Here is a 57,671-nt window from a genome sequence, read left to right as displayed (position 1 = left end):
GGGCTGGGGAGAAGAGACCGGAGATTCGTCCTTTTCGAGAGGGCTGAAAGGAGAAACAGAGATGAAAGCAATTATGGTAATGTTTGATTCCTTAAACCGCAGATTTCTTGAGCCGTATGGCTGTCAGGAGACAATCACTCCAAATTTTCTCAGACTGGCACAGAAAACCGTGCGGTTTGAGAACAGCTACGCCGGAAGTCTGCCCTGTATTCCTGCAAGGAGAGAGCTGCACACGGGCCGGTATAATTTTTTGCACCGGTCCTGGGGGCCTATGGAGCCTTTTGACGATTCCATGCCGGGAATCCTGCGGGGGCATGGGATCCATAGCCATCTGGTCAGCGATCACGGCCATTATTGGGAATGTGGAGGTGCTACGTATCACACTCAATATACGACATGGGAAAATATACGGGGACAGGAGGGAGATCCCTGGGCTCCTGTGGTTGGAGGCGCAGAGGATGGGGACCCGAATTTTACCGCATTTACAGAAGGGCTGCGCAGCGGACTGTACAGGCAGAACCTGGCGAACCGCACAAGAGTGACTGGAAAAGACCAGTACCCATTGGTGAAGACTTTTGACAAGGGTCTTGAATTTCTGAGAGAAAATGAGGGAAAGGATTCCTTCTTTTTACAGATAGAATCGTTTTCCCCCCATGAGCCCTTCATGGCGAGCAGGGAGTTTAAGGATATGTATCCCGGGAAAACAAAAGGTAAAAAGTATGAATGGCCGGATTACGCGCCGGTAAAGGAATCCGCAGAGGAAGCAGACGAGATTAAGTACTCCTATTTCGCCGACTTAACAATGTGTGATGAGCAGTTGGGCCGTCTGCTGGATTACATGGACGAAAAGAATCTGTGGGAAGATACGATGGTTATTGTCAATACAGATCATGGCTATATGCTGGGAGAACACGGGTATTGGGCCAAAAACTATATGCTCTGCTACGACGAGATCGTCCATACGCCGCTGTTTATCTGGGATCCAAGGTTCCCCGAATCCGCTGGAACGAGCAGAGAGGCGCTTGTGCAAACCATAGATCTGCCGGTTACGATTCTGCAGTTTTTCGGAATCGATCCTGCCGCAGATATGCAGGGGCAGGACATTTCCCGGATCATAAAGGGGGAGAAAGGCAGCCGGACGTGCGGGCTGTTCGGAATATTCGGGGCCCATCTGTGCTGTACGGATGGAAGATACGTGTATATGAGGGCGCCTCGAAATCTGGAAGCCCCATTTCATGAGTATACGTTAATGCCAACCCATATGATGACGTTCTTTACGACGAAAGAGCTGGAGTCGATGGAACGCCACGAGGCCTTTTCCTTTACAAAAAATTGTCCCGTTATGCAGATTGATGCAGACCCGGCAGTCCGGTGTATGGAGGAGGGGGACTATCTGTTTGACTTACGGAATGATCCGGTGCAGGAGCATCCAATTGTATCGGAAGATATAACAGGTGAGATGGAGCGGAGCATGTACCGGCTTATGAGGTTTAACGATGCTCCGGAGGAGTTGTATTTAAGATTCGGTTTTGTTTGAGGAGAGATCCCTATACTGTGTAATAATTTATAACATTTCCCATAATTTATTCGTATTTATTTCCATGTTCAATTCCCCTATAATAAAACCATCAGAAATACCTGCGCAGGTTCAATGAGAATGATGCTATTATAAGGAGGAGGACTTATACTATGAGAAAGGGTATCTATAAAGCGGCGGCCCTGATTCTTGCCGGAACAATGTGCGCGGGCCTTACAGCCTGCAGCGGAAAGACTCAGGAAACAAAGGTCCAGGAGACAGCGGTTCAGGATACAAAGGAGGCGCAGACCGGAGAAACAGGAAAGGAACAGGCTTCGGAAGCGGGGAAGGAGAGTGCCGCGCCAAAGAAGAAGGTATCACTGGTTCTTGCAACAAACTGGGGTGAGGGGGACTCCAAGTATAATTATTTCTATCCGAAGTTTCAGGAATTCCAGGAAGCGAATAGCGATACGATGGACATTACTCTGGAGACTTACAGCACAGAGGACTACAAGACAAAGATTAAAACACAGACAGCTTCCGGTGATCTGCCGGATGTATTTACCTATTGGGGCGGCGCGATGATGACCGACATGGTGGAAGCGGGACTGCTGCTCGATGTGGAAGAGTACTTTAACGCGTCGGATCAGGTAAAGAGAGACGGATTTGAACCGACCTCCTTCGGATATTACACGGCTTCCGACGGAAAGACCTACGGAATCCCGATTGAATCCACCAGAGGAATATTCCTGGCCAATAAGCAGCTGTTTGAAGAGAACGGGCTGGAGATTCCAAAGACCTGGGAGGAGCTTTTAAAGACCGCAAAGGCTTTTAACGAAAAGGGTATTATCCCGATCGCGATCGGCAGCAACGGCGGTACGCCGTCTGAATTCTTTTTCAGTGAACTGTATGGCCAGTATGACGGGGCGGCAAAAGAACTGGAGGAGCTGGCAGCGACCAGGACCTTCAATACCGAAAATGCGCTTAAAGTAGCGAACAACATAAAGGATATGATCGATCAGAAGATGTTTCCTGCGGATACGGTGGCCAACGGGGGCTGGGCTGCTAGCCTTCAGCTTTATACCGACAGGAAGGCGGCTATGACCTATACGTATCCATGGATGTTTGAGTCCATACCGGAAGAAATTCAGGAAGCCAGTGAGATCGTACCTTTGCCCATGCTCCCTGACGCGGATATCGATCCGGCCGGCATCATGACAGGGTTTACGGTATACGGATTTGAAATTAATAAAGCTTCCTTTGAGGATGCGGCAAAGCACGATGCCATGGTTAAGCTCTGTGACTTCCTTGCTTCTGATGAATTATCCGCAGAGCTGACGAAGAGCGGCATGATACCGGCAAAGAATATTGAAATTGACATGGACAGCCAGAAGCTTATCTTTAAGAAAATGATGGAATATGCCCAGGATAAAAAGCTGATTTCCGTCCACTATACAACCATGCCCGATCAGGATGCCGTTAATATGATGGATTCCAGCTTGGACGAGTTCTTTATCAATGCGCTGACGCCGCAGGAGCTGATCGACAAGGTACAGGCGGTTTTGGACAAGAATAATAAGTAAACGGGGAATTAATGGGGCTGTTCCGGAACGAGAGGAACAGCCCTGTTTTAAGGTGATCGCATGAAAAGAAAATACTCTAAAAAATATCATAATCTGCCGGTTACTGTGATGTTCCTGGCACCGGCATTTTTAATCTACACGGTCTTTCTGTTCCTGCCGCTGATTCTCACGTTCTGGTACAGTCTGACGACCTGGAACGGCGTTTCCGCGAAGGTCTTTGCAGGACTTGCCAATTACAGGGAGCTTGCGTCGAGCAGTGACTACTGGCTCACATTTTCCAACACGGTAAAGCTTACCGTGATCTCTCTCATCGTCCAGATCGGAGCCGGAATTCTTCTGGCTTACCTCTTATACAGCTGGACGAAGGGGATGAAGATCTTCCGCACCATCTATTTCCTTCCGGTGGTTATCGCACCGGTTGCCATCGGTCTGATGTTTTCCCTGTTTTATAACAGCGAAATCGGTATTTTTAATAAGATCCTGACAACGGTCGGTCTGGGGAGATTTGCGACAAACTGGCTGTCCAATCCGCGTACACTGTTATATGCGGTGATGGCGCCGCAGGTATGGCAGTATATAGGCCTTTATGTAACCATATTTTTAGGAGCGCTTCAATCGGTGCCGGAGGACTTGATCGAGAGCGCGCAGATCGACGGGGCGGGGAAATTACAGTCGTTCCTCCACGTCATCCTGCCGCAGATCACCGGATTTATGAATATCTGTATTATCCTGTGCCTGACCGGTTCGTTGAAGGCATTCGATCATTCCTGGATCATGACCGGAGGCGGACCGGGAGTGCGCTCCGCATACCTGGGAGTATTCATGTATAAATCGGCCTTTGTAAATTCGGATTTCGGCCTCGGAAGCGCGGTGACGATTACCATTGTGGCGGTGTCCTTAACGGTTACCATACTGTTTAACTGGTTTGCAGACAGAAAGAAGGGGTGAGGCTTGTGGAACGATTTTTAAAACGATCTCTGAAATACAGGGTTACCGCTGTTTTGTCCTATGCCATCATGAGCATATCGGCGGTCGCAGCGCTTTACCCTTTTATATGGGTGGTCTTTTCCTCGCTCAAGGACAACAATGAGATTTACAGCAATTCCTTCGGCCTTCCGAAGGCGGCGATGTGGTCAAACTACGCGGAGGCGTGGAAGGGAGCCAGAGTCGGCCGGAGTTTTGTTAACAGTATTTTCGTCTGCCTGGTAACGCTGGCGGTGCTTACCGTAATTACGTCCATGGCCAGCTATATTCTCACGAGGGTTACGAAGAGCAGACTGCTGTCCGTGTACTTTTCTCTGGGGATCATGATTCCGGTGCATGCGCTTTTGATTCCCTCCGTACTGATCTTTAAAGGGCTTCATCTGATCGACCATCTGTCCGGCCTGATGATTGTATACACGGCTGTAAACATCTCTTTTGCCATGTTTATTATGAACGGTTTCATGGAGGGGATCCCCAGGGAGCTCGATGAGGCAGCGACAATCGACGGGTGCGGCCGGGCGGGAATCTTCTTTCACATTGTGTTTCCTGTAGCGAAGCCGGGAATCGCCACGGTGGCTACCATCACATTTTTAAACTGCTGGAACGATCTGCTTCTGGGGCTGGTGCTGATCTCCACACCTGCCAGAAAGACGCTTTCCATGACAATCTCCGCGCTGAAGGGATCTTACGTGACGCAGTACGGTCTCCTCTGCGCCGGCTTCGTCATCTCGATCGTTCCGGTAGTCTTTATGTATCTGCTGTTCCAGAAACAGGTTATAGCGGGTATGACTGCGGGAGCAGTCAAGGGTTAGGCGCGTCCGGAAAGGAAGCGCCGGAGGAGGGAATAACATGGTAAAATTTACACATGACGGAATCCGGATAAACGGAGTGGAAAGGCCTCTGTACAGTGGTTCGATACACTACTGGAGGACGAAGAAGAAAGACTGGCACCATGTTCTGTCACAGATCAAGGGCATGGGTTTTGAGATCGTGGAAACGTATATTCCCTGGTCGGTCCATGAATATGAGGAAGGAAAGTATGATTTTGGAGAGATCGAGGAAGAGAAGGATCTGGACCTGTTTTTAACCCTCTGCGAGGAAATGAACCTGGCCGTTATCGTTCGTCCGGGGCCTCATATCAACGCGGAGATGACCGGTTTCGGATATCCGGAGTGGATTTTGATGGATGAGGAGATCCAGGCGAAAAACCCGTGGGGAACCACGGTTCTGTATCCCTATGCCACGGGTCCCTTTCCCATCCCTTCCTATGCGAGTGATAAGCTGTATGAGAAAACGGAGATTTATTTTCAGAAGCTGAAGCCGATTCTGCAGCGGCACTGCGGCGGCAGCGGCTGTATCTGCCTGATCCAGGCGGATAACGAGACTTGTAATTTCTTCCGGGACAGGCCGTATATCATGGATTACTCAGACTGCTCGAAGGCACAGTACCGTAAATTCCTGGCGGAGCGATACGGTACTGCGGCGGCCATGAACGAGAGGTATCACAGAAATTACAGCGTATTTCAGGAGACAGAGCCGCCCTGCGGCTTTGAGGAAGGCGATTTTTCGTCGCTCTGCTATTACCTGGACTGGATAGAATTTAAGGAGTATCAGATTCTCGCTGCCCTGGGGCGGATGGTGGACATCATAAGCCGCCTGGAGCTGCCGGTACCGATTTTCCATAACTGCGCATATCAGAACTATACGCCTGTCTCGGTTCAGAGAGACGAGGAGATACCAGGCCTCATGGCGGCTGGGATTGATGCCTATCCGGAGCCGGGAGATACCGCCATGCTGAAGGAGAGAATTCGGTATCTGGCCGGCAGCAGCCGTTTTCCGTTCGTGCCGGAATTTGGTTCCGGCTCCTGGTTTGACCGGGAAGTGCTTCTGACCGCAGAGGAAGAGCGGTTTGGATACCTGTATTCTGTGATGAATGGTTTAAAGGGCGTGAATTTCTATATGCTGGCGGAGCGGGACCGGTGGACGGGCTGTCCTGTGACCAACGATGGAAGAATAAGGAAGCCGTATTACGAGATGTTCTCGGATCTGCTGAGACTGTTGAAAGATCATGAAATATACCATTTTAACCGCTTGCCCCGCGTGCTGATTTTAAAGAATTACGATATGGGGAGGCTGAAGGCCCTCTATTCCGTGATGGACTGCAATTCGTTTTCGTCCAACTGCTTCATCAAGGGGCCGGATATACCCGCCGCGCTGTTTTTGCCGGAGGAAGAGCCGGAATTTTATCTGGACAGGGAATTGAATTACTGGGATGATGCCTGGGTAAAAGGACTGGCAAAGTGCTTTGACGAAGAACATGAAATCTATGATTATTCCGATGAATATCTGGACTATGACAGGTGGCTCCCATACGATGTGATAGCGGCGGCATCGGGGGATATCATGGATGCGAAGACGCAGAAACACCTGGCGGATTTTGCCGGTCTGCCGGGAAAGACTGTAATTCTGGGGCCGGTCATTCCACGGTATGACAGAACCCTAAAGTCCTGTGAAATACTAAAACACATGGTGGAAGAGGGGGAGGACTCCGGAATTCTTTTTGCGGAAGAGCCGGGAGCGTTCGGTGGCGGTTTCTGGGATCGGTTAAGGCGGAGCAGAGAGTACGGATGCGGGGATCCGGAGATCGAGCTGGCCGTGCACCGGAGGGAGGGAAGCGGATATCACCTGCTCTATATAGCCAATCTCTCAGGAGAAGAAAAAACGGCATTTATAACCTGTACAGGAGGACGCCGTTTTTCGGTGCTGCAGGGGCCTGCGGAGATAAAAATGGAGAAAGACGGCATAATGGCACAGATCCCCGGTTATACTGTGGCCATTTTGAGTGTGGAGGAGAACGTATGATAGACGGTGGTTTAAAAGTGGAATATTTGGAACCGGAGCTCTGGACGCATCTGGGGGAAATCCTTCAGCCATTATCCGGGCAGGGGCAGGTTCTGCACGTCAGAAGGCTGGATTCCGGTTTGTACCGGGCGGTTCAGTGCAGCAGGAGGACAGGCACCGTGTGTGTGAGTGATTCCGGCTGCCCGTTCCTCGATCTTTCCCAGTATATGGAAGGAGAAGAATTGAATACGGAGCGGATTTTTCAGGATTTTTATGATATTATGGAAATCAGGATTTATACGCTGGAAGGTCTGCGGCAGTGCTTCGCAGAGAGCCAGAAAGCGGAGCTGTATCAGCTGGATATTGATCAGGCAGTATCTGAAATCTATGGTATCTTCGAGAGCACGGCAGGAGTGGCCGTTATACGGAGAGAGGAAGAAGGGGAACGCTGGTATTTTGAACGGCTGAGACGGTTTTTGGGGGATAAAGAAGGAGACCATGTGTATCTGTTGTGGATTACGGACGGCGGGGCGCTGTATTTTAACTGCATTCTGGAGATGAGGAAGGGGAGACTGGTGGGAATCTCCACATCGGACAGATATGGCGGGGAACGGGATTATGATAAGGTTCTGGGTTTGATGGAGAAGGAGTACAGGAGGAAGCCGGAAGTACTCTGTATGGAGCTTTCGGAATATCGTACTTACGAAAGGATATGCCAGCACTGTATAGCGCAAATTCCTGTGATATAGCACTCGCTATCTACGCCAGGAGCACGTCCGTGAAGCTAGCCGTAGGGTCCACTACGCCGTCGCTTCGCGGACGCACACCTGACGCAGATATCAAGCACTATATCACAGTTATTTACGCAATACAGTACTGGTTTTAACCGCGGAGGGATAAGGATGAGGGAGACGGAAAAGGGGAACCGGAGTTCACTGAAGGTGAGATTTACACTTGCCATGGTATTGATGTCGCTGATTCCGGGGCTGATACTGGCGGTAGTTTACTACAGGAATGTGAGGGACTTCTACCAGGATAAGACCTGGATGTACCAGGAGAATACCTTGAGGCTGATGGATGCGCAGATGCAGGATATCATCAAGCAGAGCGAGGTGGTGCTGAATCAGGTTCTGGGACTTTCCGTCACCTCCGACCTGTTCTCCGGCTACACTGAGATGAATCCCTATGAGCGCTTAAACCTGATGCGCAATATAAACGGCACGCTGTCGAACATCCGGATCGCCAATAATTCCATCGACCATATTTATCTGCTGGCGTTTGACGGAGGCGCCTATTCGTCTAATGTAGGCTGGAATAAACGTGAATTTGCCGAAAACGACTGGACGGAGATTCGGGAAGACCAGCCAGGCGGAAGTATTATCGTGCCGACGCATCCGGCCGCTTACAAATACTTGAACTCCGGAGCGGCGGATCCCCTGGTGGTCAGTATCGTTACGTATCTAAACCGCTATACGGGAAACAGCGTCATTGGGCTGGTACAGATTGATTTGAGCTATGAAAAGATCAGGGCGGCTATGAACTGCATGGAGATGGATGACAGTGATATGGCGTTTGTCGTGGACGAAGAGGGGCGGGTAATCTTTGCGCCGAAGGAGTCCATGGCGGGACTTTCTGCGGCAGACGTTTCTCTGGGGACGTATAGTCTGGCGCAGATTCTTTCTGCTGTCGACGGAGGCACGGAGGAGGACGGAAACATTTCCATTCATCTGGACTATGGAAGAGACAGCGGCACGATTCGTAAACGCCGCGTAGGAAACAGTGGATTCTCAATTATTCAGATCAACAGCGGACGAATGCTTAAGCAGGAGCTGGACCGGTTCCGGAAGGTATGGGCGGCCGTGGTCGGTGCCTGTATGGTGTCCGCAGCTCTTCTCGCCTCAAGCCTGTCGGCCGGTATTGTGAAACCGGTCACCAGTCTCATAAGGAGTATGAGCCGCGTCAGCCGCGGCGATTTTTCCACAAAAGTGGAGACACCGAAGGATAAAGACTTATCCGAGCTGGCCTTAAGCTTTAACACCATGGTGTCCGAGGTGGATAAGCTGATGCGTGAAAACATAGAAAAAGAGAGAGAACGGCTTAACATGGAGCAGACGGCCCTCAATTCCCAGATCAATTCCCATTTTCTATATAATACCTTGAATACCGTGAAGTGGATGGCGGTGCGGGCGGGGAATGAGGAGATCGCGCGGATGGTAGTAGCCCTGGTTAATATGCTGGAATACAGCTGCAAAAAGATCGATGTGCCCGTTCGCATCTCAGAGGAAATAAATTTCATCAAAAATTACGTCTGCATCCAGGAAGGGCGGTGCTGCAGCAGCGTTCATATGAAGTTTGACATCGATCCGAAGCTGGAGAATTGTCTGATCTTAAAGATGCTGCTTCAGCCGGTGGTGGAAAACGCCATGCAGCACGGCTTTGGAGAGGACAATATCGATAACCGGATCCTGATAACCGGAAGGCTTCTGGGAGACCGGGTGCAGTTTCAAATCCGGGACAATGGACAGGGCTTTCTGTATGAGGGCTTCGATAAACTAACCGGCGTGGGGCTTCATAATATTCAGGACAGAATCCGGCTGAACTATGGAGACGGCTACGGCGTGGAACTGGAAAGTGAGCCAGGAGAAGGAACTGCAGTGACGGTGGAAATACCGGTTTGCGAAAAGGCGGAGGAGGCAGATGGAGAAGATTTTAATCGTTGACGACGAGATGTTTTCCAGGACGGCTATTGAAGATATTCTGCGGGCCGAGTGGAGCGGCATAGAAGTCTTCAGTGCCAGAGGAGCCTCAGAGGCGCTGGGAATCTTAGAGAGGGAAGAGATTGACCTTTTGATGACGGATATCAAAATGCCTGGTATGAACGGCCTGGAGCTGCTGGCGGAGGTGCGGAGACGAGGCCTTTCCATGGAGGTCGTCATACTGAGCAGCTATAATGAGTTTGATCTTGTGAGACAGGCCATGAAGCTCGGCACGTTTGACTATTTGTTCAAGCCTGCCATGCTTCCGCCGGATATCATCGAGGTGGTCAAAAAGGCGCTGCAGAAACAGCGGGAAAAGAGCAGCAGCAGGATAGCGGAATCTGACAGAAAGAGGATTTCCAGAGACAAAGAACAGTTTTTTCGGGATCTTATAAGCGCGGCTGGAATCAGAAGAACCTGGTTTGAAGAGCGGGCCGCCGCGTTTGGACTGCCGGAGCCGGTGGGAAAAAATGCAGTTGTGGTATTCCGGCTGATCCGGTACCGGAAAAGCATGGCGGAAATCTTTGAAAATGACGTTTCCCTGCTTCGTGCTTCTGTCTGCAATGTCATGTCCGAGGCGCTGGATTCTGTAAAGGACTGCCAGTTTCTATGCAATAAGTTTGATGAGTACGTGTGGATTGTCTGGGAGGCTCGGGAAGATGGAAGACAGGAGTTTTATGAACGGCTGGAAGCGCTGATCCGGACAGCGGCAGACTTTTTGAGCCGGTATTACGGACTGGAATTTTCCATCGGCATCAGCCGCATCTCAGCCAGCCTGTTTGACTGCTGTCAGGGATACACAGAGGCTGCGAACAATGGAAGGGAAAGTGAAACGGGGATATTCTATGCCGGTGGTCCGGATTCCGGCAGTTTGAAACAGGAGATGCGGGCAGCCCTGGATTATATCCGGGACCATCTGGGGGATAAGGATTTGTCGCTTCAGACGGTGGCGGATCAGGTTGGAATCAGCCGGAATTATTTCAGCCGGATATTCAAGGAGGTCATGGGCGTCAATTTTATCGACTATGTCACCAGGCTCCGGGTGGAGAAAGCCAGAAGCCTGTATATGAACACGGACATGAAAATCTATGAGATTGCTGAGCTGGTGGGATATTCCGACTGGCATTATCTCTACAGCGTCTACAAAAAGCAGCTGGGACATTCGATGTCAAAAGAAATGAGGAGAAAGAACCCATAAAATGGTGCCTTCTCCTCTTTTCTTCCGTCCTCTCCCTACAATTCGGGAGCAGTGTCATTGATGGACTTAACCTTTGAGATATCGATATCCTTGACCGAGAAGGACACTTGAAAGGCAGCGTCCGGGCCCGCAAGGAAAAATGTGGTGGTCCCCGGCTGTAAAGTGATTGTCTCCTCCCCGTACGTCTTGTCTTCCGTATCCGCAAGGAGAACCGTGCTGTCATCCGGTGTGCGGTAAGAGAGTGTAATGTCCCCTTTATTTCTGGTCATTGTGTAGGTGAGAGAAACAGTATCTTCCTCAGAGACATCAATTATTAAAAAATCGGCGTCGGTAATGTTTAAGTAGGCGTCAGCTTTTACGACGATGGAGCGGTCCGTATGTGTGACATTCAGTGAATGGAAGATGCTGGTCTGAGCATCGATTAAATGATTCGGATCAGTGGCACAGGCGGTTATTGAGAGACAGAATATGATAAGTATTGTAAAGAGTGCGGTGCGCTTCATGGTAAATCCCCCTTTCCTGGTTTTCCCGTTTGTCTGTAATATGAGAATAACAGATTGAAAGGAAAAAACAGAGCATAATTTTCTTAATAATTTCTAAAAGGATCTGTATTACAAGAAACGAGTCTTGTATTTTATCTTATACGAGATATAATAAAGGAACGAAACAATGATCTGTTTCCTTTTTCAGCCGGATCACAGCGGCTGAGTTTCAATTGGTTCTTTATGTGAATTTGCCATGAAGAATCATCACGGCGTTTCAGCCACAATTTCTCAAGGATTCTAATATCAAATTACAGGGGGAGGTCTGCCTATGACGAAAAATTAGGTTTACATAAAAAATGCGTTTTTTATTGCAACTACAGATAGAATCATTTATAATGGAGGTAGGAAAATGCGGCAGATCAACATAAACAGAAACTATAAAGACAGATTGTTCCGGCTGGCCTTTCAGGAGAAAGGGGATTTGCTGGATTTGTATAATGCCGTAAGTGGTAGACAGTATACGAATCCGGATGATCTTATCATTACTACGCTTGCAGACGCGATTTATCTGGGAATGAAAAATGATATATCTTTTCTGGTATCAGATGTACTTAATTTGTATGAGCATCAGAGCAGCTTTAATCCTAATATGCCTGTTCGGGGGCTGAATTATTTTGCAGACACCTACCGGGAATACATTGATAGGAACGAACTGGACATCTATGGAGAAAAGCTGATACGTCTTCCGATGCCTCAGTATATCGTCTTTTACAATGGGACAAAAGAGGAACCTGATCGGGTGGAACTCCGGCTATCGGATGCATTTTTGTGTCAGTATCCAGAGGAAAATGGCTGTCTGGAATGCAGAGCGATTATGATTAATATTAATTATGGCCATAATAAGGAGCTGATGGACCGCTGTAAGCGTCTGAAAGATTATGCAGTGTTTGTGAATCGTATAAGGGATAATGAAAAGGGCGGTATGTCTCTTAATGAAGCGGTAGAGCTGGCGGTTAATTCCTGTATCAATGAGGGGATACTTGCAGACATTCTGAAAAAGAACAGAGCGGAGGTATGTAATTTGATTCTGTATGAATATGATGAGCAGAAGCAACTGGCGATTGCTCGGGAAGGCGCTAAGAAAGCGGGAAGAGAAGAAGGAAGAGAAGAAGGAAGAGAAGAAGGAAGAAAAGAAGGAAGAAAAGAAGGAAGAGAACAAGGAATAGCACAAGGAATAGCACAAGGCCGTGAGGCGGAAAAAGTAATGGTTATTCGTAATATGGCAGCTAAAGGGCTTGATCCCCGATCAATTGCGGACATACTGAATACTGAGGAATCTTACGTAAAAAACGTTTTGAATCTGCTGGCAGAGAAGGTCAGAAAAACGGACTTAGAAATTGCCGGAATTCTATTAAACAGAAACAAAACAGGCAAAAATCCCTAAAATTAGGAATTAAGAGAAATTTATAAAAAAACCAGGAAAGCGACTATAGTTCGAAGCCGCTTTCCTGGTTTGTATAAGGCTTTTTGTGAGAAACAAATTTTTATAAAATTGCTGCTTTCATTTCCCTGACGTACTCGCACACCGGACCAACGCAGTCTTTTCCATATTTCGCCACCATCCGGACGATTGCGCTTCCGACGATGACGCCGTCGGCGTGTTCACTCATCTTCCTGGCCTGCTCCGGCGTGGAGATTCCGAAGCCGATGGCACATGGGATGGGCTGCGCCTCTTTTACTAAGGAAACCATCTCTCCGATGTTGGTAGTGATCTCCGTTCTGACCCCGGTAACACCCATGGAGGAGACACAGTAGACGAAGCCCTCGGCCTCCTTCGCAATGGCGCGGATTCTCTCCTTCGATGTGGGGGCAATGAGGGAGATCAGTTCTAAGCCGTACTGATGGCAGAGCGGGAGCAGCTCGCCCTTCTCCTCGTAAGGCATATCCGGGACGATCAGCGCGTCGACGCCGGTTTCTGCCGCGGTGCGGATGAATTTCTCACTTCCGTAGACGAAGATCGGATTGATATAGGTCATAAATGCCAGCGGTACATCTGTCTTCTCACGGATCCGCTTCACCATATTGAAAATCTTATCGGTGGTGGTACCGGAAGCCAGTGCCCGTATGTCCGCCTCCTGTATGACGATTCCCTCTGCCACCGGGTCGGAGAACGGGATACCGATTTCTATTAGATCGGCGCCGGCGCCGGCCATGGCAACAATCAGCTCTTCCGTGACAGCAAGCTCCGGGTCTCCGGCAGTGACAAACGGGATAAATGCCTTACCATCTGCAAATGCGTCTTTTACTCTACTCATAGATTTCTACCCCCTTATATCTGGCGATTGCCGCCACATCCTTATCTCCGCGGCCGGAGAGATTAATGACGATTACCTGATCTTTTCCCATTGCCGGAGCGATTTTTCTTGCGTAAGCTACCGCGTGGGCGCTTTCGATGGCCGGGATAATTCCCTCCATACGGGATAAGTACTCGAATGCATCTACTGCCTCATCGTCGGTGACGGGAACGTACTGAGCCCGGCCGGTGTCGTGCAGAGAAGCGTGTTCCGGTCCGATTCCTGGATAATCCAGCCCTGCGGAGATGGAGTAGACCGGAGCGATCTGGCCGTATTCATCCTGACAGAAATAGGATTTCATGCCGTGGAAGATTCCCAGGCTGCCGGTGGCGATGGTGGCGGCATTCTTATCCGTATCGACACCGTGTCCGGCGGCTTCGCATCCCACCAGCGCAACACCCGGCTCGTCGATGAAGTCGTAGAAGAGCCCCATGGCGTTGCTGCCGCCGCCGACGCAGGCGATCAGCATGTCCGGAAGCTTTCCTTCTGCTTTCAAAAGCTGGGATTTTACTTCCTTGCCGATAATACTCTGGAAATCACGGACGATCGTGGGGAACGGATGAGGCCCCATGACGGAACCCAGCACATAGTGGGTGTCCTCCACGCGGTTCGTCCATTCACGCAGCGTTTCGTTGACGGCATCCTTTAAGGTCTGTGTGCCGCTGGTGACGGGATGAACCCTGGCCCCCAGAAGCTCCATGCGGAATACGTTTAAGGCCTGGCGGTCGGTGTCTTCCTTTCCCATGTAGACCTCACACTCCAGCCCCAGGAGCGCGGCGGCGGTAGCGGTTGCAACACCGTGCTGGCCTGCGCCGGTCTCGGCGATGACGCGGGTCTTGCCCATCTTCTTGGCCAGAAGTGCCTGCCCCAGCGCGTTGTTGATCTTGTGGGAGCCGGTATGATTTAAATCCTCTCTCTTCAAATAGATCTTCGCACCGCCAAGATCTTCGGTCATCTTTCCAGCATAGTAGAGGAGAGAGGGCCTTCCCGTATAGGTGCGGTTTAACTCGTCGAGTTCGGCGAGAAACGCCTCATCGTGGATATATTTTTCATAGGCTGCTTCCAGTTCATTTACTGCGTTCATCAGCGTTTCGGGGATAAATTGTCCGCCGTGCTGTCCAAATCTTCCTTTTGACATGATTAAACACTCCTTACTGTTTGTATGATTTCCTGTATTTTTTTCGGGTCCTTCCGTCCGTCGGTCTCGACGGCACTGCTTAAGTCGAGGCAGCAGGCCTCCGTGTTCAGCGCTTCTTTTATGGTGGAGACAGAGAGGCCGCCGGCCAGAAACCACGGCTTTTCGATGTGGGGGATTAAGGACCAGTCGAAACGGACTCCGCTGCCGCCATACTGATCTTTGACAAAGGTATCAAAAAGCAGGTATTCGGCCGGATAACTCACGGCCCTGCGGACATCGTCCCCATCCTTTACACGCACAGCGCGGATAATGGGAACGGAAGCGGCCAGCCTTGCCGCGGCCAGCGCCTTCTTTAAATCCTCTGCATACTGAACGGTCTCAAAGCCTTCCATATCGCCATGGAGCTGAACCGCGCCGATAATCCCCCGGCTCACGAGCCGCACGATGTCGGCGATGGGACTGTTGACAAATACTCCGACGGCCGTGATATCCGGTGATAAGAGCTTCTTCAGTCCGGCAGCCCGCATCTCACTCACATTCCGCTTGCTGGGCGCAAAGACGAAACCGATATAGTCGGGCCGGTACTCGTTCACGGCTGCAATATCTTCCGGCCGTGTCAGGCCGCAAATTTTTATTCTCTTGTGCAGCGTTTTTTTTGACTTACTCATGATTCAGACTCCTTTTCTTCCTTCTGCATGACTCCCTGCATTTCCTTACCCACACGCCTTTTTCCAGGAATCAAGTATTTTCTTCTTGTCGGCGGTACGCATTAACGTCTCGCCGATCAGAACGCCATCCACTCCGGCTTCATGGAGCAGCCGGATATCGTCCGCCGATTTTACTCCGCTTTCGGCGACGAAGAGTACGTCGTCAGGCACCAGACTCCTTAATCGTATGGAATTGGAGAAATCCACTGAAAAGGTCTTTAAATTCCGGTTGTTGACGCCAATGATCCGTGCGTCTGCCTGGAGAGCGGATTTGATCTCTTCCTCATCGTGGGCCTCGACCAGAGCGCTCATCCCCAGACTGTCACATAAATGGATTCCGGTACGGAGCGTCTCCGTGTCAAGGAGGGCGCAGATCAAAAGAACTGCGGAAGCTCCAATGACCTTCGCCTCGAAAATCTGGTAGGGGTCGACGGTAAAATCCTTGCGAAGCAGAGGAACAGAGACGTGCCGGCGGATTTCTTTCAGGTATTCATTGCTTCCTAAAAAGTATTCGGGTTCTGTGAGGACAGAGATGGCGGAGGCTCCGGCGGTCTCATAATCCTTTGCGATTTCCACATAGGGGAAATCGGGGGCGATCAGGCCTTTGGAGGGAGAAGCCTTCTTTACCTCGCAGATAAAGGACATTCCCGGCACCTTTAACGCCTTTTCAAAGGAAAAGATTTCCCGCTCGGTTTCGGACGCCTGCGAGGCCAGGTCCATCATGGTCGAAAGAGGGATTCTTTCTTTTGCCGCCTCCACCCGTCTGCGGGTGGAAGCAGCCAGTGTGTCTAAAATCATGAGGGACCTCCTATTCCATTCCGCCGGCAGCCGTTGGGGTGTTGTATTTGTTGGTTGCTTTTGCGAATTCCTCCAGTTTGGCGGCCGCCTTTCCGGAGTCGATCAAATCATTGGCCAGGGCGACGCAGTCTCCGATGGTACAGTCATCGATTCCGAGATAGAGGCTCAGAGCCGAGTTGAAGACTACGATATCGCGTTTCGGTCCGGTGAGCTTCCCGGTCAGGATATCTCTGGTAATCTGTGCATTTTCCTCCGGATTACCGCCGACCAGCTCCGGTAAGCTGCAGCGGGAGAAACCGAACTGCTCGGGAGTGATTTCGTACATGGTCAGCTCGCCGAAACGGATTTCACACACGCGGGTCGGTCCAGTGACGGTAGCCTCATCCAGCCCATCGTTGCCGCAGACCACCAGGCCCCGGTTGACGCCCAGATTGCTGAGCACCTTTGCCAGCGGTTCCACCAGCTTCTCATCATAGACACCCAGAAGCTGCATGGTGGCTCCGGCCGGATTGGCCAGAGGCCCCAGAATGTTAAAAATGGTGCGGACTCCCATTTCCTTGCGGACCGGTCCGGCATATTTCATGGAAGAGTGGTAGGACTGGGCGAACATGAAGCACATGCCGGTATCCTTTAAAATCTGTTCCGACTGTTCCACTGTAAGCTTTAGGTTCACGCCTAAGTTTTCCAGTACATCGGCGGCCCCGCTCTTGCTGGATACGCTTCGGTTTCCGTGTTTTGCCACCGGAACCCCGCCCGCCGCGACCACAAATGCGCTGGTGGTGGAGATGTTAAAGGTGCCGGCCTCGTCGCCGCCGGTGCCTACAATATCAATTACCGCAAAGTTCGGTTCCAGCTTCAGCCCTTTTTCTCTCATGACCGTCGCGCAGGCCGTGATTTCGTCGATGGTCTCTCCTTTCATCCGGAGTCCTGTTAAAAATGCCGCCATCTGTGCGGGAGTCGTCTCCCCGCTCATGATTTCGTTCATAACCTCTTTTGCAGCCTCAAAGCTTAAATCCTGTCCTTCGATTACATCGTGAATCGCCTGCTGTATCATAGTCTGTTACCTCCATATATGAAAATTAATGTTGTTCGTTTCTGGTTGCCGGTTATAAGTTATAGGTTATGGGTTATGGGTTATAGGTTAAGGAAATTTCTAAGTATCGTCATGCCGTCGGGGGTCAGAATCGATTCCGGATGGAATTGGAGGCCGTAGACCGGATAGTCGGTATGACGGACTGCCATGATCTCTCCCATATCGTCCTCGCCGATGATTTTTAAGGTATCGGGGAGAGAAGTGCGTCTGGCGACGAGAGAGTGGTACCTGGCCGCCGGAATCTTCTCTGGAAGGCCCTGGAAAATGGGATCACTGTTGTCGATGGTGATGGTGCTCTGTTTTCCGTGCATCAGCTTTACCGCGTGAACGATCTCGGCGCCGAATACCTCACAGATGCCCTGATGTCCGAGGCATACGCCGAGGATAGGGACCTCGCCCTTCATCTGGCGGATCACATCCTCACAGACACCGGCGTTTTTCGGATATCCGGGTCCGGGAGAGAGGATGATGTGGTCTGGGTGAAGGTTCCGGATTTCTTCCGGGGTCATCGCATCGTTCCGGATCACCCGGATATCCGGTTCCTCTCCATTGCATTCTCCCAAGCGATGGGGAGTGAGAGTTCCCTTGTTCTCCAGACAGAGCGTGCCAAAAAACTGGACCAGATTGTAAGAAAAGCTGTCGTAGTTATCGATCAGTAATATCATAAGTCGTTCACCTCGCTTGCCGCCTCGATAGCGTGAATTACGGCTTTTGCCTTGTTGGCGGATTCCTCATACTCTTTTTCAGGGACACTGTCGGCCACAATGCCGCCGCCGGCCTGAACATAGACCTTTCCTTTGGCCTTTACCGCCATGCGGATTGCAATGCAGGTATCCATGTTTCCAGTGAAATCAATGTATCCCAGCGCCCCTCCGTAGATGCCTCGCGGCACCGGTTCCAGCTCCTCGATAATTTCACACGCCCGGATCTTTGGCGCGCCGGATAAGGTGCCTGCCGGGAGGACCGCCCCGATGGCGGAAAAGGCGTCGCAGTTCTTTAATATATCTCCCTCCACCTGGGAGCAGATGTGCATGATGCGGGAGTATTTGTGGATCATCTGGTATCCGGTGACCTCCACGGTGGAAAACCTTGAGATCCGTCCGAGATCGTTCCGTCCGAGGTCGACCAGCATGTTGTGTTCGGCCAGCTCTTTCTCATCGGCCAGAAGCTCTCTCTCCAGCCTGGCGTCCTCCTCCGGCGTAGCGCCCCTGGGCCTTGACCCGGCCACCGGAAATGTGGTGAGCCGTCCGTCCTTTAAACGGACCAGAGTCTCCGGTGAGGTGCTCATAATCTCCGTATCGTCCATACATAAGTAAACCATATAGGGCGAAGGATTGGTGGTGCGGAGAACCCGGTAGGCGTTCAGCAGGCTTCCGTGGTAATCGCTGGAAAACTGTCTGGAAATGACCGCCTGGAAGATATCTCCGTCCACGATATATTCTTTCGTCTTCTCCACCATCCGGCAGTACTCTTCTTTGGAGACGTTGCAGGTAAAGTCCGGTTTGTCGTCTGCAACCGATTTTTCCAGAGGCGCGGGATTGGCGATCATCTGCGCAATACTCTCTAATTTGGCACAGGCCGCTCCGTAATTGGCCATGCATTCCGCCCTCTGCCCGGTCTTCATATTGACGACGATATCGATCTTTTGCTTCAGATGATCGTAGGCGATAACCGTATCGAACAGCATCAGGTCGAAATCGCTGCAGTCTCCCTTTTTGATGTTCAGTGTCGGCTCGGCATAACCGATCATGCCGTAGGCGAAGTATCCGATGAAGCCGCCTGTAAATGGAGGCATTCCATCAAGCTTTGGAGACTGGTATTCCTTTAAAATTTCTCTGAGGATATCGAAGGGCTGGTCTGTTTCTATCACTTTTTCTTCTTTCCTCATACTGGCCGGTTCCCGGCGGATCGTCACCACGTGGTCTTTGTTAGTGACCCGGAGAATGGGGTCATACCCGAGGAAAGAGTAGCGTCCCCAGTTCTCACCGCCCTCAATACTTTCCAGCAGGCAGTAGCGGCTGCTTAAACCTGCGATTTTTCTCAGCAGTGTAATCGGTGTTACGATATCGGCGAACACTTCTCTGCATACCGGAATGATAGGATACTTTGCTGCGAGTGCTTCAATTTCTGTACAGTCTGGTGTGAGTTTCATAGCTGATAACGCTCCTTTCGTGAGTGATAAACTGTTTTATAGTTGAGTACGGCCCGTCGGAGAGGGGGCTGGTTTCGTAGGAGGAATTTCCCTGTGAAACAAAAAAGCCCCCGTCCCTCTTACCCATAAAATATGGATAAAGAGGGACAGGAGCTCTATAAATTCTCTTCTGCGGTACCACCCTGATTGATGAATAAATATATTATTCATCCGCTCTGTAACACACTAACATGTGCCTCCCCTTGGTAACGGATAGGAAACCCGTCGGTATCTACTTCCGGCCAGTTCACGCTTCCCTGTCATCTCAGACAGAACTGCTTTCCTGAATACCGGTTTCAAGCCGCCCTCGCAAGTCCATTCAGATTCATTACCAACGCTTCCTTACACCATCCGGAAGCTCTCTGCGCATGATAGAAAAATCTTACTTACTCCTGCTCATCGGTTTATCGATTTGCTTTGCTACAGTATATGAGATCGAATCTGAAATGTCAATATTATTTTCCAAAAAAATGTAAAAAAATTTTCCGACCGTGTTTCTTCCCCGTTCACGGAAAGCGTTTTGCCCACTGAAAGGAACAAAACAGAACATTTTCTGGGGCCGAACACAAACAAACAACAAAACGTGAGAAAAACAAAAAAATAACCGAAATAATGAAAAATAATATTGACAAATGTGACGAAGTGATGTAGTATACGAACTAGAACGAACATAGAATGTAACACAAACGAACATAGACAAAATGGAAAACGGGCGGTTAAAAGGGGGAAATGATATGCCTCAGTGTATAGTAGTTGCAGATGATCTGACCGGGGCCAATGCGACGGGGGTACTTTTAAAAAAGATGAATTATCAGACGTATACGGTGATGAATTCCGAGCGTCTGGAGCTGGCGCTGTTCGACAGCTGTGACTGTGTCATGTATCCGACGGACAGCAGGGGCGTGAGCAGCTCACTGGCATACAACCGGGTATACAACGTGACGAATTTATTAAAGGAAGACGGGGTAAAGGTTTACGCAAAGCGGATTGACAGCACCATGCGGGGAAATGTAGGAAGCGAGACAGACGCCATATTAGACGCGCTGGGTGATGATTACATAGCCATTGCGGCGCCCTGTTTCCCGGCATCGGGAAGAATTGTGATAGGCGGTTACATGCTGGTCAAGGGTCTGCCGCTTCATAAGACCGAGGTGGCGCTGGATCCGAAGACGCCGGTTACCGTGTCAGATGTGAAACAGATTTTTGAGCAGCAGAGCAAGTATCCGGTAGGAAGCATCCTGATGAACGACATGATGAACGGAAAGCATTACCTGGCCGACCGCATGAAGGATATGGCTGCCGACGGGTGCCGGATCATCGTGACGGACTGTGTGACCCAGGAAGATTTAGACCTGATTGCAGACGCCGTAATCACGAGCCAGCTGAAATTCGTGGCCGTAGATCCGGGAGTCTTTACGGCGACCATTGCGAGAAAGCTGATCGTGCCGGCCGATAAGAAGGAGAAAAAGAAGATTCTGGCAGTTGTGGGAAGCGTAAACCCGGTGACGAGGCAGCAGATGGAAGAACTGTGGCTTTCTCAGAGAACTGCGTATAATATATTTGCAGCCACCAAACGTTTTCTTGAGAGTGAAGAGGAGCGGGAAGCGGAAATCACGCGAATCACCGACGAGGTGCTGGAGGCCAGCCGGGCTTTTGATATTATAACCGTGACGGGCGACGGCATTTATCCGGAAAACAGAATCGACTTTAGACAATACGAAGACCGGTTCCCGGGCGGTGTGGACGATATGACGGGAACGATCAATGATTCCTTTGCCGAGATCGCGCACCGGGTCTTTACCATGCACCAGGGATTCAAAGGAATATACAGCAGCGGCGGCGATATCACTGTCTCCGTGTGCCGGAGATTCCAGACGGCGGGCCTCTGTCTGTTAGATGAAGTGCTTCCTCTGGCGGCCTACGGCCAGTTCTTAAAGGGTGATTTCGAAGGCGTGAATATCATCACAAAAGGCGGAATGGTGGGCGAAAGTGATGCCGCAAACCGCTGTATCACCTATCTGAAAGAAAAATTATACATGTAACATAAAAAGAGAATGGAGGAAAACATCATGAACAAACCATTAATTGCAATTCCTATCGGAGATCCGGCGGGTGTCGGACCGGAAATCGTAGCAATGGCCCTGGCGGACAGCAAGGTGGCGGAAGCGGCCAGATGTATCATCGTCGGCGACCGGAAGATCATGGAGCAGGCTGTAAGGATCACGGGAGCAGAGGTAAGGGTAAACGTGGTTAAAGAACCGGAGGAAGGGATCTACGAGCCGGGCATCTTAAATCTCATTGACCTGGACAATATCGACATGGACCAGTTTGAATTCGGCAAAGTGAGTGGAATGTGCGGAAAAGCGGCTTATGAGTATATCGCTGAGAGTATCCGGCTGGCCAATGAAGGAAAAGCGGATGCGGTAGCCACCACTCCGATCAATAAAGAGGCATTAAAGGCCGGCGATATTCATTTTATCGGCCATACCGAGATATTTGGAGAGCTGACGGGAACAGAAGATCCGCTTACCATGTTTGAGACCAACGGAATGCGTGTGTTCTTCCTGACGAGACATGTTTCCCTGCGCCAGATGCTCGACATGATCACGAAGGAAAGAATCAAGGATTACGTAAAACGCTGTCTGGAGGCTCTCGAGAAGCTGGGCGTAACCGGCGGCACCATGGCGATTGCCGGGTTAAATCCTCACTGCGGCGAGCACGGACTGTTCGGTGACGAGGAAGTTCGGGAAATCATGCCGGCTATTGAGGAGCTGCAGGCGGAAGGATATTCGGTAACCGGACCGATCGGTGCAGACTCCGTATTCCATCAGGCGGCACAGGGACGGTTTAACAGCGTACTCTCCCTGTATCACGATCAGGGCCATATCGCGACGAAGACACTGGATTTCGACAGGACGATTGCGATCACCAACGGAATGCCGATTCTCAGAACTTCTGTAGATCACGGAACCGCATTCGATATCGCAGGTACGGGCAAGGTAAGCGCCATAAGTATGATTGAGGCTATTTTACTGGCGGCAAAGTATTCACCAAATTTTACCAGAAAATAATTTGCGGCGAAACTGAAACAGTATTTCGTGTCCGGGGGGCATAGAAATAAAAATTCAATTTAAAAGGAGGGTTTATTTTATGGTAGGCGGACTTAGTGGGCAAAGGATGCTGATCGGTCTGTTGATCGGTATTATCGTACTGGTGGTTCTGGTCTTAAAGACCAAGATTCACGCATTTCTCGCGCTGATTATGAGTGCGGTCATCATCGGACTGGTGGGCGGAATGCCGATGGTGAATGTAACATTGGAAAACGGCAAGACGCTGGGCATCATCAACTCGATTACAACCGGCTTCGGCGGTACGCTGGGAAGCATCGGTATTATTATCGGTTTCGGTGTCATGATGGGGCAGATATTTGAACGGACCGGCGCCGCGAAACGAATGGCGCAGACGTTCTTAAAGCTGTTCGGCAAGGGAAGAGAGGAAGAGGCGCTGGGCATCACCGGATTCCTTGTATCCATCCCGATCTTCTGTGATTCCGGTTTCGTTATTCTCGCTCCCATTGCAAAAGCGATTTCAAAAGTAACCAAAAAATCCGTAATTTCTCTGGGCGTCGCACTGGCGGCAGGCCTCGTTATTACCCACACTCTGGTACCTCCAACACCAGGTCCTCTGGGCGTCTGCGGTATTTTTGGAGTCGATGTGGGAAAATTTATCCTGTTTGGTATTGTGATTGCGATTCCGATGGCGATTGCCTGTACCATTTACGCAAGATGGGTCGGCAAGAAAATCTATCAGATTCCAAACGACGACGAAGGCTTTGACCGCCTTCCTTATCAGGAACCGGATTATTCCACTGATTTTACAACGAATTTCAGCGGACTTCCGTCCACGCTTGAATCATTTGCACCCCTTGTACTGCCGATTATTCTGATCCTGATCAGCACGGTATCCAGCGCACTCGGCCTTACAACCGGATTTATGCAGATATTCCAGTTCCTTGGATCCCCCATCGTGGCGGTAGGCTTAGGACTCGTCGTAGCGATTGTAACACTTGGAAGAAACTTAACAAGAGAAGAAGCAATTAAGGAAATGGAAAAGGGAATGGCTTCCGCAGGCATCATCATGCTGGTAACAGGCGGCGGCGGTGCGCTGGGTCAGATTATCAAGGACAGCGGACTCGGTACATATATGGCAGAAGGCCTTGCAGGAACAGCGGTTCCGATCGTAGTTCTTCCGTTCATCATTTCCACGGCAATGAGATTTATCCAGGGTTCCGGTACGGTAGCCATGACAACAGCGGCCAGCATCTCCGCTCCGATCATCCTTGCAGCCGGTGTGAATCCGATCCTGGGCGCTCTGGCATGCTGCGTGGGCTCCTTATTCTTCAGCTATTTCAACGACAGCTATTTCTGGGTTGTAAACAGAACTCTGGGCGTAGGCGAAGTAAAGGACCAGATCATGACGTATTCCATCACGTCAACGATTGCGTGGGCGGTAGGATTTATTGAAGTTTTGATATTGAGTATTTTCCTGTAATCATATATGATAGACACATGGGATTCATGTGCAGATACAAAGGCTCCGCTGCCGGGTATTCCGGTACGGGGCCTTTTCGTTTTAACGGGGAAGCTGTCCCGGGGAACGAAGCGCATTCCGGCCCGCCGTGCGCCTGCGGAAAGGAAAGAAATCCATGATGAGGAGGCATATTTATGATGTTAATGGCCGAAAGGCAGTTGAAGATTTTAGGAATGATACAGGATAACGGAAGCGTACAGGTGGAGGAACTGGCGAAGAAGCTGGACGTCAGCCACATGACGATCCGGAGGGATTTGGAGAAGCTTCAGAAGGACGGTCTGATCGAGCGCTGCCATGGCGGCGCTGTCAATAAGACCGAGGTGAATTACGCGGTGAAGAGTGTCAGCAACCACACCCAGAAGGAGAAAATCGCCCTGAAGGCGGCGGAGTTTATCCGCGGCGGGACGACGATTTTCCTGGACGCGGGAACCACCACGTACGAAATCGCGAAGCACATCATGGAATATGAGAACATGACGGTCGTTACCAACGACTTAGAGGTCGCCCTGCTCTTAAAGAGCAGCCGGGTGGAACTGTTTATCTGCGGCGGCTACATTCAGAAATCGACAGGGAGCGCCGTTGGCTACTATGCGACACAGATGATGGAAAACTTCCGCTTTGATATGGGTTTTTTCGGAGCGGCGGCTATCAACGAGGAGTTTCACGTTCTGACACCCACTATTGACAAGGCGTTCTTAAAACGCCAGCTGGCCCATCAGTGCCAGCAGTCCTTTCTGGTGGTGGACGATTCCAAGTTTAACCGGCAGGGGATGAATTTTATCAATAAACTGTCGGACTACACCGGAGTCATTACAGACCATGAGTTTAAGGAAACGGAAAAGACGCTGCTGAGAAAAGAGGGCGCGCGTATCATAACTGTTTGAAACAGCACTGGATTGAAGCAATCCAGTGCTGTTTTTTGCGTACTTAATCGGTTACGCAAAAAAACAGGTGATAAAATATATAAAAAAATGAAATATAACTAATTAATTGTTGACAATGCACAAAAATATATTATATCAGAAATATAAAGCAAAATTGCATACAATCTACAACACACAATCTACAACGTGCGATTTTTGGACGGTTTCATTTTATAGTGTGATTTAAAAAGAAACAGATTATGAGAAGGAGGGATGAGGATGAAGACCATACAAATTCCATATTACAAAGGGACAATGGACCTTCACGTATCAGAACAAAATTTAAAGGCGGTGATTACTGCCAAAATGCATGAGTTCACCCGGACTAAGGAAGAAGGAGAACTCGTGGAGGAGGCGCTGGCGAATCCCATCGGAACGAAGCGGTTAAGTGAGTTGGCGGTGGGGAAGAAGAGGGTGACGCTTGTGACCAGCGACCATACGAGAGCCGTGCCCAGCAAACTGACGCTTCCGATTCTGCTTCGGGAGATCAGAAAGGGGAATCCGGAGGCGGAGATTACGATCCTCATAGGGACCGGACTGCACCGCGCGCCTACGGAAGAGGAGCAGCGCCGGATGTTCGGGGACGCCATTGTGGATCATGAGACGATAGTCTCCAATGACGCATTTGATCCGGATCAGTTTACAAATATCTGCTCGCTTCCTTCCGGCGCTGATTTTTATGTGAATAAGCTGGCGGCGGAGTGCGATCTTCTGCTGGCGGAGGGCTTTATCGAGCCCCATTTCTTCGCGGGATTTTCAGGGGGAAGAAAGAGCATACTTCCGGGAATCTGCAGCAAGGAGACGGTGAATGAGAATCACAGCTATCGGGCGATTGCCAGTCCGTATGCAGCTACGGGAGTATTGAAGGGGAATCCGATTCATGAGGATATGGTCTATGCGGCCAGGAAGGTCAACACTGCATTTATCTTAAATGTGGCGCTTGACGGAGAGAAGAAGGTGGTTGCGGCCTTCGCGGGAGACTTGGAGGCGGCCCATGAGGCAGGCGTGGAATTTATCCGGTCTCAGTCCCAGTGCCGGGCGGTGACCGGAGATATCGTGGTGACATCCAACGGGGGATATCCTCTGGACCAGAACCTGTATCAGAGCCCCAAGGCCGTGTCCACGGCAGAGGTGTGCGCAGGAGAGGACGGAGTCATCATCATGTGCTGTTCCTGCTGTGACGGTATGGGCGGAACCCATTTTGAGCGGCTGATTACACTGGGAACGCCGGAGGAGATCGACGCATATTTATCGAAGATACCGCCGAAGGAGACAATCGCGGAACAGTGGTGCCCGCAGATTTATTCCAGAATATTAAGAAAACACACAGTGATCGTGGTTACGACATTCCTGGATCATGAGATGGTGAGGCGAGCCAATATGATCCCCGCTTCCAGCCTGGATGAGGCGCTTAAAATGGCTTATGAGAGAAAGGGAAGCGATGCGGGCGTCGTGGTAATACCCGACGGAGTCAGTGTTATGGTGGTAAAGGAGGAATAACATGAGTCTGAAATTAGCTTTGAAGGTCAGTGATGATGACAACGTGGCTACAATTTTCGCTGAAGGCATTACGGATGGAACGGAAGTGGAGATCCGTGACAAAAAGGGAACCGGGGAGACGGTGACCGTAACAGGTGATGTTCCTTATGGACATAAAATAGCAGTTACAACAATTAAGAAAGGAGAGCTGATAAAAAAGTACGGAGAAGAGATTGGAATTGCTACCGCGGATATAAAAAAGGGGGAATACGTGCATGTTCATAATCTGGACAGCATGCGCGGACGAGGAGACTGGGCGGAGAAAGCCGCACAGTAGACGGAAAGGAGAGGATTAATGATGGAATTCATGGGGTACATACGCCCAGACGGAAAGGTGGGCGCCCGCAATTTCGTAGCGGTTATTCCCAGCGTGACGTGCGCCAATGACGTGGCGCTTGCCATCTGCCGCCAGGTCCAGGGAACGGTAACCTACCTGCATCATCAGGGCTGCTGTCAGCTGCCGCCGGATCTGGAGCGTGTGACGGACACCTTAATCAGCATAGGCTGTTCACCCAACACGGCCTCCGTGCTGATCGTAAGCCTGGGATGCGAGGGGACGGATCATGAGCGGATGGTAAAGGAGATTTCCGCCACCGGAAAACGCGTGGAGATTATCCACATTCAGGAGCTGGGCGGAGTCAGCAAGGCCATCATGGCCGGTACCAACATTGCGCGCCGGCTCGTGATTGAGGCCTCGGGCATGCAGCGTTCGCCTGCGGATATATCCAACGTCGTTATGGCGATCAAATGCGGCGCGTCAGACACCACCAGCGGCATGGCCTCCAACTGTGTGATCGGCTATGTGGCCGACCGTCTCGTGGATCTGGGCGCGACGGTGGTATTTGGCGAGACGACGGAGTTTATCGGAGGGGAACATTTGCTGGCGCGCAGAGCGGTCAGTAAAGAGGTGGGAGATCAGATCTACACCATTGTAAACAAGATGGAGGCCAGGGCGAAATCCTTAGGCTGTGATATGAGAAAAGGGCAGCCCACACCGGGAAATATCGCAGGGGGACTTTCCAGTATTGAAGAAAAATCGTTGGGAGCCATCGTCAAATCAGGAACAAAGCCGATTCAGGGCGTGCTTGACTATCCGGAACGGGTGACGAATCAGAAGGGCCTCTGGATCAAGGATACGCCGGGCAGAGAGCCGGAGATTCTGACCGGTATGGCGGCCACGGGGGCACAGTTTATGATGTTTTCCACCGGACGGGGGGCGCCTCAGGGGTTCCCGAGCATGCCAGTCATCAAGATCTGCGGTAATCCCAATACGTATGAGCGGATGGAAGACGATATGGATTTAAACGCCGGACTGATTATTACCGGTGAAAAGACGATTGAACAGGTAGGAGAAGAAGCGTTTGATAAAATGATACGGACCTTAAACGGAGAAATGACAAAGAATGAAGCGATCCAGTATTTCAGCTCGATCGATATTCAGTGTCTCGGTCCGGTCATCTAGTAGAAAGGGGAGTAACTGTATGAATCCAGTAATAGCTATGTTAATTGGTGTAGTCGTTATGATGGGACTGATTATCTTTACGCGAATGCATGCGTTTCCATCACTCATTATTTCTGCAATTTTAATCGGCATCTTATCAGGCATTCCGCTGGGGGAATCCATCAGCACCGTGACGAGCGGTTTTGGAGGGACGATGGCCAGTATCGGCATCGTGATCGGCTTCGGCTGTATCATGGGAATTTTCCTGGAGAAGAGCGGAGCGGCAAAGCGTATGGCTCTTACCATCTTAAAGATGGTAGGCGTGAAACGGGCCGATGTGGTGCTGGGCCTGACTGGCTTTGTGGTTTCCATTCCGGTGTTCTGCGACTCGGGATTCGTCATCTTATCGTCACTGGCAAAAGAATTTTCCCGTCTGACCAAGAAATCCATGGTAGGACTGGGCGGCATCCTGGGTATGGGCCTCTATATTACCCACTTTATGGTTCCGCCGACACCGGGACCTCTGGCGGTAGTCAGTACGTTCCAGAAAGAAGGCATCCCCGTTGATCTTGGTATGTTTATCATAGCAGGACTGCTTTTCAGTATTCCGCTGTTCATCGTATCCATCTTTTTATTCCGCTGGTTCGGAAACCGGTACCCTGATTTCATCGTTCCGAGCGAGATCGACAGAAGCAAGTATACGAAGGCTCAGCTGGTGGTTCTGGATAAGATTGATGAAAAGCTGAAAGAGGGAAAAGAGCTGGAGAACTCTGATTTTGAGGCGCTGCTGTCTACGGAAAAGCTTCCGTCAGCGGGCATTTCCTTTACGATTCTGCTGCTTCCCGTATTTTTAATTCTCTGCAATACCGTTGTCAGCCAGACCGCATGGAAGGCCAATGCCGTGGGAGGCGTGATTACCTTCCTCGGAAATCCTGTAATCGCACTGTTTATCTCTCTCTGTCTGGGCGCCTTTGTTCTGGCTAAGGACATGGATAAGAAGACGGTCAACGGAATGATGAACGACGCGTTAAAGGACGCGGGCCCGATCGTCTGCATTACCGCTGCAGGCGGCGCTCTGGGTGCGGTCGTGAAAGCAACCGGCGCGGCTCAGCTGATGGCAGACGGAATCGTTGCAGTAGGAATTCCGGGAATCCTGGTTCCGCTTCTGATTGGAACGATTATGCGTTTCCCGCAGGGCTCCGGCACAACCGCGATGATTACCGGTTCCGCGATCATCGCTCCCATGCTTACAACCCTGGGAATTAATCCCTACCTGGCCGGTCTGGCGGTCTGCCTGACCTCCATGTGTCCATCCTTCTTAAACGACAGTTATTTCCATGTGGTAACCAACTTCAGTGGAATGGATATCAAGACCAGCTTGAAGACATGGAGTATAGGAACCATTATCATACCGATCTTTGGTTCCATCCTGATCTGTATTCTGGCAGTATTTTTCCATTAATAGAAAAGATGCCCTCCTTTGGCGACAGGCTAAGGGAGAGCATCTTTTTTGTTTAAGTATACAATGATCTTTTCGCGGGCCAGCTCTAAGTGAGTCCGGTTGATCCGGTCGGCCTCCCGGGCGTTCCCGGACAGGATGTTCTGTATGATATTGGTATGTTCCGTCACCGATTCGTCAAAACGCTCCTTGCTGGTAAGGGAATAGATCCGGAACTGCTGTACCATGGAATAGACCCTTTCATAAGTGCTGATAACCAGGTTGTTGCCGCTCAGCTCGATGATCAGCTGGTGGAGTCCGGTGTCTGCGTTGATGTAATTCTGGAGATCATCAGCTTTATGGTAGTAGATTAAAGTATCCATGAAGGTGTTAAGCTTTTCGGCATATGCAGAGGTGAGATTCTGACCGGACCGCCGGATGGCATAGCTCTCCAGGATGATCCGCAGATCGAAGATATCTTCAATATCCTTCTGCGTATATTCCTTAACGAACACACCGCGGTTCGGGTATTCTACCACAAGTCCATCCGCGACCAACTGGCGCAGCGCCTCCCTGATCGGACTTCTTGAGACGGAGAGCGCGGCGGAAAGATCAGTTTCCTGAAGCCAGTAGCCCGGCGGGTAGACACCATTACAGATATCCTCTTTGATGATTTGGTATACCTGTTCCTTAATGGTAGTGACCGGTCTGCGTGTTCCTGCCATTGCAGTTTCCCCCTTAAATGATTTGTATAACAATCATAGTTGAAAAGGGGAAAAATGTCAATGTCTCCTAAAATCCCATAAGACTTAAAAATCCTTCTACGGCAAACGGAAATGACGGAGTGACAGGCACTTCCGTGATCTTAAACTGCGGAAACAGCTTATCGGCAAAGGCCGAAAAGATATCATACTGCATATGCGGTCCGGCCACGGCGATGGTTGCTGGTTTGTCCTGTGTGACGGAGACGATGGCATCCATGACCCCGCCGTTAATAACGCCTTCCAAGTAGGAGCGCCGCTCAGACAGCGTCGAACCGGCGAATAAGTCCATACTGCGGACGACGTACAGCGCACGGTTGAAACCGTACTGGTGGACGATATCGTATCCCATACAGACCATGTGGGGAAGAAGCTCCGTGCACTTCTCTCCATTGATGCTGGAACCGAGAATCGTGTGCCCGGCCAGGGCGTGATAGAGCTCCCCTGTTATGGTGGAAGAGATATTTTCGATGGTACCGTCGAACAGGAAAGCCGCCTGTGTATGGGAACCGGGAAGCAGGATGATGCTTCTGCCGCTGGCCAGACCAGGACAGCGGTGGAGAATTCCAAACAACTCAGTTTCCTCTCCGCGCATATTATTGGCATCAACCACAGTCTCGACGGAAGCTGTCATTCCCTGGGGAAGCGTCTTGATTCCGGGAATAATATGAACATTTCGCTGAAAGAAATCGGCCTCATAATAAGTGACAATACTGTTTTTCAATTTTTTAAAATCCACAGGGGTGGACAAGTGCTCAATCTCTGTCAATCCGGAGGGACTGGAGATCATTCCGGACATATAGATATCCGCCACCTGCGTATCGGCAATTCCTGATTCGGAGAGGAGCTGGTCATAGAGCCGTTTTAATGCGGATATGAGGACAGCCCGATTTTGATGCAGAGCGGAATCGCGGGAACCGACCGGAATTTCTCCGCGGTTTAGAATGGTTCCGCCCTTTAAGAGGCAGGCCCGCGTGTTTGTTGTACCTGAGTCAAAGTAGAAGTAATACAAGGAAACACCAACTTTCTTATTTAAAGTTTTGCCGCATAAGCGGCGGCAAGCATTCGGATCCTGTCAAAATCCCCTTCCTGTACAGCCTGTTTGCTGACAATATTGGAACCAATGCCCACACAGCAGGCTCCTGCATCGAAGAAGTCCCGGATATTTTCCAGGCTTACTCCGCCGACTGCGGCAAGCGGAATGTGATGAAGCGGGCCGCGAAGCGCTTTTATGTAACCCGGACCGGCGGAATCAGAGGGGAATACCTTTACAATATCGGCTCCATCGGCATAGCAGCGTGCCACCTCCGTTGCGGTATAGGCGCCGGGCATGGAAAGAAGACCGAGGCGCTTTGTCTCACGGATAATGGAGGAATCTGCATTGGGCGAAATAATGTAGGCGGCTCCTGCGTCATACGCTGCATGGAGCTGCCCGCTGGTCATGACGGTGCCTGCACCGATTAGGACCCGCCCCTCGAATTTCTGGTTTAAAGTGCGGATGATATTTGCTGTAACCTCCGGCGCGGCCGTCTGGTCAAAGGTGATCTCGGCCAGGCGAAGCCCGCCCGCGAAGATAGCCTCCACTGTCTTTTCCGCATAATCGGAATCCAGGCCGCGGATAATTGTGATGATACCGCCTGCCAGAACTTTATCAAAAGTTGTCATGATGATGACCTCCTGTTTAAAGAACATGAAAAGTAAAATGAAGTTGATAATCTGAAAAAAGGGGGTTCCTATATAAGAACTTAGTTCTTAAAGGGTTAATTATATTATAGGCGTGAGGAAAAGCTTTTGTCAATTGTTTTTTGCTAAAAGAAAAAATATAATAATAATATGCTAGAAAAATTGAAGTACAAAAGAAGAAAGGAGTACATAATAAACAATAAAAACAGAAAAAAGAGATTTTCTGTATTGACAGACGGGAAAACATGGGGTATAGTAAAAATATGGTTAATATAAGGAACTGAGTTCCTATATACGAACAAATAAGCGAGAAGTACGAATAACGAAATAGAAAGGGATGTAAGGAGAGAAATGAAAATTACAGACATGAAGCTCTATTTTATGCCACACCGTTTTCTGCTGTTAAAGATTGAGACGGATGCAGGAATTTGTGGCTGGGGAGAACCTCTGGTAGAAGGAAGAGCTGCAACACTGGAAGCTTCCGTGAATGAGTGGCGCGACTATTTTATAGGAAAAGATCCGCTGCGGATTGAGGAGCACTGGCAGACCATGTACCGCCGCGCCTTTTATCGGGGAGGTCCGGTGTTGATGAGCACGATCGCCGGTATCGACCAGGCGTTGTGGGATATCAAGGGGCGTTATTATCATGCTCCTGTCTATGAGATGCTGGGGGGAAAGGTCAAGGATAAGATTAAGGTATACCGAAGCATACACGGTGATACGCCGGAAGAAGTGGCAGAGGATGCGAGACAGGCGGTCAGAGAAGGCTATACAGTCATTAAGACTTCGCCGACAGACCCCACCCACTATGTAGATACGCTGCAAAGCGTGAATAAGCTGGTGGAAAAAGTAGGAGCAATCCGTGATGCCATCGGTAACAACATCGATATGGCCATTGATTTTCACGGAAGAATTCACAAGCCTATGGCAAAGGTTCTGGTCCGGGAATTAGACCAGTTTCATCCGCTTTTTATGGAGGAACCGGTGCTTCCGGAGAATAAGGAAGCGCTGCGTGAGGTAGCGAAGTATACATCTGCGCCCATTGCCATAGGAGAACGAATGTACAGCAGGTGGGATTATAAATCTCTGTTTGAACAGGGATATGTGGATATTATCCAGCCCGATTTGAGCCATGCGGGTGGTATCAGCGAAGCGAGAAGAATCGCAGCCATGGCGGAAGCTTACGATGTGGCAGTTGCGCCGCACTGTCCTCTGGACGCGATTGCATTTTCTTCCTGTATTCAGATGGGAGCGGCGACACCGAATCTGGTGCTTCAGGAGCAGAGCATTGATATTCACGATGCAGGCGATACGAACCCGAGGATTAATTTCTTAAAGAATAAGGAAGTATTTCATTTTAAAGATGGTTTTGTTGAGATTCCCGAAGGACCGGGACTCGGCGTAGAAGTAGACGAGGAGATGGTTCAGGAACAGAACAAGAACCGCCATAACTGGAAGAATCCAATGTGGCGGACCTACGACGGAACACCAATTGAATGGTAATGATAAAGAGATACAAGGAGGAGAAGAAATGGTTAAAAAGAATCTGGCAATTGGATTATCAGTAGTGATGGCGGCTTCTATGCTGGCCGGATGCGGTGGAAAAGAAGCGGCTCCGGAGACTACGAAAGCGGCAGCTGCAGAGACACAGCAGACGGAAGCAGCAAAGACAGAGGGGGAGACAGAAGCTGCAAAGGAAAGCAGTGGAGAGAATGTGACGATTACTTATATTTCTTCCACGATTCTGGAGTCTCCGGAGGGAGACTTTGAAAAGAAGTGTATTGAGGAGTTCAATGCGCTGGGCAACGGAATTACCGTGGAAGTAGAGGGCGTCAGCGCCAATGATCTTATGAAAAAGTACATAACGCTGGCAACATCGGATTCCATGCCGGACTTCTTCCTGGCGAACATGCTGGATACCGCTACGATTGTGGACATGGGGCTGGCTGCGGAAATCGCACCAATTTTTGGTCAGGACTACGTGGATGGATTTGAAAGTGTCAGCCTTGCAAGCGCAAGTGTAGACGGAGTGGCTTACGGAGCGCCATGGTTCAGCGGAGCATCTGGTATTGTTTACCGTAAAGATATCTTCGATGAAAAAGGGGTAGCGGTACCGAAATCATGGGATGAATTTGTAGAAGTATCCAAAGCTCTGACGGGAGACGGAGCCTACGGCAATACCCTGGTCGGCGCAAACAATGGTTCCGGCGCAGGAAGGTTCCAGTATGTGATCTGTAACTTTGGTGTGGATGAGTTTATTCTGGGAGATGATGGAAAGTGGACTACCGATATCGGTTCTCAGAAGTATATTGACGCACTGCGTGCCTACACCGATCTGGATGTGACTTACCACACCTGCCCTCCGGGAGTCATTGAGACCGATTATCCGACCGCAGTCAATCTGTTTTCATCAGGCAAAGCAGCCATGCTGATTACCGGCTCCAATGCAATTGGTGCGATAACCTCTCAGGTTCCGGAGTTAAAGGGCAAACTCGGTTCCTTCCCGGTACCGGCAGTGGAGCGTTCTGTCAGCACACCGGGTGGGTTTGGATATTTCATTACACCTGGAAAACATGAAAAAGAATCTGCTGAATTTATTAAGTTTATGCTTGAGAAGGAGAGAGCGCTTGAATTTTCTGTTATGACAGGCCGTCTTCCAACCCGTACAGAGACTCTTGACGATCCGAGCATTAACGATATGCCGGAGCTGGCCGGTTTCTTAGAGGCACGCCAGACCGTTTATGAAACACCAAATATTCCAGGCTACAGCGAGATCAACGATGTACATGGACAGGCATATCAGTCTGTATTCACCGGAGAATCGACTGTAGAGGAGGCAGCAGCCAAAGCGCAGAAGAGAGCGCAGGAGATCTGTGACGCCGCGAATGAAGGTTAAAGTACCAGCCAGGAAAGACCGGCTCTGCCCTCCGGCAGCCGGTCTTTCCTGTATGTTGAGGGGAGTGATTATTTGAAGCACGGAATGAATGGAACGATGAATCGGGTAAAAACGCGCGTTGCGGCCTATGGCTTTGTCACGCCTGCGGTGATTACGCTGGCTTTGCTGCTTCTTTATCCGTTCTGTTATGGAATCTATATCAGCTTTTTTAAGACGAATCTGGTCAACAAATGGAATTTTATCGGCCTGAAAAACTATGCAAAGGTTTTGACGGAGGCCGATTTTTATTCCAGCATGAAGATCACACTGATCTTTACGGTCGGCGTCGTACTGGGACACTTTATTTTTGGATTTTTATTTGCGGTTATGCTGAACCGGGATATAAAGGGGCGCACCGTATTCCGGGCTATTTTACTGCTTCCATGGCTCTTTCCGGAAGTTGTAATCGCTAACCTGTGGCGGTGGATTTTCAATCCTACCATGGGATTTTTAAACAGTACGCTGGTATCCATGGGGATTTTGCAGGAACCGATGTCCTGGCTGGGATCTCCGAAGCTGGCACTTGCAGTACTAATCTTTATCTGTATCTGGAAAGGATACCCTCTCGTGATGATCCAGCTTCTGGCCGGACTTCAGACTGTGCCGGGTGACATCATTGAGGCGGCCAGAATCGATGGGGCCACCAACTGGAAGACCTTCTGGTATGTGACGGTTCCCAGCATGAAATCGACACTTTCCGTTACCCTGATTCTCGATGTCGTATGGTGGTTCAAGCATGTGACGATGATCTGGCTGCTGACCCAGGGCGGTCCCAACGGCGCAACCAATACCATCGGCGTCAATATCTATAAGCGGGCATTCGAATTTTTCGATTTCGGTCCGTCGTCCGCCCTGGCGGTTGTGGTGTTCCTGATCTGTATTGTTATCAGTATTATGCAGAGGAGGTTGTTAAAGGATGAATAGTCAAAAGAGAATAAATGCGCTTTGCTATATGGGATTGACTCTGGGAAGCTTAATCGTCCTTGTGCCGATTCTCTATATGGCCTCCACCTCATTCAAGTCAATCAACGAGATTATGACCAGCTCCACCGTAACGATGTTCCCAAAGACATTTTCTTTGGAGGCATACAAAAACGTGATAACAGAGTATCCGTTTTTTACCTATTTAAAGAACAGTGTGGTTATCTCCACGGTGGCAACCGTGCTTGCGGTCCTTTTCTCCACGCTGGCCGGCTATGGATTCTCCCGTTTTCAGTTTAAAGGAAAAGGGATGATCATGATGTTCATTCTTGTGACGCAGATGTTTCCGGCGGTTATGCTGTTTGTACCCTATTATAAGCTTCTTACAATCTATGGACTGGCCAATTCCAGAAGAGGAATCATTCTGGTTCACATCGCCAGTGTCATACCGTTCTGTTCCTGGATGATGTATGGATTCTTTAACAGCATTTCACGGGAACTGGACGAGGCGGCCAGAATCGATGGCTGCAGCCATTTGAAGATATTCTGGAAAATTATTGCTCCGCTGACGCTGCCTGGTCTGATCTCCACGACCATTTACGCATTTATCCAGAGCTGGAATGAATATATGTTTACCATGCTGTGTATTACATCGGATAAGATGAAGACGTTACCGGTGGCGATCGGACAGATGGCGAGTTACGATAAGATCATGTGGAACGACTTGATGGCCGCTTCCCTGCTCTCCAGTCTTCCCGTCGTGGTAATGTTTATTTTCCTGCAGCGCTACTTTATCAGCAGCATGACGCAGGGGGCTGTAAAAGGTTAATTAATGCTTGTACTATTTGGAAAAAGTGTGTACAATAAGAATAACTGTTCAGCTGTGCGGCAGATACACAGCTGTAAATAAAAGAAGAGGTGTTAGAACGTGCCAAACGAGGAACTTCACCGCGCGACGAAACGCGTGATTGATACGCTGGAGCAGCTGACGGCGGCGCCCGCCCAGGGAATGACGCTGACAGAGCTTGCTTCCGCATTAAAAGCTCCGAAAAGCAGCCTGTTCCCAATTGTACATACGCTCTGTGAGCTTCATATGCTGTCCCTGAATCCTGATACGGGCCGGTACTGTATCGGGTACAAGGCTTATGAGATTGGTAATGTATATTTAAGAAGAGGCGGTCTCACCACCGACATTCAGACGCAGATGCATACGATTGTGGAAGCCTGCGGCGAGACCTGCTACTTTGCCCAACTGGTAGAGGGAGACGTGTTCTACCTCTATAAGGTGGATTCCACCGAGCCGGTCCGTTCCGTGGTATCCCCGGGACAGCGGCTGCCCGCTTACGCGACGGGAATCGGGAAAGCGCTGCTGTCAGGAAAATCAAAGGACGAACTGAAGCGATTGTATCCGGACGGCTTAAAAGCGCTGACACCGAATACGATAACCGACATAGACAGGCTTTCATACCAGCTGGATGAGATACAGAGAAACGGGCTTGCCTTTGAATGTGAGGAATCAACCCAGTACATTCGCTGTGTGGCTGTACCCATCCGGCGGGATGGCGGAGTCATTGCGGCCATGAGCATCGCCATGCCGGTATTCCGGTATGATCCGGAAAAGGAAGCGCTCACGATCCGGCTTTTAAGAGAAGCGCAGCTTCGTCTGGAAAAATTGCTGAAAAACGCAGATTTCAATGGGATTATGTAGCTGTGGAAGGCGGTAAGAGCTGTGGGGAAGGAAAGCCGCAGCTATGAGAGACATTTCCTGATAAAAAAGTAAAGCTGATTTCTGTGGATCAAAACGGTCCATGGAAATCAGCTTTTTTATGTAATAGGAAAGTGCTCCTATTACATAAAAAGCCCCTTTTAGCTATAATATAGCAGCAGTCTTTCGATACTCCCCATTCAGTATAACAGCCTCTGTCGAAAACGCTTTGTGAAAGGTCCGCGAATTTCCCTGACAGTCCTCATACGTCTCCGTATGATTCACGATGCGGAACAGTGTGGCATTCTGAACTGTACTTAAGCGGCACCAGCCGGTGAGTCCCAGCGCCGTCGCGGGACCTGTGGTGACACCGTAAAGAATGTCTTCCAGAGAAACACCGCAGCCGTATAGTTTGGAGAGCAGAACAGCCATGTTTCGTACCAGTTTTTTCACAGAGCTCTGGTGTAAATCGGTTCCCATCAGGAAGCGGGGCAGCGGGTGGCGGGCGGCTCTTTCAAATACATCGAAATCAAAGCTGCTGCTTCCGTGTCCCACATCAAGCCAGACGCCACGGTCGATCAGCTTCTGAAGTGCTTCTGACGGTGTACCGTCAGGGTTCCACACGTCGCCGCCGCGGCCATTGAATACATGGGTTATGATGTCTCCCTTTTCAAAATACGGTTCCATGTCCTTTAAATACGGGGGATTTCCTCCGACGTGAACCATCATCGGAACACCTCCCTTCCGGGCGGCAAGGCTGGCTAAGCGCAGCGGTTCGAGACCCTCGTGACGGATGGTCTCACTGCCCATACGCACCTTCACACCGGAAATCAGTCCGGGATGTTCGGCCACACATGCGCCACAGCGGTCAGCATTCAAATACTGCATGGCATTGTAATCGTGATGGAAGATCACGCCGATCGGGCTGATGCAGAGGAACAGCCTGATATTCGTTTCAATAGTCGGCGCCACATACTTTGTAAAGCCGTGAAGTGTGTACTCTCCCACGGTTCCGGCATCGACCAGAAGACAGGTTCCTGTCTTCCAGCCAACCGCATCGGCTTCCGTACCGAAAAGGCCGAATCCGTCAAAGATGTGAGCGTGCATATCGATCCATCCGGGGCTTAAGAAAAGATCTGTTTCGGGCGGGCCGTCGTTTCTGTATTCGACATGCCAGTCTCCATCCCGGCCACAGAGCTCGCCGTTAAAGAAACGGTTTTTTTCGGCATCGTAGTATCGGACCAGCGTTTTTTCATTCATGAGAACGCCCCCTTTCCGGCAAGGTGAGGAAGCGGTTCAGTTTCTGAATCAGAATTGGGAGATCCGGTTCACGCAGATTGATGGCGTTGATGAAGATGCGGCACGGATCACCCGTGGGATCTTTGGGGTTAAAGGTTCCGATATCTATCCGTTCCGGTGCAGAATACAGGAAGTCATAGCACTCTTTTCCCGTGGTTCCATCGGTGAACTGAAGGTAGAGCATGGGAATCTGCTGGCCGAGACGTCCGGTTTCCTCTATGTAGCTGTGATACCCTGGAACTTCGGAAAGAGAGGCCTTTATGTGCTCCAGTACAGCCTTTAGTTCCTGATACTTCGCCTCCTCATTAAGGTCAAGGAAATCCATGCAGGCCCGGTAAAACGCCGCATACTCCTCCTTGCCTACCTTATAGGGCCGGCCGATTCTTACGTTAGGACTGGCCATGGCCCGGCAGTGGTCGAGAATCTCATGGCGCCCCAGCACGATCCCCGTCGTCTGAGGACCGTTAATGAATTTTCCGCCGCTGAAAATGACGGCATCCGCTTTTAAGTCCACGGTATACCAGGACATCAGAGACTTCGGAGGAAGCTGAGCCGCCGCATCTACGATCACGGGCACACCGGCCTCGTGGGCTGTCTCAATCACATCCCTTAAGTCGGGAGTGGTCCATTCATAAACGGTTCCGGTGAAGAAAAAGACGGCGGCCGTCTTCGGGCCGATGGCCTCCTGAAGCGATTTAATACTGTCCGCCACAGGAATAAGCGATGCGCCGGAAAGCTCGGTTAAATGCCAGTAGGGAAGAATCGGACAGTTCTTCTGAGACGCAAATACGATGATTTCATTTTTCGGGCAGGCAGAGGCATCCGGCAGCTGGTACATCAGCTCTTCGTTTCCCCTGGTCATACAGGCGCTGGCAGTGAGAACGACGCAGGCTCCCGCCCCCGATGAGATAAACGCCGTCTCATTGCCTGTGCGCTCTGCAATTCGTTTGCAGATGGCATCAGATAATTCTCCGATGTCCACAAAGCTTTCTGCGGCTTCCTGCATGGTCTCGAGTGTGCGGCGGCTCATGCGGGAACCGCCGATTCGTGTGTAGGTATCGCTGGCATTGATGATTCTGTCCACATTTAGTTCGTCATAAATATTCATTTTTCCCCAGTCCCTTCTCTTTTGGTGTTTATTTCAATCCACATTCTGAGTCCAGAATACAAAACCCAGAATGACATAGTAGCTATGCTGCCATTTTATCCGGTTGCCCGGATTGTTTTGACCTCATGTCAGTGGGGGATATCTGCCTGCCACAAGTTTGTTTTTGCGATTCATCTCCCACCTGTAGAGGCTGGGGGAATTCTCGTTGATTTTGTTAAACTTTTGGTGCTTAAATTGCACTCACCATTCTCGGCTCTGGCCAGATCCAGATAGTTATACAGTGTATAGCGGGAAATCTTTAAGTAATCACAGACCCGGTCACTGGCTTTGGTGATCAGAAAAGCGCCCTTTGCGTCAAGATATCCTGTAAAACGGATTTTTTCCAGACGGTTCATCTCTTCTGCCGGTTTCCCAATCAGTTCACCAGCCTGTTCAATAAGAAAATCGAGTACATCACTGATGTTGCCTGCAAACGTCTCCTTGCATTCCTCTTCCGGTTTTTCTGTCTCCATGCCGGGAACGTAACGGTTATACTGGTGCAGTATCCCTTCCAGGGCGACGGTCTGCGTGATATCCAGATTAATGCAGAGTGAGCCGATTACATTACCGTCATCGTCATAGAGAAACATTGTGGAAGAGCGCAGAATCTTTCCATCTGGTGTGTGGACAACGTAGTTGTACCGGTCTCCGTCCTTAACTTCTCCGCGCAGTACCTCCAGGCCAAGGTTGCTTCCGCAGTCACCGATTTTGCGCCCGGTAATGTGGCCGTTACGGATATCAACGACCGTATGGGCGTAATCCCTGGTCAGATCGTGCAGAATCAGTTCACAGCGGTTGCCGAATTCATTCTCCAGCATGTTTAAAAGCCTTTGCCAGAATGGCCAGTTATCGTAGATAGTTTTCATAAACCCCTCCGTTATTGTTGGCTTGTCTTTTCTTATTTAATTTTATCACTGAAGTATGAACTGGTCAAATAAAATGTTGAAAAGAATATGGAAAAAACGATAAAATCAACAAAAAGTATGAATATAACCTGACAAAAAGTAGAAAAAATTAATATGAAATAAAAAAAATAGGCAAAATGTCAGGAAACAGCCAGATAAAGTTAAAAAATATATGGATATATGGATGAGTATAAAATGAATTATTTTTTGAGCGGAATTATTTGAAAAAGGAATTTCCTGGTTCTGCGGCCATTGAATAATGAATGGAAGAGTGTTAGAATATGTATCATTGAAACAGGCTGAACATAAGGAACAGGAGGCATCGTATATGGCGAAGATTGGAATTATCGGCATCGGCAATATGGGCAGTGCGATTTTAAAGGGGCTGCTTCATGTATATGGTAAGGGAGACATCATTTTCACGGATGTGAATGAGGAGAAATGCGAAGAGATCACGGAGGAGACGGGAGTCACTCATGTGGGAAGCAACGCGGAATGTGCCAACCAGGCGAAGTACATCATTCTGGCGGTAAAACCCCAGTATTTCGATTTGGTGCTTAAAAATATCCGCAATGTGGTGACGGAAGCCAATGTGATTATTTCCAGTGCACCGGGAATCACCATCGGCCAGCTGAAGGAAAAGCTGGGAATAGAAAAACGGGTGGTGCGGGCGATGCCGAATACACCGGCGCTCCTGGGCGAAGGGATGACGGGCGTCTGCTACGATACAAAGGCGTTTGATGATGAGGAAAAAGAGACCATCCGGGAGATATTCACCTCATTTGGTGAGATGTGTATCGTGGAGGAACGGCTGATGAGTGCGGTTGTCTGTGCCAGCGGAAGCTCTCCGGCCTATGTATACATGTTTATCGAGGCCCTGGCTGACAGTGCGGTGAAGTACGGACTCCCACGGGACACCGCCTATAAGATGGCGGCCCAGACCGTTTTGGGAAGCGCGAAGATGGTGTTGGAAACCGGAGAACATCCGGGGGCGCTGAAAGACAAGGTCTGCTCGCCGGGGGGTACGACGATCGCGGCGGTAGCAGCGCTGGAGGAACATGGGTTCCGCAATGCGGTGATTAAGGCGGGAGACGCCTGTTATGAGAAATGTGAAAATATAAAATGATGCCACTTATCAAGATGGCGAAATATATAATTAAGAAATAAAGTGTAAAGATGGAGGATATCAGATGGAACAGCCGCCGGTAAAGCGTTTGAACAGGGAACTTAAGTATCAGGGAACAATTTTAAAGATCTACGAGGACACAGTCGAAGCAAATGGGCATGAGGCTCACTGGGATTTTATCCATCACAACGGCGCGGCAGCAGTGGTTCCCGTGACGAAGGAAGGAAAGCTTCTGATGGTCCGCCAGTACCGGAACGCACTGGACCGCTATACGCTGGAGATTCCGGCCGGCGCTCTGGATTTCCCGGAGGAGCCGAAGCTGGACTGTGCGCACAGGGAGCTGGAAGAGGAGACTGGATTTAAGACAGACAAAGAAAAGATGGAGTATTTAATCAGTGTGAACACGACCGTGGCCTTCTGTGATGAGGCCATCGACATCTTTGTAGCCAGGGAACTGGAGCCGTCCAGACAGCATCTCGATGATGACGAGTGCATCGATGTGGAAGAATGGACAGTTGCTGATTTGGAAAAGCTTATTTTTGAAGGTAAAATTACGGACGGAAAGACGATTGCTGCCATCATGGCATACGCCAGAAAATACCACGTGGAATAACCGGACGGTTTAGCCGCCCCGACGAATCCGGTGCATAGAAATTCCCTTACAGGCATAGATTGTGACAAGACCTGTGAGGGGTTTTTTGTATATGGCCATACGACTTCGAACCATGGGACCGAGACTTCGGATACGGGGCGGTACGTTTACGCCCATCCATTTTCGAAAAAGCCCGGCTGCCCTGCCTGCCGTGGGATACGGAAGCGGCGGAAACCGTTTTATCCTGTTCTTTTTTGCCGGACTCCTGGCAGGGACAGCCGCGGCTAATTTCCTGCATGCTTCTTTAAGCGATCAGGCGGGATACTATTTAAATCTGCTGAGCCACCAGTCGAATCTGGGAAGAACGGAGCAGCTGGCACTGTTTGGAGATATCTGTCGTCAGAGAATGATTGAAGTGCTGATCGCCTGGCTGATCGGCCTGACCGCCTACGCGGTGCCGTGCTTCTGCGTTCTGAGCACCGGTTTCGGCCTGTCGGTGGGGGTGGTCTTATCCGTTATGACGGGACAGAAGGGAATTCTGGGACTGCCGTTTTTTCTTGCGAGTGTGATGCCGCAGGCATTTCTGTACGTACCGGTCTGGTGTCTGCTGCTTATGTGGGGAATCAGGAGAAACGGAAGACTGAGAATTCCGGCGCTGCTTCTGGTGCTGGCATTTGTGGCTGCCGGAAGTGCGTGCGAGGTGTGGCTGAATCCCTACTTCCTGAGTATGACTGGGTAAAAATGTCTGAAAGACCGCATGAAAAGGGCATTTTCAGGCTAAATGACGAAAAAAGTCAAAAAAATATTTAAAACTTTTTTTACAACATGTTGCGAGAAAAATCCCTGCGTTTCCAACATGTTGTACTTTTTATGTAAAGTAGTACGAAAATGCCCCCAAAGTGGGAAAAATGTGTTTGATTTTATCGAAATAACTCTATATAATGGATAGGAAGAGGCCGATTTTGGGGCTGTTTTGATACCGGCAGGTTAGGGGACGTAGAGATGGTTACGGAGATAAATGAGTTTGTAAAGTACTTAAGAGAGGTGAAGAAGACCTCTAAGAATACGGAGGTCTCTTATCAGAGAGACTTACTGCAGCTGGCTTCCTATCTGGAGGCACAGGGAATTACGGATGTGGAAAAGGTTACAAAGACAAGCCTTAATTCCTATGTGCTGTATCTGGAGAAGGAGGGCAGGGCTACTACAACCATTTCCAGGACTCTGGCTTCCGTGAAAGCGTTTTTTCACTATGAATTCGGAGAGGGACGGATTCGGAGAGATCCGGCGGAACTTATAAAGGCTCCGAAGATTGAGAAAAAAGCCCCGACCATACTGACGGTGGAGGAAGTGAACAGCTTACTGGAGCAGCCAAACGGCGATTCGCCGAAGGAGATCCGGGACAAGGCCATGCTGGAGCTTCTTTATGCTACGGGAATCCGTGTTTCGGAATTGATTAATTTAAAGGTGGAAGACATCAATCTGGCAGTCGGTTTTATCACGTGCCGGGATGAACATAAAGAGCGCATGATTCCTTTCGGGAAGGTTGCGAAGCAGGCCATGCTGAATTACATGGAAAACGGACGCGTCAGTCTGTTAAAGGGCCAGGAGAGCGAGTGGCTGTTCACCAACTGCAGCGGCCGCCCCATGAGCCGCCAGGGCTTTTGGAAGATTATTAAATTTTATGGAGAAAAGGCCGGTATTCAGGCGGATATAACGCCTCATACGCTGCGCCACTCCTTCGCTGCCCATCTTCTTAAGAACGGAGCCGATATTCACGCGGTTCAGGCCATGATGGGCCATTCCGATATGGCGACGACCCAGATGTACATGAATTACGCCCAGGGAGAGGCGGTTCGCAGTGCATACGCGGGGGCACATCCGAGAAATTAACAGAGAATTTTATGAAAGAGCCAGTTTTCAGTACCTGGCTCTTTTTTGATGCAGTAAACAGCAAAATTTCAGGAGTAACGATCATTTGGGGTAAAAATTTTACGATATATGCTTGAAATTGTTCTACCGATTTCAAATCGTTTTAGGGTATATTAGCAATTAGATCACAGGCAGTGTGTCCTGGTGCAGAATTCGTATATTTGTAAAACAGATGGAGGAAAAGATGCAGGTAGATTTATTGGAAGTCATTGAGGCGTTCGTAGGGGGCTTTGGAGTTAATATGACGGTCATAAAAACGCCTGATGACGAAATCGGGGATTTTGACCTGGGTATCAGGAAGACGTTTATGGCTGAGGGCGGGACCGGACAGACGGTGAGGCATCTGTACAGTATCTGTCAGGAGGGTATCCTGTACTTCTTAAATGACTGTTTTGAAATGGAATACTGCCTGTTCCGAATACCGAAGGAAGAAGGCCAGTATGGAGAAATGGTGTTAGTTGGGCCGTATCAGAAGGAATATGTGGATGAGTATCAGCTCAATATGCTTGTGCAGTCCCATAAAATCCCCATGGGACTGATGAAGGAGCTGCAGGAATACTATAATGCGGTTCCGGTTATGCTGCTCTATGAGCCATGGCTGGCAGTCCTTACAGCCCTGGCAGGGAAACTATATGGCGGACGGGAACTGGATATTGTCCGCAGAGAAAGCATTGATGAATGCGGGGATATGAATTCTTTCAGCAATCCTCCAACTGAGCCTCTGGCGGCAAAGCTGATTGAAGAAAGATATAAAGCAGAAGAGGAGCTGATGGCTGCCATAGCTCAGGGAAACTTAGAAAAAGCCTTAAAGGTCCATGGGAGATTTCGTAATTTCCACATTGCCAAACGGTATAAAGACCCTGCAAGGAACTTCAGGAATCTTATGATTACGGCCAATACGCTTTACCGGAAGGCGGCCCAGGCGGGATGCGTGCATCCGGTACATATTGATGAATTGTCCTGCAGGTTTGCGAAGAAGATAGAAACGCTGATGACGAAGACGGAGGCAGACCGGTTCAATCTGGAGATGATTCGCAAGTACTGTATGCTCGTGAGGAATTACTCTCTTCAGGGATATTCGCCTCTGGTTCAAAAGGTAGTCAACCATATTGATTTAAATCTGATGTCCGACTTATCACTCAGGAACCTGGCGGCAGAGTATTGTGTCAATCCCAGCTATCTGTCCTCGCTGTTTAAGAAGGAGATGTCAGTAACCATAACGGCATACGTAAACCAGCAGAGGATGAAGCAGGCGATCCGTTATCTGAATACGTCCAATATGCAGATTCAGAATATTGCGGCAGATGTGGGAATCTCGGATGTGAATTATTTCAGCAAGCTGTTTAAAAAGGCTACAGGTAAAACTCCCAGCGAGTATCGGGAGCTGATTCTCGTCCGGACCCAATTGTAGGGAGCTGACAAAAAATATAATAATATTACAGATTTCTACAAAAACTCTCCTCATACATTTTTTCGGGCAGTGTTAAAATGTCGTTAGAAAAAGGAGGACGACTGTCCTAAGGGGACCATGCTTTTATTAAATTATCAGGAGGGTTTATACATATGGGAACATCAACGAATACAAGCGGTATGCACCGCGCGAAGTTGTGGCAGATCGGGGGATTTGCATTTAATAATACGGCTACGAACCTGTACATGTTTATGATGAACTTTATCGCTTATTACTTAACCGGTTATGTGGGGGTAGGTGTAGTCGTTGCATCAACGTTGATCACCACGATGCGTATCTGGGACGGTGTCACAGACCCGTTCATCGGATATCTGGTAGATAAGACGAATACAAAATTCGGCAAAAACCGTCCGTTTATGGTCATCGGTAATGTGATTCTTGCCGTCGCAAGCTTTATCCTGCTTCATGTGACCCATCTCTTTCCGCAGGGGGCGCGTTTTATTTTCTTTGTGCTGATTTACATGATTTATATCATTGGCTATACGTTCCAATGTGTAGTTACGAAATCCGCCCAGTCCTGTCTGACCAATGACCCAAGGCAGAGACCTCTGTTCTCGATATTTGACGGCGTTTATAATACGCTCGTATTTGCGGTGCTTCCGATCTTTATTTCCGGTTATTTAGTACCGAAACACGGCGGCTTCAACGCCTCATTCTTCCACGAAATCTGGTGCTATGTGGCGGCCGTATCCGCGATTCTGACCTGTATTGCCATTTACTGCATTTCCAGCAAGGACCGCCTGGAGTTCTTTGGTACAGGCAAAGCGGTCAAGGTAGGGTTTAAGGATTACTGGGAAGTGCTTAAGAGCAACAGGGCTATCCAGATGCTGGTAGTAGCGGCATCTACGGATAAGCTGGCATCCTCTGTCCGAAGCAACTCTACCATAGGCGTTATCCTGTATGCCATCGTCTGCGGCAACTATGCGCTGTCCGGCGCTGTAGCCGGTTATACGTCCATTCCGAACATGCTGATCCTGTTCTTCGGTGTAGGCTGGATCGCAACCCGTTTAGGACAGAGAAAGGCCATGCTGTTCGGAACCTGGGGAGGTCTCATTTTTACAATTTTAAATATTGTACTGTTTGTGGTCGGAGATCCGTCCCAGATGTCATTTCCGGGTATTGCAGGCTTCACCGGCTGGAATTTCTTCACCCTGGCATTTCTGGTGTTGTATATTCTGGGACAGGGGTGTATGGGAGTATCCGGCAACATCGTTATTCCCATGACTGCTGACTGTGCCGACTATGAAGTTTACCGTTCCGGGAAATACGTTCCTGGCTTGATGGGAACCCTGTTCAGCTTTGTAGATAAGCTGATTTCCTCTCTGGCGGCGAGTATCGTAGGCGTTATGTGTGCCATGATCGGTTTTAAAGAGACTCTGCCTACTGTAGATACTCCCTATAGCCCTCAACTGAAATTCATCGGCCTGACCTGTTTCTTCGGATTGATTTTATTCGGCCTGTTCTGTAACCTGGTAGCCATGAAGTTCTACCCTCTGACAAAGGAAAAGATGGAAGAAATTCAGGAAAGGATCGCAGAAATCAAAGCGCAGGCGCAGCATGCTTAAAACAGGAGGTTGCTTCATATGGAGAAAATTATGATTTCCGGATTTTCCGATGAGATCAGTTCTGATTTTGATGAACAGCTGAAGGTGGTTACAGGACTTGGTATGGAGTACATTTCCCTTCGTACGGCCGATGGTAAGAGTATAGCCGATTATACGGCGAAAGAGGTGAAGGAGAAGCTGCTGCCGAAGCTTAAGAACGCGGGAGTCCGGGTATCTTCCTTAGGCTCCCCCATCGGTAAAGTTGAAATCGGTGATGAGGAAGGGTTCGCAAAACAGCTGGTTCAGCTGGAGGAGTTATGCAGGATCGCAAAGGTACTGGACTGTCGTTACATTCGCATTTTCAGTTTCTATATTCCGGAGGGACGGAATCCGGAGGACTACCGGGAAGCAGTGATCGAAAAGCTGATAAAGTTTGACGCGGCAGCCAGAACGTACGGCGTTGTACTGATCCATGAAAATGAAAAGGGAATCTATGGAGATGGGAAGGAGCGCTGCAGGGTGATCCTGGATGCGTTGGGAAGCGATCATTTTAAGGCAGTCTTTGATTTTGCCAACTTTGTGCAGTGTGGAGAGGACCCTGTGGAGTGCTGGAAGCTTCTACATGACCAGGTTGTTTATATCCATATTAAGGATGCCGTGGCATCGGATAAAGAAAATGTGCTCTGCGGGACCGGCGAAGGAAAAATTAAAGAGATTCTGGAGAGAGCTGTCAGAGAAGAAGGATATGAGGGCTTCCTGACACTGGAACCCCATCTGGTAGTATTTGATGCGCTGAAATCCCTGGAGCTCGCGGATGCGGACAGCATCATCCGGGAAAACAAGGCCACGGACGGTGCGGAAGGCTACGCGATGCAGTATCATGCTCTGAAAGAGATATTAAACGCTATAGAGCGTTAGGTGGAAAGGAGAGTTTCTATGGATAAAGTAAGATTTGGATTAGTTGGAATCGGGGCGCAGGGAGGCGCGTACGCTGGATTTTTAACAGGCAGGGGCGGCTTCCCTGGGATGCCTGCGCCGGAGTGTCCGCCGCACTGTGCTCTCGGTGCATTGTGCGATACGGACCCTGCGAAGGAGGCCATGTGTAAAGAAAAGTATCCCGAGACACCGTTTTTTAGAGACTGGAAGGATCTGGTGGATTCCGGTACGGTTGACGCGGTAGTTACGACGGTTCCCCACTATCTCCACACAGAGATTGCGATTTACTGTCTGGAAAGGGGGATGAATGTCCTGGTTGAGAAGCCGGCGGGCGTATACGCAAAGTCTGTGCGTGAGATGAACGAATGCGCGGCGGCGCATCCGGAGACGGCTTTCGGTATTATGTTTAATCAGCGCACCAACAGGCTGTATCAGCAGGTTAAGGATATCATCGAGTCCGGAGAGCTGGGACAGATCCGCCGTTCTAACTGGATTATCAATTCCTGGTGGCGTCCGGACAGCTATTACCGTCAGAGCGGCTGGCGCGCGACCTGGGGAGGAGAGGGCGGAGGCGTCCTGGTCAATCAGGCTCCTCATCAGCTGGATCTGTGGCAGTGGATATGCGGAATCCCCAATAAGGTTTACGCAAAATGCATCTATGGCGATCACAGGGATATTATTGTGGAGAACGACGTTACCATTGTTACGGAATATCCTGGCGGAGCGACCGGGAGCTTTGTAACCTGTACCCATGATCCCATCGGTACAGACCGTCTGGAGATCGACCTGGACGGCGGAAAGATTGTCGTGGAAGACAGCAGAACAGCGACAGTTTACCGGCTGAAGAAAAAGGAAGACGAGTTAAACCGCACGATGTCCATGATGGAGCTGGTGAAATTGACACAGGGAAACGCTGCCGGAGCTGATGGCCTGTACACGGTGGAAACCTTTGAGAATACAGATGGCTGGGGCGTGCAGCATATGACCGTAATGGAGAATTTCGCATGCCATATACTGGAGGGAACCCCTCTTTTGGCACCGGGGGCCGACGGAATCAACGGTGTAAACCTGGCGAATGCGACCCTGCTTTCCAGCTGGCTGGGAAAGGAAGTGGATCTGCCGGTCGACGAGGATCTGTATCTGGAAGAACTAAACAGGAAAATTGCCGCCGAAGGCAAATTCCCAACCCGTTAGCGTTATGCGTCGGTGCAGAACCGGCGCATATCCGCAGAATCTGGAGGAAGAAAGATGATGAAGGCCGCAGTTATTGGATTGGGAGATATATCCCAAATACATATACCGATCATAGAGTCAAGTCCGGATTTGGTTCTATGCGCGGTTTGCGACAGTAATCCGGAGACGAAGGAAGCAGCGCCGTCCGGCACAGCCTTTTATACGGATTACCATGAGATGGTGGAGAAAGAAAGACCGGACTGTGTTCATGTGTGTCTGCCCCATTACCTGCATTATCCGGTGACGAAAGAACTGGTGGATATGGGCTGCAACGTCTTCTGTGAAAAGCCGGTGGCCCTAAATACGGAGGAAGCCGAACGGTTTGTCCGGCTGGAAGAAGCGCATCCGGAGGTCCGTATCACCATCTGCCTGCAGAACCGTCTCAACGAGAGCGTGGAGCTGTTAAAGAAGTTCATAGAAAGTGGTGAATATGGGCAGGTGGTGGGGACGAGAGGCATCGTCCCCTGGTACCGTCCGGCCGAGTATTACCGCGTAAAGCCCTGGAGAGGAAGCTGGATTACGGCAGGGGGCGGTTGTATGATTAATCAGTCGGTGCATACTCTGGACCTTCTGTACTATTTAGGCGGAAACATGAAAGGGCTGAAAGCCTCTGTAAGCCAGATCCTGGATTACGGCATCGAGGTAGAGGATACGGTGACCGCAAGGCTGGATTATGCAAATGGTGCGAGAGGTCTGTTCTTTGCCACGAATGCCAACTATAAGAACGAGGCGGTGCAGATTGCGGTCCAGCTGGAACGCGCTGAGTTCCGTATAGAGGAAAATATCCTGTATCAAATCCTGCCGGGTGGAGAAAAAAAGTATCTGACTGAGGACAGGAAATTTCCAGGGACCCGTTTCTATTACGGCGCCAGTCATGAAAAACTGATTCGCAGGTTTTATCAGGTACTGGAAGAGGATAAAGGGGACTATATCCGAGTAAAGGACGCGGAAATGAGCGTACGCCTGATAGACGCCATTTTAGAGTCTGGCAGGAGCGGCGCTTACGTAACCATATCGTGATTTCAGAGAGGAGATATCGTATGAATAAGGGACTGATCGGAATTCAGATGAGTACCATCAAAGATAAAATTGCAGAGCTTGGGGCCTATGGGACATTAAGGGCCTGCGCAGAGCTGGGGTATCACTGCGTGGAGGTGTCTCAGATACCTATGACAGAGGAGAATGTTGCAGGCATGAAGAAGGCCTGTGAGGAATTCGGAATTAAAATCGCAGCTTTAAGCGCAGCTATGGAGCCGATGATGCCGGGGAGGCCAGGGGAGTACCTGACTACGGATTTTGATAAGATTGTGACGGACTGCAGGACGTTAAACTGTGATATGCTGCGTATCGGCATGCTTCCAATGACCTGCATGGGGAGCCGTGAGAAGGCTCTGGATTTTGTGAAACGTGCAGATGAGATCGCCGGCAGATTAAAAGAGCAGGGAATTGATTTGTATTATCACAACCACCATGTAGAGTTCGTAAAGTATGACGGTGAATATCTGCTGGACATTATCAGGAACCATACAAGATATATGGGATTTGAGCTGGATATCCACTGGATCCACCGCGGTGGAGAGAATCCGGTGGAATTCATAAAGAAGTATGATGGAAGAATCCGGCTGCTCCATTTAAAGGATTACCGCATTGGACAGATTCAGATGCCGGAGGGACCGTTTGATCCGAAGGCCTTCATGGCTGCATTTTCTGACATCGTGGAATTTGCGGAGATAGGAGAGGGGAATCTTCCGGTTAAGGAATGCGTAGAAGCCGGTTTTGCCGGAGGCAGCGAATATTTTCTCATTGAACAGGATACCACGTACGGGAGAGACCCGTTTGAAAGCCTGAGGATCAGCAAAGAGAATCTGGAGAAGATGGGATATGCGGACTGGTTTTTCTTGGATTAGAGCGTGTTTGAAAATTGCTATCTGCCAGATGTGCGGCTCCCGGCGGCAGGAGGCAAAACGATGAGGAAAAGAAGTATGCAGGACCATCCAGACTACATTGATCCCAACCAGATGATCGCTCTGGAAGAGGAGATGGCTGCGCTGAAAAAAGAGTACGGAATCGTGGATAAACCGAAGTGGTGGATGCGTCTTGGTGATTTCATCGCAAACCATGCCGGGAACAGACAGCCGGTACCGGTATACAGAAAGAAATATATCCTGCTGGCCCTGTGCCTGGGATGGGCCGGCGGCCATCGGTTTTATACGAAGCAGTATGCCCTGGGCTTTATTTACCTGCTGTTTTGCTGGACAGGAATTCCGTTCGCAATGACATTAATTGATTTGATGATTGCACTGCCCAGGCAGGCTGACGAGCAGGGCAGGCTGTTTCTGTAATGGCGCTGGGGTTTCTGCGTCCCGGCAGGCTGGAAGCTTTGGTACATTTTTTCGGCCGTATAGAGATAAGAAATGTAAAAAGAAAAGCAAAAAAATAGACTGATTTCTTTGTGGGCCTGTGCTATAATGAAAGAGCCGCGAAGAGCAAGGAAGATTCGGAACGCTGCCGGAAACCGCTCATGGTTTCCGGTTATTTTTATTTCATAGGAACGCTTGTCCTATGAAATGATGCATGAAAAAAGTAAAACTACAAAATATAAAGAAGAGGTAAAAAGCATGAAAAAACTAGAAGATTACGTAACAAGTATCCCGGATTTCCCGGAGCCGGGCATCATTTTCCGTGATGTCACCACTATTCTGCAGGACGCGGACGGGCTGGCACTGGCGGTTGACGGCGTGCGCGGGATGTTAAAGGATGTGGATTACGATGTCGTAGTCGGCCCGGAATCGAGAGGGTTTATCTTCGGCGTTCCGGTTGCCTACGCGGAGCACAAAGGCTTCGTCCCGGTGAGAAAGCAGGGAAAGCTTCCGAGAGAGGTTATCTCCGCCGATTATGAGCTGGAATACGGCAAAGCCACCATCGAGATGCACAGAGATTCCATAAAGCCAGGCCAGAAGGTCGTGATCATCGATGATTTGATCGCCACGGGCGGCACGATCGAGGCCATTATCGGACTGATAAAGGAGATGGGCGGAGAGGTTGTAAAGATCTGCTTTATCATGGAGTTAAAGGGCTTAAATGGAAGAGAAAAATTAGATGGATATGAGGTGGAATCCCTGATTGCCTACGAGGGTAACTAAACGGAAAACATGAATCACAGAGGTGTAGAGAATGGATAAAATCCTGTACCATGGAACCTTTTTAACAATGGATGAGTCCCGGACTGAACCGGAGGCGGTTCTGATCCGGGACGGAATGATCGGCGGAACCGGCACGCTGGAGGAGATGAAGGCGCTGGCTCCGGACGGCGCGCTTTGGGACATGGAAGGCCATACGGTGCTTCCCGGCTTTATCGACGGCCACTCCCACTTAAGCGCGGTGGCGTACCAGCTGTTAATCGCCAACCTAAAACCGTCGCCGCTGGGAACCTGCGACAGCGTGGAGGACGTGGTGCAGGTGCTGAAGACCTTTTTGGAGACGCATTCACTAAAAACGGGCCAGTGGCTGCTGGGCATGGGATACGACAACAGCGTCTTCCCGGAGGGCGTTCATCCCACCAAGGAAGATTTAGACCGCGTGAGCACGGAGATTCCCGTCGCGGCGACTCACGTCTCCGGCCATCTGTGTGTGGTGAACACGAAAGGGCTGGAGCTTTTGGGATACACGGGAGATCATTTCACAGTTCCCGAGGGCGGAGTCGTGGAACCCACAGGGCTTTTGAAGGAACAGGCATTTCTCGGGAAAAACGGAGAGATGCAGGGGCCTGCTCCCGAAGATGTGGTGAAGGCGGTGGGAGATGCCTCAGAGCTGTACGCATCCTATGGCCTGACTACGGTTCACGACGGCAAAGTCACGGAAGGGCAGTATCAGCTCTTAAAGGGAGCCGCGTCCATGGGACTTCTAAAGAACGATGTGGTCATGTATCTGATACCGGAACTGGCCGGTCAGTTTCTGACGGAGCAGGGACCGGAAGCGCTTGCGGCGAAAGGCTATGAAAACCATCTGCGCCCCGCGGGAGTGAAGCTGTTTCTGGATGGCTCGCCTCAGGGAAAGACGGCCTGGCTGTCAGAGCCGTACTATGTGGTTCCGGACGGCGAGAAGCCGGATTACCGGGGATTTCCGGTGCAGACGGAAGCCTATGTGATGGATATCATGCGCACCTGCGTGAAAAACCGCTGGCAGATCAATGTACACGCCAACGGGGATGAAGCGATCGAGCAGATGATCCGCTGCTATCAGTCGGTACTTGAGGAGACGGGGAGTGAGAAGAATCTGCGCCCTGTGGTCATTCACTGCCAGACCGTGCGGGAAGATCAGCTGGATCGGATGAAGGAGATCGGCATGATCGCCAGCTTTTTCCTCGACCATGTGTATTACTGGGGCGACTACCACTATGAGTCCGTGCTGGGCCCGGAGAGGGCGGCCTACATCAGTCCGGCCCGTTCGGCCCTGGAGCGCGGAGTCTCCTTTACGCTTCATCAGGACAGCCCGGTGGCTCCGCCCGACGTGATGGGGGCGGTACACAACGCCGTGAACCGGAAGACGGCAAAGGGCCGTGTGCTGGGAGCAGAGCAGACGATCACTGTAATGGAAGCGCTTAAGGCCGTGACGGTGAACGGAGCGTACCAGATTTTTGAAGAGGACAGGAAGGGAAGCATAGCGGTGGGGAAGGCTGCGGATTTTGTGATCCTGGAAGAGAACCCGCTCCTGGTTCCTGAAGAGAGACTCAGGGATATAAAAGTTCTGGAGACGATCAAGGCCGGAGAGACGATATACAAACGATGAGGAATAACTACATTATGACAAAGAAGAAACCGACTTCCAAGGATGTTGCCCAGTTGGCCGGTGTTTCCCAGCCCACTGTTTCCATGATTTTAAACAACTATGATAATGTCCGCTTTTCGCCGGAGACGGTACAGCGTGTGATGGACGCCTGCACGAAGTTGAACTACCGGGTTCCTTCTAAAAGAAAAGGAAACAGCGGGGAGCGGTACGAGAAGCTGATTATGGCCATGTGTCCGTCGTACACCAATCTGTACTATATCAGTCTTCTGGAGGCCATGTGTAATCAGGCGGAGGAGCGGGGGTATTCTCTCACGGTCTTCTCCAGCGGACGAAATATGAAGCTGGAAGGCCAGTTTGCCAACCTCGCCTGCCAGCAGGACGCGCTGGGAGCGTTGCTTCTTTACAAGCCCGCAAATTCCGTGGCGCTTCAGCAGCTCATTGCGAATATGCCCGTGGTAGCCATCTGCGACAAGACGGAAGTCTCCAATATGGATATCATAGAACTGGACAGCGAAAAGCTGGGGATGATCATCGCCGAGCATCTTCTGAGTCTGGGACACAGGAAAATTGCCTATATTTCCACCGAACTGAACGAACGCCATCCGGCCAGGCTTTACCGGCTGAAGGGCATGCAGAATGCCTATGCCAGGGCAGGAGTCAGTCCCTTCAACATCCTGACCTGTACCATGGACAGCGAGAAGATTGCGTATACGAAGGACATCACATCGTATGAGACCGGCTACTGTCTTGGAAAACGCGTGGTGGAAAAGTATGATGACATCACCGCCCTAGTCGGGATGAACGACATGGTGGCCATAGGAATTATGGATGCGCTGGCAGACAAGAAGTATAAGGTTCCACAGGACTATTCTGTCTGCGGCTGTGATAATACGATGATTTCCCAGTACAGGACTATTTCCATGACATCGGTAGAGCATTTTGATGCCAACCGGGGACGGGAAGCCGTCGATGTGTTGATACGAAAAATCGAGCAGGAAAATGGAACCGACGGGGATTTGTGGCCGGCCAGTGCCGTGCGTGTGGAATTTGTCCCAAAACTGGTTGCGAGAGCCTCGACAGGGCCAAACCGGAGAAAAAAATAGAAAAATTTTGAAAAATTATTACTAATAATATTAGTAAGCAAAAAGCAGGGGAACGGCGAAACGAAGAAATATTGATTTAAAAAGTGGATAAAACCGTAATGGACGGATAAATAGTTAATTTTATTACTAATAAAATTAACTATTTATCCGTTTTTTTTGGATTTATTAATTTTTGAGTAAAAGTGCACAGGTTGACAAAGGGAATATTGACATTATTATATAAAATATACAACAAAGAAATTGATAAATCAAAAACAGATAGGAGACTGAAAGATGCAGATCGAGCCTGAATGCTTTACTATTGAGGATTATTTACATCATACCTTTTCCTGCGAATGCGGACGTTCTCATCATACCGATGTGGAAAAAATCCTGATTTCGCAGGGAGCACTGGAGCGGGTGCCGGAGGCAGTGGAAGAACTGGGATACCATCACGTATTTCTGGTATCCGACTATAATACGTATCAGGCGGCGGGAGAACGGGTGGAGAAGCTGTTGCGGGATCGGAACCAGGCCTGCACCTCTTATGTGATTCCCAGAAAGATTGTGGTGCCGGATGAGCATACGCTGGGTGAGCTGCTTGTCCACTTCAATCCGGAGTGCGACCTGATTATCGGAGTCGGCACCGGTACGATCAACGATATGTGCAAGTTTTTAAGCTATCAGATGAAGATGGAATACATGATTATCGCATCGGCCCCTTCCATGGATGGCTTTGCTTCGGTTGGCGCGGCTTTAATTGTAAATAATCTGAAAACAACTTATAATGCTCATGTACCGAAGGCAATTGTTGGAGATGTTGATATTCTTGCAAAGGCCCCCATGAATATGATCGCGGCCGGCGTGGCGGACATTCTCGGAAAATACACCTGCCTCTGTGACTGGCATTTATCGAATCTTGTGAACGGCGAATATTTCTGCCCCGTCATTGAGCGGATGGTGAGATATTCGTTAAAAAAGATGATGGAGCAGGTCAAGAACTTAAAGGAACGGACCCCGGAGACGATTCAGACGGTCATGGAGTCCCTGGTTCTTACCGGCATTGCCATGAGCTTTGTGGGAAATTCCAGACCGGCTTCGGGCTGTGAACATCATATGTCTCATTATTGGGAGATGAAGTTCCTGTTTGAAGGGAGAACGGCGGTCTTACACGGCACAAAGGTAGGCGTAGGAACGATGACGGCGATTCGGTTGTATCAGAAATTTATGGAATCAGAAATCGATTATGAGGAGGCGGTGAGGAGAGCAGAGGCATTTGATTTTGCGGAATGGTCGGAGAATATGAAACGGACTTACGGTGCAGCGGCGGACGGAGTGATCGCCAATGAAAAGACAGAACTAAAAAATGACCCGGAGGAAGTGAAGAAACGTCTGGTGGTTATACGGGAAAAGATGGGAGACATCAGAAGAACCGTCAGCGATTTAGTGCCGAAGGAAGCGCTTATAAGGGGGATTTTAAAGGATTTGGAAGCGCCCGTTAATCCGCTGGAACTGGGAATCGACTGCGGCATGGTGAGTGACAGCATAGAGGTGGCTAAGGAGGTCAGGGACCGCTATACACTGCTTCAGCTCCTGTGGGATCTGGGAATTCTGAAGACTGTCGCAGAGGAGACGGCCGCTTCTTTTCAGAAAGAGATGGAAAAGTAAAGAGGGATAGATGGATGGAGAAACGATATGCAATCGGTCTGGATTATGGAACTCTTTCCGTGAGGGCACTGCTCCTTGATATGGACAGCGGAGAGGAAGCCGGCACAGCGGTGTATGAATATCCCCATGGCGTGGTGTCAGGGAGTCTGCCGGATGGCAGCCCGATCCCGCCTGAATATGCACTCGCGGTTCCGGAGGACTATCTGCAGGGATTAAGCCAGGTGGTAAGGGATTTACTGAGGGAGAGCGGCGCGGTGCCGGAGTCGGTGAAGGGGATTGGCCTGGATGCCACGTCGGCCACGGTGATTCCGGCAGATAAAAGCGGTATGGCCATATCCATGCTTCCAGGTTTTGAAAGCAGCCCTCACGCT

The 57,671-nt window shown here is 50.0% G+C and carries 53 protein-coding genes and 1 other annotated feature (2 of these 54 cut by a window edge); of the genes, 39 read left to right on the top strand and 14 right to left on the bottom strand.

Going from position 1 to position 57,671, the window contains the following annotated elements; translation table 11 throughout:
* From M1L66_RS27095 to M1L66_RS27055, 9 genes are all read left to right on the top strand, one after another.
* Positions 1-47, top strand: the 3' portion of a protein-coding gene (locus tag M1L66_RS27095) for a sulfatase-like hydrolase/transferase (protein ID WP_187019826.1). 1,300 nt of this gene lie to the left of the window's left edge; only the last 47 of its 1,347 coding nucleotides appear in the window; its start codon lies beyond the left edge, outside the window; the stop codon is at positions 45-47.
* 14 nt (positions 48-61) lie between these two features.
* Positions 62-1,537: a sulfatase gene (locus M1L66_RS27090; RefSeq protein WP_187019824.1), complete on the top strand. Its 1,476-nt coding sequence runs from the start codon at positions 62-64 to the stop codon at positions 1,535-1,537.
* Positions 1,538-1,689: 152 nt separating this feature from the next.
* Positions 1,690-3,099: an ABC transporter substrate-binding protein gene (locus tag M1L66_RS27085; RefSeq protein WP_187019822.1), complete on the top strand. Its 1,410-nt coding sequence runs from the start codon at positions 1,690-1,692 to the stop codon at positions 3,097-3,099.
* A gap of 60 nt (positions 3,100-3,159) precedes the next feature.
* Positions 3,160-4,047 carry a carbohydrate ABC transporter permease gene (locus M1L66_RS27080; protein WP_434688893.1) on the top strand — a complete coding sequence of 296 codons (888 nt, stop codon included), beginning with the start codon at positions 3,160-3,162 and terminating at the stop codon, positions 4,045-4,047.
* 5 nt (positions 4,048-4,052) lie between these two features.
* Complete coding sequence (locus tag M1L66_RS27075; protein WP_349768866.1) at positions 4,053-4,895, top strand: carbohydrate ABC transporter permease; 843 nt, start codon at positions 4,053-4,055, stop codon at positions 4,893-4,895.
* Between the two features lie 37 nt (positions 4,896-4,932).
* Complete coding sequence (locus M1L66_RS27070) at positions 4,933-6,945, top strand: beta-galactosidase (RefSeq protein ID WP_434688892.1); 2,013 nt, start codon at positions 4,933-4,935, stop codon at positions 6,943-6,945.
* A complete protein-coding gene (locus M1L66_RS27065) occupies positions 6,942-7,673 on the top strand; it encodes a hypothetical protein (RefSeq protein WP_434688891.1) in 732 nt (243 codons plus the stop codon). The genes M1L66_RS27070 and M1L66_RS27065 overlap by 4 nt, the downstream gene beginning before the upstream one ends.
* Positions 7,674-7,826: 153 nt before the next feature.
* On the top strand, positions 7,827-9,644 hold the full coding sequence (locus M1L66_RS27060; RefSeq protein ID WP_187019814.1) for a cache domain-containing sensor histidine kinase: 1,818 nt from the start codon (positions 7,827-7,829) through the stop codon (positions 9,642-9,644).
* A complete protein-coding gene (locus M1L66_RS27055; protein WP_434688890.1) occupies positions 9,622-10,878 on the top strand; it encodes a response regulator in 1,257 nt (418 codons plus the stop codon). The genes M1L66_RS27060 and M1L66_RS27055 overlap by 23 nt, the downstream gene beginning before the upstream one ends.
* 35 nt (positions 10,879-10,913) lie before the next feature.
* Here the strand turns inward: M1L66_RS27055 and M1L66_RS27050 are convergent, their stop codons facing one another.
* Complete coding sequence (locus M1L66_RS27050; protein ID WP_434688889.1) at positions 10,914-11,381, bottom strand: hypothetical protein; 468 nt, start codon at positions 11,379-11,381, stop codon at positions 10,914-10,916.
* A gap of 391 nt (positions 11,382-11,772) precedes the next feature.
* On the opposite strand from M1L66_RS27050, the gene M1L66_RS27045 reads away from it, so the two are divergent.
* A complete protein-coding gene (locus tag M1L66_RS27045; protein WP_434688888.1) occupies positions 11,773-12,807 on the top strand; it encodes a hypothetical protein in 1,035 nt (344 codons plus the stop codon).
* 100 nt (positions 12,808-12,907) lie between these two features.
* Here M1L66_RS27045 and trpA read toward each other — a convergent pair whose 3' ends face one another.
* The 7 genes from trpA to M1L66_RS27010 form a co-directional block, all read right to left on the bottom strand.
* On the bottom strand, positions 12,908-13,678 hold the full coding sequence (gene trpA, locus M1L66_RS27040; protein ID WP_434688887.1) for a tryptophan synthase subunit alpha: 771 nt from the start codon (positions 13,676-13,678) through the stop codon (positions 12,908-12,910).
* A complete protein-coding gene (gene trpB, locus M1L66_RS27035) occupies positions 13,671-14,855 on the bottom strand; it encodes a tryptophan synthase subunit beta (RefSeq protein WP_187019805.1) in 1,185 nt (394 codons plus the stop codon). The genes trpA and trpB overlap by 8 nt, the downstream gene beginning before the upstream one ends.
* A gap of 2 nt (positions 14,856-14,857) precedes the next feature.
* Positions 14,858-15,523, bottom strand: coding sequence for a phosphoribosylanthranilate isomerase (locus tag M1L66_RS27030; protein WP_187019803.1), 666 nt, complete (start codon positions 15,521-15,523; stop codon positions 14,858-14,860).
* A gap of 45 nt (positions 15,524-15,568) precedes the next feature.
* Entirely contained in the window at positions 15,569-16,360 is a 792-nt protein-coding gene (trpC, locus tag M1L66_RS27025; protein WP_434688886.1) for an indole-3-glycerol phosphate synthase TrpC, read from the bottom strand.
* Between the two features lie 10 nt (positions 16,361-16,370).
* Positions 16,371-17,414, bottom strand: a complete 1,044-nt coding sequence (trpD, locus tag M1L66_RS27020; RefSeq protein ID WP_187019800.1) for an anthranilate phosphoribosyltransferase — start codon at positions 17,412-17,414, stop codon at positions 16,371-16,373.
* 80 nt (positions 17,415-17,494) lie between these two features.
* Positions 17,495-18,118 carry an anthranilate synthase component II gene (locus tag M1L66_RS27015; RefSeq protein WP_434688885.1) on the bottom strand — a complete coding sequence of 208 codons (624 nt, stop codon included), beginning with the start codon at positions 18,116-18,118 and terminating at the stop codon, positions 17,495-17,497.
* A complete protein-coding gene (locus M1L66_RS27010) occupies positions 18,115-19,605 on the bottom strand; it encodes an anthranilate synthase component I family protein (RefSeq protein WP_434688884.1) in 1,491 nt (496 codons plus the stop codon). Before M1L66_RS27010 ends, M1L66_RS27015 begins: the two co-directional genes overlap by 4 nt.
* Positions 19,606-19,744: 139 nt before the next feature.
* Positions 19,745-20,053 (bottom strand) — a binding site (T-box leader).
* Between the two features lie 325 nt (positions 20,054-20,378).
* Here M1L66_RS27010 and M1L66_RS27005 point away from each other — a divergent pair.
* The 8 genes from M1L66_RS27005 to M1L66_RS26970 all read left to right on the top strand — a co-directional run bounded on the left by M1L66_RS27005 (position 20,379) and on the right by M1L66_RS26970 (position 29,599).
* A complete protein-coding gene (locus tag M1L66_RS27005; protein WP_434688883.1) occupies positions 20,379-21,686 on the top strand; it encodes a four-carbon acid sugar kinase family protein in 1,308 nt (435 codons plus the stop codon).
* A 27-nt stretch (positions 21,687-21,713) separates the two neighbouring features.
* Complete coding sequence (gene pdxA / locus M1L66_RS27000; RefSeq protein WP_187019793.1) at positions 21,714-22,715, top strand: 4-hydroxythreonine-4-phosphate dehydrogenase PdxA; 1,002 nt, start codon at positions 21,714-21,716, stop codon at positions 22,713-22,715.
* 79 nt (positions 22,716-22,794) lie between these two features.
* The gene (locus M1L66_RS26995; protein WP_002602121.1) at positions 22,795-24,195 is read left to right on the top strand and encodes a GntP family permease; all 1,401 of its coding nucleotides are present in this window, start codon (positions 22,795-22,797) and stop codon (positions 24,193-24,195) included.
* Positions 24,196-24,368: 173 nt separating this feature from the next.
* A complete protein-coding gene (locus M1L66_RS26990; protein ID WP_002602122.1) occupies positions 24,369-25,118 on the top strand; it encodes a DeoR/GlpR family DNA-binding transcription regulator in 750 nt (249 codons plus the stop codon).
* Positions 25,119-25,376: 258 nt separating this feature from the next.
* Entirely contained in the window at positions 25,377-26,657 is a 1,281-nt protein-coding gene (gene larA / locus M1L66_RS26985) for a nickel-dependent lactate racemase (RefSeq protein ID WP_187019792.1), read from the top strand.
* A gap of 1 nt (position 26,658) precedes the next feature.
* A complete protein-coding gene (locus tag M1L66_RS26980; RefSeq protein ID WP_002602124.1) occupies positions 26,659-26,973 on the top strand; it encodes a UxaA family hydrolase in 315 nt (104 codons plus the stop codon).
* Positions 26,974-26,991: 18 nt separating this feature from the next.
* Positions 26,992-28,158 (top strand): UxaA family hydrolase, encoded by a 1,167-nt coding sequence (locus tag M1L66_RS26975; RefSeq protein ID WP_242354538.1) that lies wholly within the window; start codon positions 26,992-26,994, stop codon positions 28,156-28,158.
* Between the two features lie 19 nt (positions 28,159-28,177).
* Positions 28,178-29,599, top strand: a complete 1,422-nt coding sequence (locus M1L66_RS26970) for a GntP family permease (protein WP_434688882.1) — start codon at positions 28,178-28,180, stop codon at positions 29,597-29,599.
* Between the two features lie 29 nt (positions 29,600-29,628).
* Here the strand turns inward: M1L66_RS26970 and M1L66_RS26965 are convergent, their stop codons facing one another.
* From M1L66_RS26965 to M1L66_RS26955, 3 genes are all read right to left on the bottom strand, one after another.
* Positions 29,629-30,300, bottom strand: a complete 672-nt coding sequence (locus M1L66_RS26965; RefSeq protein ID WP_187019788.1) for a GntR family transcriptional regulator — start codon at positions 30,298-30,300, stop codon at positions 29,629-29,631.
* Between the two features lie 67 nt (positions 30,301-30,367).
* Complete coding sequence (locus M1L66_RS26960; protein ID WP_434688881.1) at positions 30,368-31,348, bottom strand: 2-dehydro-3-deoxygalactonokinase; 981 nt, start codon at positions 31,346-31,348, stop codon at positions 30,368-30,370.
* Between the two features lie 20 nt (positions 31,349-31,368).
* Positions 31,369-32,001, bottom strand: coding sequence for a bifunctional 4-hydroxy-2-oxoglutarate aldolase/2-dehydro-3-deoxy-phosphogluconate aldolase (locus M1L66_RS26955; RefSeq protein ID WP_187019785.1), 633 nt, complete (start codon positions 31,999-32,001; stop codon positions 31,369-31,371).
* 369 nt (positions 32,002-32,370) lie between these two features.
* On the opposite strand from M1L66_RS26955, the gene dgoD reads away from it, so the two are divergent.
* The 5 genes from dgoD to M1L66_RS26930 all read left to right on the top strand — a co-directional run bounded on the left by dgoD (position 32,371) and on the right by M1L66_RS26930 (position 37,583).
* Positions 32,371-33,522, top strand: a complete 1,152-nt coding sequence (gene dgoD / locus M1L66_RS26950; protein ID WP_117623134.1) for a galactonate dehydratase — start codon at positions 32,371-32,373, stop codon at positions 33,520-33,522.
* Positions 33,523-33,550: 28 nt separating this feature from the next.
* Positions 33,551-34,915, top strand: a complete 1,365-nt coding sequence (locus M1L66_RS26945; protein ID WP_434688880.1) for an ABC transporter substrate-binding protein — start codon at positions 33,551-33,553, stop codon at positions 34,913-34,915.
* 84 nt (positions 34,916-34,999) lie between these two features.
* Positions 35,000-35,878 carry a carbohydrate ABC transporter permease gene (locus tag M1L66_RS26940; RefSeq protein WP_110324692.1) on the top strand — a complete coding sequence of 293 codons (879 nt, stop codon included), beginning with the start codon at positions 35,000-35,002 and terminating at the stop codon, positions 35,876-35,878.
* Positions 35,871-36,704 (top strand): carbohydrate ABC transporter permease, encoded by an 834-nt coding sequence (locus M1L66_RS26935; protein WP_110324598.1) that lies wholly within the window; start codon positions 35,871-35,873, stop codon positions 36,702-36,704. Before M1L66_RS26940 ends, M1L66_RS26935 begins: the two co-directional genes overlap by 8 nt.
* A gap of 99 nt (positions 36,705-36,803) precedes the next feature.
* The gene (locus tag M1L66_RS26930) at positions 36,804-37,583 is read left to right on the top strand and encodes an IclR family transcriptional regulator (RefSeq protein WP_187019783.1); all 780 of its coding nucleotides are present in this window, start codon (positions 36,804-36,806) and stop codon (positions 37,581-37,583) included.
* Positions 37,584-37,745: 162 nt separating this feature from the next.
* Here M1L66_RS26930 and M1L66_RS26925 read toward each other — a convergent pair whose 3' ends face one another.
* The 3 genes from M1L66_RS26925 to M1L66_RS26915 form a co-directional block, all read right to left on the bottom strand.
* Positions 37,746-38,840: a hypothetical protein gene (locus tag M1L66_RS26925; protein ID WP_187019781.1), complete on the bottom strand. Its 1,095-nt coding sequence runs from the start codon at positions 38,838-38,840 to the stop codon at positions 37,746-37,748.
* Positions 38,833-39,987, bottom strand: a complete 1,155-nt coding sequence (locus tag M1L66_RS26920; RefSeq protein WP_434688879.1) for an aminotransferase class V-fold PLP-dependent enzyme — start codon at positions 39,985-39,987, stop codon at positions 38,833-38,835. The genes M1L66_RS26925 and M1L66_RS26920 overlap by 8 nt, the downstream gene beginning before the upstream one ends.
* A gap of 170 nt (positions 39,988-40,157) precedes the next feature.
* Positions 40,158-40,892: a helix-turn-helix transcriptional regulator gene (locus tag M1L66_RS26915; RefSeq protein WP_434688878.1), complete on the bottom strand. Its 735-nt coding sequence runs from the start codon at positions 40,890-40,892 to the stop codon at positions 40,158-40,160.
* 367 nt (positions 40,893-41,259) lie between these two features.
* Between M1L66_RS26915 and proC the strand changes: the two genes are divergently transcribed.
* The 16 genes from proC to M1L66_RS26835 form a co-directional block, all read left to right on the top strand.
* Entirely contained in the window at positions 41,260-42,057 is a 798-nt protein-coding gene (gene proC / locus M1L66_RS26910; protein WP_434688877.1) for a pyrroline-5-carboxylate reductase, read from the top strand.
* Between the two features lie 64 nt (positions 42,058-42,121).
* Positions 42,122-42,670 (top strand): NUDIX hydrolase, encoded by a 549-nt coding sequence (locus M1L66_RS26905; protein WP_002602129.1) that lies wholly within the window; start codon positions 42,122-42,124, stop codon positions 42,668-42,670.
* 91 nt (positions 42,671-42,761) lie between these two features.
* The gene (locus M1L66_RS26900) at positions 42,762-43,388 is read left to right on the top strand and encodes a stage II sporulation protein M (RefSeq protein ID WP_187019774.1); all 627 of its coding nucleotides are present in this window, start codon (positions 42,762-42,764) and stop codon (positions 43,386-43,388) included.
* A gap of 263 nt (positions 43,389-43,651) precedes the next feature.
* A complete protein-coding gene (gene xerD / locus M1L66_RS26895) occupies positions 43,652-44,539 on the top strand; it encodes a site-specific tyrosine recombinase XerD (protein ID WP_187019773.1) in 888 nt (295 codons plus the stop codon).
* A 223-nt stretch (positions 44,540-44,762) separates the two neighbouring features.
* Positions 44,763-45,989 carry a helix-turn-helix transcriptional regulator gene (locus M1L66_RS26890; RefSeq protein ID WP_434688876.1) on the top strand — a complete coding sequence of 409 codons (1,227 nt, stop codon included), beginning with the start codon at positions 44,763-44,765 and terminating at the stop codon, positions 45,987-45,989.
* 152 nt (positions 45,990-46,141) lie between these two features.
* Complete coding sequence (locus M1L66_RS26885; protein WP_187019769.1) at positions 46,142-47,614, top strand: MFS transporter; 1,473 nt, start codon at positions 46,142-46,144, stop codon at positions 47,612-47,614.
* A gap of 18 nt (positions 47,615-47,632) precedes the next feature.
* Positions 47,633-48,511 carry a sugar phosphate isomerase/epimerase family protein gene (locus M1L66_RS26880; protein ID WP_434688875.1) on the top strand — a complete coding sequence of 293 codons (879 nt, stop codon included), beginning with the start codon at positions 47,633-47,635 and terminating at the stop codon, positions 48,509-48,511.
* 18 nt (positions 48,512-48,529) lie between these two features.
* Positions 48,530-49,723, top strand: a complete 1,194-nt coding sequence (locus M1L66_RS26875; protein ID WP_187019766.1) for a Gfo/Idh/MocA family protein — start codon at positions 48,530-48,532, stop codon at positions 49,721-49,723.
* A gap of 54 nt (positions 49,724-49,777) precedes the next feature.
* The gene (locus M1L66_RS26870) at positions 49,778-50,782 is read left to right on the top strand and encodes a Gfo/Idh/MocA family protein (RefSeq protein WP_434688874.1); all 1,005 of its coding nucleotides are present in this window, start codon (positions 49,778-49,780) and stop codon (positions 50,780-50,782) included.
* A 20-nt stretch (positions 50,783-50,802) separates the two neighbouring features.
* Complete coding sequence (locus M1L66_RS26865; protein WP_434688873.1) at positions 50,803-51,669, top strand: sugar phosphate isomerase/epimerase family protein; 867 nt, start codon at positions 50,803-50,805, stop codon at positions 51,667-51,669.
* 60 nt (positions 51,670-51,729) lie between these two features.
* Positions 51,730-52,104 (top strand): TM2 domain-containing protein, encoded by a 375-nt coding sequence (locus tag M1L66_RS26860; protein WP_187019762.1) that lies wholly within the window; start codon positions 51,730-51,732, stop codon positions 52,102-52,104.
* Positions 52,105-52,380: 276 nt separating this feature from the next.
* Complete coding sequence (locus M1L66_RS26855) at positions 52,381-52,905, top strand: adenine phosphoribosyltransferase (protein WP_434688872.1); 525 nt, start codon at positions 52,381-52,383, stop codon at positions 52,903-52,905.
* 31 nt (positions 52,906-52,936) lie between these two features.
* Positions 52,937-54,550: an amidohydrolase gene (locus M1L66_RS26850; RefSeq protein ID WP_434688871.1), complete on the top strand. Its 1,614-nt coding sequence runs from the start codon at positions 52,937-52,939 to the stop codon at positions 54,548-54,550.
* 14 nt (positions 54,551-54,564) lie between these two features.
* Positions 54,565-55,653 carry a LacI family DNA-binding transcriptional regulator gene (locus M1L66_RS26845; protein WP_002602141.1) on the top strand — a complete coding sequence of 363 codons (1,089 nt, stop codon included), beginning with the start codon at positions 54,565-54,567 and terminating at the stop codon, positions 55,651-55,653.
* Positions 55,654-55,926: 273 nt separating this feature from the next.
* Positions 55,927-57,300 carry a sn-glycerol-1-phosphate dehydrogenase gene (locus M1L66_RS26840; protein ID WP_434688870.1) on the top strand — a complete coding sequence of 458 codons (1,374 nt, stop codon included), beginning with the start codon at positions 55,927-55,929 and terminating at the stop codon, positions 57,298-57,300.
* Positions 57,301-57,314: 14 nt separating this feature from the next.
* Positions 57,315-57,671: the 5' end (the start) of a ribulokinase gene (locus M1L66_RS26835; RefSeq protein ID WP_434688869.1), read on the top strand. It continues 1,299 nt past the right edge of the window; 357 of the gene's 1,656 nt are visible here — the first part of the coding sequence; it begins with the start codon at positions 57,315-57,317; its stop codon lies beyond the right edge, outside the window.

It is taken from the genome of Hungatella sp. SB206, assembly GCF_051132295.1.
GTDB classification, from domain to species: domain Bacteria; phylum Bacillota; class Clostridia; order Lachnospirales; family Lachnospiraceae; genus Hungatella; species Hungatella effluvii.
Note: the sequence above shows the minus strand (reverse complement) of the source record. Positions and strands in the feature narration are given on the sequence as shown.

Coding starts and splice junctions, on each gene's coding strand:
- M1L66_RS27090 (WP_187019824.1), top strand. CDS start 62: ATGAAAGCAATTATGGTAATGTTTGATTCCTTAAACCGCAGATTTCTT.
- M1L66_RS26850 (WP_434688871.1), top strand. CDS start 52,937: ATGGATAAAATCCTGTACCATGGAACCTTTTTAACAATGGATGAGTCC.
- M1L66_RS26940 (WP_110324692.1), top strand. CDS start 35,000: ATGAATGGAACGATGAATCGGGTAAAAACGCGCGTTGCGGCCTATGGC.
- M1L66_RS26870 (WP_434688874.1), top strand. CDS start 49,778: ATGATGAAGGCCGCAGTTATTGGATTGGGAGATATATCCCAAATACAT.
- M1L66_RS27005 (WP_434688883.1), top strand. CDS start 20,379: ATGCCTCAGTGTATAGTAGTTGCAGATGATCTGACCGGGGCCAATGCG.
- M1L66_RS26965 (WP_187019788.1), bottom strand. CDS start 30,300: ATGGCAGGAACACGCAGACCGGTCACTACCATTAAGGAACAGGTATAC.
- dgoD (WP_117623134.1), top strand. CDS start 32,371: ATGAAAATTACAGACATGAAGCTCTATTTTATGCCACACCGTTTTCTG.
- M1L66_RS26970 (WP_434688882.1), top strand. CDS start 28,178: ATGAATCCAGTAATAGCTATGTTAATTGGTGTAGTCGTTATGATGGGA.
- M1L66_RS26860 (WP_187019762.1), top strand. CDS start 51,730: ATGAGGAAAAGAAGTATGCAGGACCATCCAGACTACATTGATCCCAAC.
- proC (WP_434688877.1), top strand. CDS start 41,260: ATGGCGAAGATTGGAATTATCGGCATCGGCAATATGGGCAGTGCGATT.
- larA (WP_187019792.1), top strand. CDS start 25,377: ATGAAGACCATACAAATTCCATATTACAAAGGGACAATGGACCTTCAC.
- trpD (WP_187019800.1), bottom strand. CDS start 17,414: ATGATACAGCAGGCGATTCACGATGTAATCGAAGGACAGGATTTAAGC.
- M1L66_RS26990 (WP_002602122.1), top strand. CDS start 24,369: ATGATGTTAATGGCCGAAAGGCAGTTGAAGATTTTAGGAATGATACAG.
- trpA (WP_434688887.1), bottom strand. CDS start 13,678: ATGAGTAGAGTAAAAGACGCATTTGCAGATGGTAAGGCATTTATCCCG.
- M1L66_RS26975 (WP_242354538.1), top strand. CDS start 26,992: ATGATGGAATTCATGGGGTACATACGCCCAGACGGAAAGGTGGGCGCC.
- M1L66_RS26855 (WP_434688872.1), top strand. CDS start 52,381: ATGAAAAAACTAGAAGATTACGTAACAAGTATCCCGGATTTCCCGGAG.
- M1L66_RS26915 (WP_434688878.1), bottom strand. CDS start 40,892: ATGAAAACTATCTACGATAACTGGCCATTCTGGCAAAGGCTTTTAAAC.
- M1L66_RS27085 (WP_187019822.1), top strand. CDS start 1,690: ATGAGAAAGGGTATCTATAAAGCGGCGGCCCTGATTCTTGCCGGAACA.
- M1L66_RS27050 (WP_434688889.1), bottom strand. CDS start 11,381: ATGAAGCGCACCGCACTCTTTACAATACTTATCATATTCTGTCTCTCA.
- M1L66_RS27080 (WP_434688893.1), top strand. CDS start 3,160: ATGAAAAGAAAATACTCTAAAAAATATCATAATCTGCCGGTTACTGTG.
- M1L66_RS27060 (WP_187019814.1), top strand. CDS start 7,827: ATGAGGGAGACGGAAAAGGGGAACCGGAGTTCACTGAAGGTGAGATTT.
- M1L66_RS26885 (WP_187019769.1), top strand. CDS start 46,142: ATGGGAACATCAACGAATACAAGCGGTATGCACCGCGCGAAGTTGTGG.
- pdxA (WP_187019793.1), top strand. CDS start 21,714: ATGAACAAACCATTAATTGCAATTCCTATCGGAGATCCGGCGGGTGTC.
- M1L66_RS26995 (WP_002602121.1), top strand. CDS start 22,795: ATGGTAGGCGGACTTAGTGGGCAAAGGATGCTGATCGGTCTGTTGATC.
- M1L66_RS26845 (WP_002602141.1), top strand. CDS start 54,565: ATGACAAAGAAGAAACCGACTTCCAAGGATGTTGCCCAGTTGGCCGGT.
- M1L66_RS27015 (WP_434688885.1), bottom strand. CDS start 18,118: ATGATATTACTGATCGATAACTACGACAGCTTTTCTTACAATCTGGTC.
- M1L66_RS26890 (WP_434688876.1), top strand. CDS start 44,763: ATGCAGGTAGATTTATTGGAAGTCATTGAGGCGTTCGTAGGGGGCTTT.
- M1L66_RS26980 (WP_002602124.1), top strand. CDS start 26,659: ATGAGTCTGAAATTAGCTTTGAAGGTCAGTGATGATGACAACGTGGCT.
- M1L66_RS27045 (WP_434688888.1), top strand. CDS start 11,773: ATGCGGCAGATCAACATAAACAGAAACTATAAAGACAGATTGTTCCGG.
- xerD (WP_187019773.1), top strand. CDS start 43,652: ATGGTTACGGAGATAAATGAGTTTGTAAAGTACTTAAGAGAGGTGAAG.
- M1L66_RS26840 (WP_434688870.1), top strand. CDS start 55,927: ATGCAGATCGAGCCTGAATGCTTTACTATTGAGGATTATTTACATCAT.
- M1L66_RS27065 (WP_434688891.1), top strand. CDS start 6,942: ATGATAGACGGTGGTTTAAAAGTGGAATATTTGGAACCGGAGCTCTGG.
- M1L66_RS26865 (WP_434688873.1), top strand. CDS start 50,803: ATGAATAAGGGACTGATCGGAATTCAGATGAGTACCATCAAAGATAAA.
- M1L66_RS26875 (WP_187019766.1), top strand. CDS start 48,530: ATGGATAAAGTAAGATTTGGATTAGTTGGAATCGGGGCGCAGGGAGGC.
- M1L66_RS26925 (WP_187019781.1), bottom strand. CDS start 38,840: ATGAATGAAAAAACGCTGGTCCGATACTACGATGCCGAAAAAAACCGT.
- M1L66_RS27030 (WP_187019803.1), bottom strand. CDS start 15,523: ATGAGTAAGTCAAAAAAAACGCTGCACAAGAGAATAAAAATTTGCGGC.
- M1L66_RS26955 (WP_187019785.1), bottom strand. CDS start 32,001: ATGACAACTTTTGATAAAGTTCTGGCAGGCGGTATCATCACAATTATC.
- M1L66_RS26935 (WP_110324598.1), top strand. CDS start 35,871: ATGAATAGTCAAAAGAGAATAAATGCGCTTTGCTATATGGGATTGACT.
- M1L66_RS27055 (WP_434688890.1), top strand. CDS start 9,622: ATGGAGAAGATTTTAATCGTTGACGACGAGATGTTTTCCAGGACGGCT.
- M1L66_RS27010 (WP_434688884.1), bottom strand. CDS start 19,605: ATGAAACTCACACCAGACTGTACAGAAATTGAAGCACTCGCAGCAAAG.
- M1L66_RS26920 (WP_434688879.1), bottom strand. CDS start 39,987: ATGAATATTTATGACGAACTAAATGTGGACAGAATCATCAATGCCAGC.
- M1L66_RS26880 (WP_434688875.1), top strand. CDS start 47,633: ATGGAGAAAATTATGATTTCCGGATTTTCCGATGAGATCAGTTCTGAT.
- M1L66_RS26945 (WP_434688880.1), top strand. CDS start 33,551: ATGGTTAAAAAGAATCTGGCAATTGGATTATCAGTAGTGATGGCGGCT.
- M1L66_RS26905 (WP_002602129.1), top strand. CDS start 42,122: ATGGAACAGCCGCCGGTAAAGCGTTTGAACAGGGAACTTAAGTATCAG.
- trpB (WP_187019805.1), bottom strand. CDS start 14,855: ATGTCAAAAGGAAGATTTGGACAGCACGGCGGACAATTTATCCCCGAA.
- M1L66_RS26900 (WP_187019774.1), top strand. CDS start 42,762: ATGGCCATACGACTTCGAACCATGGGACCGAGACTTCGGATACGGGGC.
- M1L66_RS27070 (WP_434688892.1), top strand. CDS start 4,933: ATGGTAAAATTTACACATGACGGAATCCGGATAAACGGAGTGGAAAGG.
- trpC (WP_434688886.1), bottom strand. CDS start 16,360: ATGATTTTAGACACACTGGCTGCTTCCACCCGCAGACGGGTGGAGGCG.